The organism is Aeromonas molluscorum, assembly GCF_051376105.1.
In the GTDB taxonomy this organism is placed as follows: Bacteria; Pseudomonadota; Gammaproteobacteria; order Enterobacterales; family Aeromonadaceae; genus Aeromonas; species Aeromonas molluscorum.
The window spans coordinates 202,501-247,500 of sequence record NZ_JBPQCY010000003.1 but is presented as its reverse complement, the minus strand read 5'-3'; the positions used below and the strand labels follow the sequence as shown (position 1 = coordinate 247,500).

43 protein-coding genes, 1 tRNA gene, 2 rRNA genes and 2 pseudogenes (2 of these 48 cut by a window edge) are annotated in these 45,000 nt (G+C 59.2%); 30 read left to right on the top strand and 18 right to left on the bottom strand.

The features are described from left to right. The 3 genes from ACSMDR_RS20425 to ACSMDR_RS20415 form a co-directional block, all read left to right on the top strand. Positions 1-2,362 (top strand): 23S ribosomal RNA (locus tag ACSMDR_RS20425) (it extends 528 nt beyond the left edge of the window). Positions 2,363-2,558: 196 nt separating this feature from the next. Continuing rightward, positions 2,559-2,673 (top strand): 5S ribosomal RNA (gene rrf, locus ACSMDR_RS20420). 105 nt (positions 2,674-2,778) lie between these two features. Beyond that, a tRNA-Thr gene (locus ACSMDR_RS20415) sits at positions 2,779-2,854 on the top strand. A gap of 65 nt (positions 2,855-2,919) precedes the next feature. On the opposite strand, the gene ACSMDR_RS20410 is transcribed toward ACSMDR_RS20415, so the two are convergent. Continuing rightward, positions 2,920-3,123 (bottom strand): hypothetical protein, encoded by a 204-nt coding sequence (locus ACSMDR_RS20410; protein ID WP_436469510.1) that lies wholly within the window; start codon positions 3,121-3,123, stop codon positions 2,920-2,922. Positions 3,124-3,272: 149 nt separating this feature from the next. Between ACSMDR_RS20410 and ACSMDR_RS20405 the strand changes: the two genes are divergently transcribed. The 10 genes from ACSMDR_RS20405 to hemB all read left to right on the top strand — a co-directional run bounded on the left by ACSMDR_RS20405 (position 3,273) and on the right by hemB (position 11,546). After that, positions 3,273-4,538 (top strand): cytosine deaminase, encoded by a 1,266-nt coding sequence (locus tag ACSMDR_RS20405; protein ID WP_436469602.1) that lies wholly within the window; start codon positions 3,273-3,275, stop codon positions 4,536-4,538. Between the two features lie 86 nt (positions 4,539-4,624). Then, positions 4,625-5,002 (top strand): fluoride efflux transporter CrcB, encoded by a 378-nt coding sequence (crcB, locus tag ACSMDR_RS20400; RefSeq protein WP_436469509.1) that lies wholly within the window; start codon positions 4,625-4,627, stop codon positions 5,000-5,002. 65 nt (positions 5,003-5,067) lie between these two features. Continuing rightward, positions 5,068-5,820: a bifunctional demethylmenaquinone methyltransferase/2-methoxy-6-polyprenyl-1,4-benzoquinol methylase UbiE gene (gene ubiE / locus ACSMDR_RS20395; RefSeq protein WP_005900495.1), complete on the top strand. Its 753-nt coding sequence runs from the start codon at positions 5,068-5,070 to the stop codon at positions 5,818-5,820. Between the two features lie 9 nt (positions 5,821-5,829). After that, complete coding sequence (locus ACSMDR_RS20390) at positions 5,830-6,438, top strand: ubiquinone biosynthesis accessory factor UbiJ (protein ID WP_436469508.1); 609 nt, start codon at positions 5,830-5,832, stop codon at positions 6,436-6,438. Then, entirely contained in the window at positions 6,438-8,075 is a 1,638-nt protein-coding gene (gene ubiB, locus ACSMDR_RS20385; protein ID WP_436469507.1) for a ubiquinone biosynthesis regulatory protein kinase UbiB, read from the top strand. The genes ACSMDR_RS20390 and ubiB overlap by 1 nt, the downstream gene beginning before the upstream one ends. Before the next feature lie 42 nt (positions 8,076-8,117). Then, the gene (gene tatA / locus ACSMDR_RS20380) at positions 8,118-8,363 is read left to right on the top strand and encodes a Sec-independent protein translocase subunit TatA (protein ID WP_005900501.1); all 246 of its coding nucleotides are present in this window, start codon (positions 8,118-8,120) and stop codon (positions 8,361-8,363) included. Positions 8,364-8,366: 3 nt separating this feature from the next. Beyond that, complete coding sequence (tatB, locus tag ACSMDR_RS20375; RefSeq protein WP_436469506.1) at positions 8,367-8,837, top strand: Sec-independent protein translocase protein TatB; 471 nt, start codon at positions 8,367-8,369, stop codon at positions 8,835-8,837. Beyond that, positions 8,834-9,586 carry a twin-arginine translocase subunit TatC gene (gene tatC / locus ACSMDR_RS20370; RefSeq protein WP_005900506.1) on the top strand — a complete coding sequence of 251 codons (753 nt, stop codon included), beginning with the start codon at positions 8,834-8,836 and terminating at the stop codon, positions 9,584-9,586. Before tatB ends, tatC begins: the two co-directional genes overlap by 4 nt. Before the next feature lie 151 nt (positions 9,587-9,737). After that, positions 9,738-10,523 (top strand): TatD family hydrolase, encoded by a 786-nt coding sequence (locus ACSMDR_RS20365; RefSeq protein ID WP_436469505.1) that lies wholly within the window; start codon positions 9,738-9,740, stop codon positions 10,521-10,523. Between the two features lie 3 nt (positions 10,524-10,526). Then, positions 10,527-11,546, top strand: a complete 1,020-nt coding sequence (gene hemB, locus ACSMDR_RS20360) for a porphobilinogen synthase (protein ID WP_436469504.1) — start codon at positions 10,527-10,529, stop codon at positions 11,544-11,546. A gap of 104 nt (positions 11,547-11,650) precedes the next feature. On the opposite strand, the gene norR is transcribed toward hemB, so the two are convergent. Further along, a complete protein-coding gene (gene norR / locus ACSMDR_RS20355; protein WP_436469503.1) occupies positions 11,651-13,180 on the bottom strand; it encodes a nitric oxide reductase transcriptional regulator NorR in 1,530 nt (509 codons plus the stop codon). 171 nt (positions 13,181-13,351) lie between these two features. Between norR and norV the strand changes: the two genes are divergently transcribed. From norV to ACSMDR_RS20320, 7 genes are all read left to right on the top strand, one after another. Next, the gene (norV, locus tag ACSMDR_RS20350; protein WP_436469502.1) at positions 13,352-14,911 is read left to right on the top strand and encodes an anaerobic nitric oxide reductase flavorubredoxin; all 1,560 of its coding nucleotides are present in this window, start codon (positions 13,352-13,354) and stop codon (positions 14,909-14,911) included. Then, complete coding sequence (gene norW, locus ACSMDR_RS20345) at positions 14,908-16,074, top strand: NADH:flavorubredoxin reductase NorW (protein WP_436469501.1); 1,167 nt, start codon at positions 14,908-14,910, stop codon at positions 16,072-16,074. The genes norV and norW overlap by 4 nt, the downstream gene beginning before the upstream one ends. 51 nt (positions 16,075-16,125) lie before the next feature. After that, positions 16,126-16,467, top strand: a complete 342-nt coding sequence (locus ACSMDR_RS20340) for a TehB family protein (RefSeq protein ID WP_436469500.1) — start codon at positions 16,126-16,128, stop codon at positions 16,465-16,467. Between the two features lie 122 nt (positions 16,468-16,589). After that, entirely contained in the window at positions 16,590-17,807 is a 1,218-nt protein-coding gene (locus ACSMDR_RS20335) for a 4Fe-4S binding protein (RefSeq protein WP_436469499.1), read from the top strand. Positions 17,808-18,098: 291 nt separating this feature from the next. Then, entirely contained in the window at positions 18,099-19,310 is a 1,212-nt protein-coding gene (locus tag ACSMDR_RS20330; protein ID WP_436469498.1) for an aromatic amino acid transporter, read from the top strand. Positions 19,311-19,471: 161 nt separating this feature from the next. Next, on the top strand, positions 19,472-19,852 hold the full coding sequence (locus ACSMDR_RS20325) for a hypothetical protein (RefSeq protein WP_436469497.1): 381 nt from the start codon (positions 19,472-19,474) through the stop codon (positions 19,850-19,852). 24 nt (positions 19,853-19,876) lie between these two features. Further along, complete coding sequence (locus ACSMDR_RS20320; RefSeq protein ID WP_436469496.1) at positions 19,877-20,557, top strand: ArsR/SmtB family transcription factor; 681 nt, start codon at positions 19,877-19,879, stop codon at positions 20,555-20,557. 115 nt (positions 20,558-20,672) lie between these two features. Here ACSMDR_RS20320 and ACSMDR_RS20315 read toward each other — a convergent pair whose 3' ends face one another. From ACSMDR_RS20315 to ACSMDR_RS20295, 5 genes and pseudogenes are all read right to left on the bottom strand, one after another. Further along, positions 20,673-20,900: a putative periplasmic lipoprotein gene (locus tag ACSMDR_RS20315; RefSeq protein ID WP_436469495.1), complete on the bottom strand. Its 228-nt coding sequence runs from the start codon at positions 20,898-20,900 to the stop codon at positions 20,673-20,675. A gap of 302 nt (positions 20,901-21,202) precedes the next feature. Then, positions 21,203-21,679 carry a DM13 domain-containing protein gene (locus ACSMDR_RS20310; RefSeq protein ID WP_005900527.1) on the bottom strand — a complete coding sequence of 159 codons (477 nt, stop codon included), beginning with the start codon at positions 21,677-21,679 and terminating at the stop codon, positions 21,203-21,205. Between the two features lie 294 nt (positions 21,680-21,973). Further along, on the bottom strand, positions 21,974-22,924 hold the full coding sequence (locus ACSMDR_RS20305; RefSeq protein WP_436469494.1) for a transposase: 951 nt from the start codon (positions 22,922-22,924) through the stop codon (positions 21,974-21,976). A gap of 91 nt (positions 22,925-23,015) precedes the next feature. Next, a pseudogene (locus ACSMDR_RS20300) lies at positions 23,016-23,150 on the bottom strand (alpha-amylase family glycosyl hydrolase); the annotation flags it as partial. 92 nt (positions 23,151-23,242) lie between these two features. Beyond that, positions 23,243-23,758: pseudogene (locus tag ACSMDR_RS20295) on the bottom strand (transposase); the annotation flags it as partial. A gap of 281 nt (positions 23,759-24,039) precedes the next feature. On the opposite strand from ACSMDR_RS20295, the gene ACSMDR_RS20290 reads away from it, so the two are divergent. Beyond that, a complete protein-coding gene (locus ACSMDR_RS20290) occupies positions 24,040-24,651 on the top strand; it encodes a biosynthetic peptidoglycan transglycosylase (RefSeq protein WP_436469493.1) in 612 nt (203 codons plus the stop codon). Here the strand turns inward: ACSMDR_RS20290 and ACSMDR_RS20285 are convergent. The 3 genes from ACSMDR_RS20285 to glyQ form a co-directional block, all read right to left on the bottom strand. Beyond that, positions 24,595-25,248: a hypothetical protein gene (locus ACSMDR_RS20285; RefSeq protein ID WP_201944838.1), complete on the bottom strand. Its 654-nt coding sequence runs from the start codon at positions 25,246-25,248 to the stop codon at positions 24,595-24,597. The genes ACSMDR_RS20290 and ACSMDR_RS20285 overlap by 57 nt on opposite strands. A gap of 128 nt (positions 25,249-25,376) precedes the next feature. Continuing rightward, entirely contained in the window at positions 25,377-27,446 is a 2,070-nt protein-coding gene (glyS, locus tag ACSMDR_RS20280; protein WP_436469492.1) for a glycine--tRNA ligase subunit beta, read from the bottom strand. Between the two features lie 9 nt (positions 27,447-27,455). Further along, entirely contained in the window at positions 27,456-28,385 is a 930-nt protein-coding gene (gene glyQ / locus ACSMDR_RS20275; RefSeq protein ID WP_005903839.1) for a glycine--tRNA ligase subunit alpha, read from the bottom strand. Between the two features lie 222 nt (positions 28,386-28,607). On the opposite strand from glyQ, the gene ACSMDR_RS20270 reads away from it, so the two are divergent. From ACSMDR_RS20270 to ACSMDR_RS20255, 4 genes are all read left to right on the top strand, one after another. After that, positions 28,608-29,177: a DNA-3-methyladenine glycosylase I gene (locus tag ACSMDR_RS20270; protein ID WP_436469491.1), complete on the top strand. Its 570-nt coding sequence runs from the start codon at positions 28,608-28,610 to the stop codon at positions 29,175-29,177. 82 nt (positions 29,178-29,259) lie between these two features. After that, on the top strand, positions 29,260-29,505 hold the full coding sequence (locus tag ACSMDR_RS20265) for a hypothetical protein (protein WP_040319215.1): 246 nt from the start codon (positions 29,260-29,262) through the stop codon (positions 29,503-29,505). Positions 29,506-29,619: 114 nt separating this feature from the next. Then, entirely contained in the window at positions 29,620-29,862 is a 243-nt protein-coding gene (locus ACSMDR_RS20260) for a hypothetical protein (protein ID WP_436469490.1), read from the top strand. A 192-nt stretch (positions 29,863-30,054) separates the two neighbouring features. Further along, positions 30,055-30,711 (top strand): OmpA family lipoprotein, encoded by a 657-nt coding sequence (locus ACSMDR_RS20255; RefSeq protein ID WP_436469489.1) that lies wholly within the window; start codon positions 30,055-30,057, stop codon positions 30,709-30,711. Positions 30,712-30,823: 112 nt separating this feature from the next. On the opposite strand, the gene ACSMDR_RS20250 is transcribed toward ACSMDR_RS20255, so the two are convergent. Continuing rightward, entirely contained in the window at positions 30,824-31,168 is a 345-nt protein-coding gene (locus tag ACSMDR_RS20250) for a RidA family protein (protein WP_436469488.1), read from the bottom strand. Positions 31,169-31,193: 25 nt separating this feature from the next. Next, complete coding sequence (gene tusA, locus ACSMDR_RS20245; protein ID WP_005903830.1) at positions 31,194-31,439, bottom strand: sulfurtransferase TusA; 246 nt, start codon at positions 31,437-31,439, stop codon at positions 31,194-31,196. 171 nt (positions 31,440-31,610) lie between these two features. Between tusA and ACSMDR_RS20240 the strand changes: the two genes are divergently transcribed. Next, positions 31,611-31,793, top strand: a complete 183-nt coding sequence (locus ACSMDR_RS20240) for a hypothetical protein (protein ID WP_005903828.1) — start codon at positions 31,611-31,613, stop codon at positions 31,791-31,793. 66 nt (positions 31,794-31,859) lie between these two features. On the opposite strand, the gene ACSMDR_RS20235 is transcribed toward ACSMDR_RS20240, so the two are convergent. The 6 genes from ACSMDR_RS20235 to ACSMDR_RS20210 all read right to left on the bottom strand — a co-directional run bounded on the left by ACSMDR_RS20235 (position 31,860) and on the right by ACSMDR_RS20210 (position 41,165). Then, positions 31,860-33,098, bottom strand: coding sequence for an ABC transporter substrate-binding protein (locus ACSMDR_RS20235; RefSeq protein WP_436469487.1), 1,239 nt, complete (start codon positions 33,096-33,098; stop codon positions 31,860-31,862). Positions 33,099-33,102: 4 nt separating this feature from the next. Beyond that, the gene (locus tag ACSMDR_RS20230) at positions 33,103-34,545 is read right to left on the bottom strand and encodes an ATP-binding protein (protein ID WP_005903826.1); all 1,443 of its coding nucleotides are present in this window, start codon (positions 34,543-34,545) and stop codon (positions 33,103-33,105) included. Between the two features lie 67 nt (positions 34,546-34,612). After that, positions 34,613-35,335, bottom strand: a complete 723-nt coding sequence (locus ACSMDR_RS20225) for a response regulator (protein WP_005903824.1) — start codon at positions 35,333-35,335, stop codon at positions 34,613-34,615. Positions 35,336-35,580: 245 nt separating this feature from the next. Continuing rightward, the gene (gene fadA / locus ACSMDR_RS20220; protein WP_436469486.1) at positions 35,581-36,744 is read right to left on the bottom strand and encodes an acetyl-CoA C-acyltransferase FadA; all 1,164 of its coding nucleotides are present in this window, start codon (positions 36,742-36,744) and stop codon (positions 35,581-35,583) included. 21 nt (positions 36,745-36,765) lie between these two features. After that, positions 36,766-38,913 carry a fatty acid oxidation complex subunit alpha FadB gene (gene fadB, locus ACSMDR_RS20215; RefSeq protein WP_436469485.1) on the bottom strand — a complete coding sequence of 716 codons (2,148 nt, stop codon included), beginning with the start codon at positions 38,911-38,913 and terminating at the stop codon, positions 36,766-36,768. Positions 38,914-39,206: 293 nt separating this feature from the next. Beyond that, positions 39,207-41,165 carry an acetoacetate--CoA ligase gene (locus tag ACSMDR_RS20210; RefSeq protein WP_436469484.1) on the bottom strand — a complete coding sequence of 653 codons (1,959 nt, stop codon included), beginning with the start codon at positions 41,163-41,165 and terminating at the stop codon, positions 39,207-39,209. A 191-nt stretch (positions 41,166-41,356) separates the two neighbouring features. Here ACSMDR_RS20210 and pepQ point away from each other — a divergent pair, with 191 nt between their 5' ends. The 4 genes in view from pepQ to hemG are tightly spaced (at most 36 nt apart) and all read left to right on the top strand, a layout consistent with a single transcriptional unit that may run on beyond the window. Further along, the gene (pepQ, locus tag ACSMDR_RS20205; protein ID WP_436469483.1) at positions 41,357-42,679 is read left to right on the top strand and encodes a Xaa-Pro dipeptidase; all 1,323 of its coding nucleotides are present in this window, start codon (positions 41,357-41,359) and stop codon (positions 42,677-42,679) included. Further along, entirely contained in the window at positions 42,679-43,296 is a 618-nt protein-coding gene (locus ACSMDR_RS20200; RefSeq protein ID WP_436469482.1) for a YigZ family protein, read from the top strand. The genes pepQ and ACSMDR_RS20200 overlap by 1 nt, the downstream gene beginning before the upstream one ends. Positions 43,297-43,332: 36 nt before the next feature. Then, positions 43,333-44,790: a TrkH family potassium uptake protein gene (locus ACSMDR_RS20195; RefSeq protein WP_436469481.1), complete on the top strand. Its 1,458-nt coding sequence runs from the start codon at positions 43,333-43,335 to the stop codon at positions 44,788-44,790. A gap of 7 nt (positions 44,791-44,797) precedes the next feature. Continuing rightward, positions 44,798-45,000, top strand: partial view of a menaquinone-dependent protoporphyrinogen IX dehydrogenase gene (gene hemG, locus ACSMDR_RS20190; RefSeq protein WP_436469480.1) — the 5' end (the start) only. The gene runs 322 nt beyond the window's last position; only the first 203 of its 525 coding nucleotides appear in the window; it begins with the start codon at positions 44,798-44,800; its stop codon lies off the right edge, out of view.

Below are 45,000 nucleotides of genomic sequence, written 5' to 3'. Positions count from 1 at the left end.
GGAGCCCTTCGGGGTGACTGCGTACCTTTTGTATAATGGGTCAGCGACTTACATTTTGTAGCGAGGTTAACCGTATAGGGGAGCCGTAGGGAAACCGAGTCTTAACTGGGCGTCTAGTTGCAAGGTGTAGACCCGAAACCGGGTGATCTAGCCATGGGCAGGTTGAAGGTTGAGTAACATCAACTGGAGGACCGAACCCACTAACGTTGCAAAGTTAGGGGATGACCTGTGGCTGGGGGTGAAAGGCCAATCAAACTCGGAGATAGCTGGTTCTCCCCGAAAGCTATTTAGGTAGCGCCTCGGACGAATACTACTGGGGGTAGAGCACTGTTTGGACTAGGGGGTCATCCCGACTTACCAACTCCATGCAAACTCCGAATACCAGTAAGTAATATCCGGGAGACACACGGCGGGTGCTAACGTCCGTCGTGAAGAGGGAAACAACCCAGACCGCCGGCTAAGGTCCCAAAGTTCTGGTTAAGTGGGAAACGATGTGGGAAGGCTCAGACAGCTAGGATGTTGGCTTAGAAGCAGCCATCATTTAAAGAAAGCGTAATAGCTCACTAGTCGAGTCGGCCTGCGCGGAAGATGTAACGGGGCTCAAACCAGGCACCGAAGCCGCGGATTCACACTTATGTGTGAGTGGTAGGGGAGCGTTCTGTAAGTCTGCGAAGGTGTATCGAGAGGTATGCTGGAGATATCAGAAGTGCGAATGCTGACGTAAGTAACGATAAAGGGGGTGAAAAGCCTCCTCGCCGGAAGACCAAGGGTTCCTGTCCAACGTTAATCGGGGCAGGGTGAGTCGACCCCTAAGGTGAGGCCGAAAGGCGTAATCGATGGGAAGCAGGTTAATATTCCTGCACGACTTGTAATTGCGATGGGGGGACGGAGAAGGCTAGGTGGGCCAGGCGACGGTTGTCCTGGTGAAAGTGCGTAGGCGGTATCTCTAGGCAAATCCGGAGATGCAACGCTGAGACACGAGACGAAGCCACTACGGTGGTGAAGCCATTGATGCCATGCTTCCAGGAAAAGCCTCTAAGCTTCAGATTACAAGTCATCGTACCCCAAACCGACACAGGTGGTCGGGTAGAGAATACCAAGGCGCTTGAGAGAACTCGGGTGAAGGAACTAGGCAAAATAGAACCGTAACTTCGGGAGAAGGTTCGCTCTTGACAGTGAAATCCCTTGCGGATGGAGCAGTTGGGAGTCGCAGTGACCAGATGGCTGGGACTGTTTATCAAAAACACAGCACTCTGCAAACACGAAAGTGGACGTATAGGGTGTGACACCTGCCCGGTGCCGGAAGGTTAATTGATGGGGTTAGCGCAAGCGAAGCTCTTGATCGAAGCCCCGGTAAACGGCGGCCGTAACTATAACGGTCCTAAGGTAGCGAAATTCCTTGTCGGGTAAGTTCCGACCTGCACGAATGGTGTAACCATGGCCATGCTGTCTCCACCCGAGACTCAGTGAAATCGAATTCGCCGTGAAGATGCGGTGTACCCGCGGCTAGACGGAAAGACCCCGTGAACCTTTACTACAGCTTGGCACTGAACATTGAACCTACATGTGTAGGATAGGTGGGAGGCTTTGAAGCGATGACGCTAGTTGTCGTGGAGCCGTCCTTGAAATACCACCCTTGTATGTTTGATGTTCTAACGCAGGGCCCTGAATCGGGCTCGCGGACAGTGCCTGGTGGGTAGTTTGACTGGGGCGGTCTCCTCCCAAAGAGTAACGGAGGAGCACGAAGGTTGGCTAATCCTGGTCGGACATCAGGAGGTTAGTGCAATGGCATAAGCCAGCTTAACTGCGAGACGGACAGGTCGAGCAGGTACGAAAGTAGGTCATAGTGATCCGGTGGTTCTGAATGGAAGGGCCATCGCTCAACGGATAAAAGGTACTCCGGGGATAACAGGCTGATACCGCCCAAGAGTTCATATCGACGGCGGTGTTTGGCACCTCGATGTCGGCTCATCACATCCTGGGGCTGAAGTCGGTCCCAAGGGTATGGCTGTTCGCCATTTAAAGTGGTACGCGAGCTGGGTTCAGAACGTCGTGAGACAGTTCGGTCCCTATCTGCCGTGGGCGTTGGATGATTGAAGGGAGTTGCTCCTAGTACGAGAGGACCGGAGTGAACGAACCTCTGGTGTTCGGGTTGTCACGCCAGTGGCACTGCCCGGTAGCTAAGTTCGGAATCGATAACCGCTGAAAGCATCTAAGCGGGAAGCGAGCCCTGAGATGAGTCATCCCTGACCCCTTGAGGGTCCTAAAGGGCCGTTGGAGACCACAACGTTGATAGGTGGGGTGTGTAAGCGCGGCGACGTGTTGAGCTAACCCATACTAATTACCCGTGAGGCTTAACCATACAACACCCAAGAAGTGTTTCTGGTGCTTGTAGCAAGTGCATGAACTACTTACAAATTCAGTGATAGTGACGAGGCAACAGCCTAAGTCATTACTCACGTCAGCTTTCCGAGATTATTCGGTTCGTCCTGAACCTCACTCTTCGAGCCCGCCTGCGGCGGTTTCGATTTGTTCCGGACAAATCGATGAAGAATTTGCCTGGCGGCCATAGCGCCGTGGACCCACCTGATCCCATGCCGAACTCAGAAGTGAAACGCGGTAGCGCCGATGGTAGTGTGGCATTCGCCATGCGAGAGTAGGACACTGCCAGGCTCCTAATTACAGTCACAGCGATGTGATTGGTCGCGAAACAACGTCAGGTTGTTGCGGACAAAAGATTGAGATAACGCACACAGTGTGTTCTTTACCGGTTAGTGTGCTGATATGGCTCAGTTGGTAGAGCGCATCCTTGGTAAGGATGAGGTCCCCAGTTCGACTCTGGGTATCAGCACCAGTAAATTAAAAGGCCTTCCCGAACGGGAAGGCCTTTTTGCATTGCCAATTTTGATGACCGAGCCATCAATTCAAGGAAATCGCCCTGGCATCCAGATAAAGCCTGACCTCACCAGAGGAGGTTTTGGTGACCATGGCGGTCAACTTGTCTTCCCGTCGATACTCCCAGTGGCTCTCTATGGTATCGAGAGGCGGCTTGCGGATCCCAATACCCTGTAAATACTCGTTAAACAGACCAATGCTGCCTATCTCTATCATCTTATCTTTCATCTTGGGCCGTCCGCTCCCTGATGATGTTCATATCATCCATGTTAACAGTTCTCGTATGAATCAGATCTAATCGCTTCTCTCCTTTGTTGATCCAAGCTAACTTGTTGTGAAATAAAGCAGATGGCATTCAGAGAATAGGGAGAGGCATGATGTTGATCACCAATGTGAAGCTGGTTGGGCGACAGGGACTGTGGCAGATCCATTGCCAGAATGGACTCATAGAGAGTACGGCCCCCATGCATAGCGCCAGGGTGGATGAAGAATCTCTGGATGGCGAAGGGGGGTTGGCCATGGCCCCTTTTATCGAACCGCACATCCATCTCGATACCACTCAGACGGCGGGTGAGCCGAGCTGGAACCAGTCCGGTACTCTGTTCGAGGGCATAGAGCGCTGGGCCGAACGCAAGGCGTTGCTCAGCCATGAGGATGTCAAAACCCGGGCCAGGCAGACGCTCAAATGGCAGATAGCGAACGGCATCCAGTTTGTGCGCAGCCATGTGGACGTGTCAGACCCTGAGCTGATCGCCTTGAAGGCCATGCTGGAGCTGCGTGAAGAGATGAAACCCTGGGTAGAGTTGCAGCTTGTGGCCTTTCCCCAGGAGGGGATCCTCTCCTACCCCAACGGCAAGGCGTTGATGGAGGAGGCGATGGCGCTTGGTGCCGACGTAGTCGGCGCCATCCCCCATTTCGAATTTACCCGGGAGTACGGCATAGAGAGTCTGCATTATGCATTCGACCTGGCGGAGCGATATAACGCCCTGATCGATGTACATTGCGACGAGATCGACGACGAACAGTCACGCTTCATTGAAACATTGGCGACACTGGCTCTGGAGCGCGGTTGGGGAGAACGTGTCACCGCCAGCCATACCACCGCCATGCACTCCTATAACGGTGCTTACACTTCCCGGCTATTTCGCCTGCTGCGTATGGCTGACATCAATTTCGTCGCCAACCCCCTGGTCAACATCCACCTGCAAGGACGCTTCGACACTTACCCCAAGCGGCGCGGTGTCACTCGAGTCAAAGAGATGCTGGAGGCGAATATCAACGTCTGTTTCGGTCACGATGATGTGTTCGATCCCTGGTATCCCATGGGCACGGCAAACATGTTGCAGGTGTTGCATATGGGACTACATGTCTGCCAGATCATGGGCTATGAGCAGATCAATGACGGCTTGAAGCTGATCAGCAGCCACAGCGCCCGCACCCTGAGGGTAGAGGATCGCTACGGGCTAGACGTCGGCAAGCCTGCCAACCTGCTGATCCTGCCCGCCGAGAACGGCTTCGATGCGGTGCGTCGTCAGGTACCGGTGCGTTACTCCATCCGTCATGGCAAGCTGATCGCCGAAACGACGCCAGCCAGGAGTCATATTCATCTGACGCAGCGCGAACTCATCGATTTTCGCCGCTGAGTTGAGGGAACATTAGGCGACCCTGATCCTGTCAACCGCAGGGGATATTTTGCATAATGTCAGCTGAAACTCTTGGAGATGTTGTCATGCAAACTTGGTTATTTGTGGCCTGTGGTGGTGCCATCGGCGCCTGTCTGCGGTTTGGTATGACAGAGCTGCTTGCCCTGCTGCTGGGTCGTAGCTTTCCCTATGGCACCCTGACGGTCAATGTGATCGGTTCCTTCATCATGGGCATTGCCTTTGCCCTCATCAGCAATGGCCAATCCCTGGAACACCCCATGAAACCACTGCTGATGGTCGGCATACTGGGTGCCTTGACTACCTTCTCCTCTTTCGCACTGGATACAGTGGTGCTGGCTCAGCATGGCGCCTGGCTCAAGGCTGCCCTCAACATGGGGCTCAACCTCTTCCTCTGTCTGGCCATGGTGGTGCTGGGGATGCAGTTGGTTGGGAGCCGGGTTTAAGGTGTCCGGACGCTGGCTGCTCTGGTAAACTGGCGACCATTGTTTGTTCTATGGGTGTTTGAGGGATGTCGGAACCGACTACAACTACGCATTTTGGCTTTAAAACCGTCGAGGCCAACGAGAAAGAGACGCTCGTGGCCGGGGTATTCCATTCGGTGGCAGCCAAGTATGATGTGATGAACGATCTGATGTCGTTCGGCATTCACCGCCTGTGGAAGCGATTCACCATTGATTGCTCCGGCGTGCGCCGTGGCCAGAAGGTACTGGATCTGGCCGGTGGCACCGGTGATCTGACGGCCAAGTTCTCCCGCATCGTCGGCGAGACGGGTCAGGTAGTGCTGGCGGATATCAACGACTCCATGCTCAAGGTCGGCCGCGACAAGCTGCGCAATCTGGGGGTCGCCAACAATGTCTCCTTCGTGCAAGCCAATGCCGAGGCACTGCCCTTCCCGGACAACCATTTCGATGTCATCACCATTGGCTTCGGGTTGCGCAATGTCACCGACAAGCAGAAGGCGCTGGCCTCCATGTTCCGGGTACTCAAACCGGGCGGTCGCCTGCTGGTGCTGGAGTTCTCCAAACCCCAGAGCGAAGTGATCGCCAAGCTCTATGATCTCTACTCCTTCAAACTGCTGCCGAAAATGGGCGAGTTGGTTGCGAATGACGGCGAAAGCTACAAGTATCTGGCGGAATCCATCCGCATGCACCCGGATCAGGAGACCCTCAAGGCGATGATGCTGGAGGCGGGCTTCGATCAGGTGGATTACTACAACCTCACCCAGGGTGTTGTCGCCCTGCACCGTGGTTACAAGTTCTAAGGGCCGAGTATGCCAATGGATGCCATGGTCACGGCCGTGATCGAAACCAGCCTCAACCAGCTGCTGCGCCTCGATGCTCAGAGCCCGGAGAAGTTGCGCAAACTGAATGGCAAAGTGCTCAAGCTGGATCTGCGCGAGCTCAAGCCACTCTGGTTTGTCTTCTCGGCGAGCCGTCTCGATGTGCTGGCCCAGCATGAGGGGGAGGCCGATGCGGTGCTGAGCCTCTCTCTGAGTGCCCTGGGTCTGCTCAAGGATCCTTCGGCCCTGACCCGCTATATCCGCGAAGAGAAGCTGGATTTGCATGGGGATCCCCAGCTGGTGCAGGCCTTCAGTACTCTGCTTGGCGAACTCGATATCGATTGGGAAGAGCAACTCTCTCGCTATACCGGCGATGTATTGGCTCACAGCCTGTTTCGCGGAGCCCATCGAGCGCGCAAGGCGATAGGTACCGAGTTGTGCCGCAGTCAACGCCAGCTGGCAGAATATCTCACCGAAGAGGTTCGCCTCGCCCCGGGCCCGCTGGAAGTCGCCAGTTTTTCCGATGACGTCGATGCCCTGGCCCAGCGCCTTAAGGCCACCGAACTGCGTCTCGCCCGCCTCGAGCAACGGATCCCCTGATGACCCCCAAGGAGTTCAAACGTCTCTATCGCATCGTCGCCATCCTGCTTGAACAGGGGATAGACGAGCTGGTGCCCGCCCAGTATCAACCCTGGCCGGGCAGATTGGCGCGCCGCAGCCTGTTCTGGCTCAAAAATCGCCAGCAGGGCAAGAGCCGCGGCATGCGCATCCGCCTCGCCTTCGAGGCGCTCGGCCCCATCTTCATCAAGTTCGGTCAGATGCTGTCGACCCGGCGCGATCTCTTGCCGCCGGACATCGCCGAGGAGCTGGCTCTGCTGCAAGACAGGGTCCCGCCCTTCTGCGGTCAGCTGGCTCGCAGTCAGATAGAACAGAGTCTTGGAGTGTCGATCGAGGCGCTGTTCGATGACTTCGACGAGACGCCGCTGGCCTCAGCCTCCATCGCCCAGGTGCACACGGCGCGCCTCAAGGAGAGTGGTCGGGAGATTGTCATCAAGGTGATCCGCCCCGACATAGAGCAGACCATAGAGGCTGATCTGCGGTTGATGACGGCCCTGGCACGGCTGGTGTCCCGCTTCGCCCCGTCCAGTGCCAGGTTGCGGCCGGTCGAAGTGGTTGCCGAGTATCGCAAGACCATACTCGACGAGCTCAATCTGATGCGCGAGGCTGCCAACGCCATCCAACTGCGCCGCAACTTCCTCGGCTCGGATGCCCTCTATGTGCCCGAGGTTTACGCTGAGCACTGCCGCGAGCAGGTGCTGGTGATGGAGCGTATCTACGGCATCCCCGTCTCCGACATCGCGGCCCTGGAAGCCAATGGCACCAATATGAAGCTGCTGGCCGAGCGTGGTGTCGAAGTCTTCTTCACCCAAGTGTTTCGTGACAGCTTCTTCCATGCCGACATGCACCCCGGCAACATCTTCGTGGCCCGTGAGCACCCGGAAAATCCGCTCTGGATCGGCATAGATTGCGGCATAGTCGGTACCCTGAACAAGGAAGACAAACGCTATCTGGCCGAGAACTTCCTCGCCTTCTTCAACCGGGACTACCGCAAGGTGGCCGAGTTGCATGTGGAGTCCGGCTGGGTACCTGCCGACACCAAGATCGACGAGTTCGAGTTTGCCATCCGTACCGTGCTGGAACCTATCTTCGAGAAGCCCCTGTCCGAGATCTCGTTCGGCCATGTGCTGCTCAATCTGTTCAACACCGCCCGGCGCTTCAACATGCAGGTGCAGCCCCAGTTGGTGTTGCTGCAAAAAACCCTGCTCTATATCGAAGGCCTGGGACGTCAGCTCTATCCCCAGCTCGACTTGTGGCAGACCGCCAAGCCTTTCCTGGAAAACTGGATGCGCGAGCAGGTTGGCCCCAAGGCCGTCTGGAACGCGATCCGTGACAAGGCGCCCTTCTGGGCCGAGAAGCTGCCCGAGCTGCCCGAGCTGGTTTACGAGACCCTGCGGCAGGCTCGCAGCCAACAACGCCAGTTTGATCATCTGTTTGTCGAATTTCGCAGTCATAGTCGTCGTCAGGGTCAGGCCCGTTATCTGCTTGGCACGGGCGCGAGCCTGCTGCTGGCCGGCATTTTCCTGATTACCGAACAACATATTGAATGGGGTCAAGTATCGCTGGCCGCCAGTGGCGTATGCTGGCTGCTCGGTTGGCTCAAGGCCCGTTCACACTAATTACAATGCGCGCCTGACGGCGCCAATTTCGGAGAGAAAATCATGGGTGGAATCAGTATTTGGCAATTGTTGATCATCGCGGCCATCGTCGTGTTGCTGTTTGGCACCAAGAAGTTGCGCGGCATTGGCGGTGATCTGGGTGCTGCGGTCAAAGGCTTCAAGAAAGCCATTTCCGACGAACCCGATGCCAAACCGGTGCAAAAGGATGCGGACTTCGATCCCAAGCAGCTGAATGAATCGGCCAAGCAGGACGAGAGCGCGAAGCAGAAAGACAAAGATCAGGCCTAAGCCATGTTCGACATCGGTTTTTGGGAACTGATCGTGGTCGGCATCGTCGGCCTGCTGGTGCTGGGCCCTGAGCGGCTACCGGTTGCCATCCGTACCGTCAGCGGCTGGATCCGGGCGGTGCGCAGCACGGCCAATGCGGTCAAGTCCGAGTTGGCCCAGGAGCTCAAGCTGCAAGAGCTGCATAACGATCTCAAGAAGGCCGAGCAACTGCAGATGCGCAATCTAAGCCCGGAACTGCAAGAGTCCATCGACAAGCTGAAGGAAGCGGCCAACTCGGTCACACATCCCTACGCCAAGGCGTCGTCCCCGGATGTGTCTGGCCATGAGCCTGACGCGGCCCCCGAGCCGGAAAACCGTATCTTGCCGGATGCCAGGTCACAGCCAGTCAAAGAGCAGGCCGCCGAGCCGAACGATCCCGTGGCCGAATCGACCAAGGCCGCTTCGCCGGATATCAACGGGGGGGCCAAGCCATGAGCCAGACCGAACAGCCGCTGATCGCCCATCTGGTGGAGCTGAGGACCCGCCTGCTCCATGCCTTGGGCGCCATACTGCTGGTGTTTGTCTGCCTGGTCTATTTTTCGAACGATATCTACAAGTTCGTCTCTGAGCCTCTGATAAGCCAGCTGCCTGCCGGTACCAGCATGATAGCGACCGATGTGGCGACCCCTTTCCTGACGCCCATCAAGCTGACCATAGTGGTCGCCTTCTTCATCACCATCCCCTATCTGCTCTATCAGGCCTGGGCCTTTATCGCCCCGGGGCTGTACAAGCATGAGCGGCGGCTCATCATGCCCCTGGTCTGCTCCAGCGCCCTGCTGTTCTACTCGGGGATGGCGTTCGCCTACTACGTGGTGTTCCCGCTGGTGTTTGGCTTTTTCACCAGCACGGCTCCGGCCGGGGTGACCATTGCCACCGATATCGCCAACTACCTGGACTTCGTGCTGACCCTGTTCTTCGCGTTCGGGGTAGCGTTCGAGATCCCGGTGGCGACCATATTGCTCTGCTGGACGGGCGTCACTACCCCGCAGAGCCTCAAGTCCAAGCGTCCCTATGTGGTGGTGACCGTCTTCGTCATCGGCATGCTGCTGACGCCGCCGGATGTCTTCTCCCAGACTCTGCTCGCGATCCCGATGTGGATGCTGTTCGAGGTCGGTGTCTTCTTCGCGCGTTTCTACACTCGCAAGGAGCCGCTGGCTGACGAGGAAACCGAACAGGGGGGCTGAGCCCCCTCTTTTTTTGGCGTGCTGCCTGCCGGATTGCAGGGCGAGCGCCGCGCCGTCCAGCCAATCCCGAGGGGCTGACTCTTTTCATGGCCGGACGCGGGGAGTATGGTAGTGGCCCTTGATGGCTTTCATCTGCATTTTTGAAGACTCCATGATAGATATAGGCATTAACCTCACCAGCCCCCAGTTTGCGGGGGAGCAGGACGAGTTGGTCGAGCGCGCCCGCGCCGCTGGACTCAGCGCCCTGATCCTGACCGGTACCGACCTGGCGGGCAGCCAGGAGAGCGCTGCCCTGGCCAGCCGCTGGCCCGACTACTGTTTCTCGACCGCAGGGGTGCATCCCCATGATGCCAAGTCGGTGGACGAGCAGACCCTGGCTGCCCTGCGTGAGCTGGCGACCTTGCCTCAGGTGGTTGCCATCGGCGAGTGCGGCCTGGACTACAACCGCGACTTCTCGCCGCGTCCTGTGCAGGATGCCGTGTTCGATGCCCAGCTTGCCCTGGCCGCCGAGCTGAACATGCCGGTGTTCCTGCACTGCCGCGATGCCCACGCCCGTTTCATCGAGATCCTGGCTCCCTGGCTCCCTGAGTTGCCGGGGGCCGTGCTGCACTGTTTCACCGGCACCGATGAGGAGCTCGATGAGTGCCTGGCCCTGGGATTGCACATAGGCGTCACCGGCTGGATCTGCGACGAGCGACGGGGTCTCTTGCTGCGCGAGCAGGTGGCTCGCATTCCGGCGGGCCGCCTGATGATAGAGACGGATGCTCCCTATCTGGTGCCCCGGGATCTCAAGCCGCGCCCCAAACGCAACGAACCCGCTTTTTTGCCGCACATCGCCCAAGTGGTGGCGGCTTGCCGCGCTGAAGCGCCCGAGGCCCTGCTGGCCCATACCCGGGCCACTTCAGCCGCGTTTTTCCAACTTCCAATCCAGGAGTGACTCATGGCCACAACTCTTCCAGGCGCCTTCCCGGGCCGCCGTCTGCGCCGGGCGCGCAAGCAGGATTTCAGCCGCCGTCTGATGCGCGAGAATCGTCTCACGGTCGATGACCTCATCTATCCGGTGTTCGTGCTGGAAGGTGAAGGTCAGCGGGAAGCCGTGGCCTCGATGCCGGGAGTGGATCGCCTCTCCATCGATCTGCTGCTGATCGAGGCCGCCGAGCTGGTCGCCCTGGGGGTGCCCGCAATCGCCTTGTTCCCGGTGACGCCGCTTGGCAAGAAGAGTTTGCTGGCCGAAGAAGCCTACAACCCGGATGCGCTGGCCCAGCGCGCCACCCGCGCCCTCAAGGCGGCTTTCCCCGAGCTTGGGGTCATCACGGACGTGGCACTGGATCCCTTCACCACCCATGGTCAGGATGGCATCATAGATGGCGACGGTTATGTGATGAACGACATCACCACCGAGATCCTGGTCAAGCAGGCGCTTTCCCATGCGCAGGCGGGGGCCGATATGGTGGCACCGTCCGACATGATGGATGGCCGCATCGGTGCCATTCGTGCGGCACTAGAGGAGCACGGCTTCGTTCACACCCAGATCATGGCGTACTCAGCCAAGTACGCCTCCAGCTACTACGGCCCCTTCCGCGATGCGGTTGGCTCGGCCACCAATCTCGGCAAGAGCAACAAGGCCACCTACCAGATGGATCCGGCCAACGGTGACGAGGCCCTGCATGAGGTCGCCCTTGATATCCAGGAGGGGGCCGACAGCGTCATGGTCAAACCCGGCATGCCTTATCTGGACGTGATCCGCCGGGTCAAGGATCAGTTTGGCGTGCCGACCTACGCCTATCAGGTGAGTGGCGAGTATGCCATGCACATGGCCGCCATCCAGAACGGCTGGCTCAAGGAGCGCGAGACCGTCATGGAGTCCCTGCTCTGCTTCAAGCGCGCCGGTGCCGACGGCATACTCACCTACTTTGCCAAACGGGTTGCCCAATGGCTGAAGGAAGATGCCCAGCGCTGATGAGATCGCGCATACAACAACGGCTCCCGAGGGAGCCGTTGTTGTATCTGCATCTTGCGACTCGCTGCGCCGGGTTGGCCAGCGAGGGGGGTTATGGGCAACCCTCAGGGCTTGAGGCCGAGCCGTCTGGCGAGCCGGTGCAGGTTGCCGCCGTCCAGCTCAAGCGCCCGGGCGGTGGCGGCCCAGTTGCCCTGCTGGGCTGCCAGGGTCTGCTCGATCAGCTGGAGCTGGAAGGCATCGGTGGCCGTGCGCAGTCCAATGCCAGCCGTCATCTGCTGCGGCGCCTGTTCCACAGGGATGCGGCTGGATGAAGGGGTGCCGCTGGCCGCCAGATTGAAGTGGTGGCAATCCAGTGCCGGGGCCTGACTGCCCTGCTCGGCCCGCGCCAGCACGGCGGCTCTGTGGATGGCGTGCTCCAGCTCCCGCACGTTGCCCGGCCAGTCGTGACCCTCGAGCAGTGCCAGCGCCCTGGGCTGGATGCGCAGCCGCTCCAGCCCCAGGCTGACCCGGCAGCGTTCGCAAAAATAACCGGCCAGCAGGGGGATGTCGCCGGGGCGCTCGCGCAGCGCCGGGGCGTGGATCGGGAAGACGCTTAGGCGGTGGTAGAGATCGCTTCGAAATTGCCCCTCGACCACCGCTTGTTTCAGATCCCGGTTGGTGGCGGCCAGGATACGCACGTTCACCTTGAGGGGGGTGTCGTCACCGATGCGCTGCAGATCGCCGTATTGCAGCACCCGCAGCAGCTTGGCCTGCAGCGACAGGGAGAGCTCGCCGATCTCGTCCAGGAACAGGGTGCCCTTGTCGGCCAGCTCGAACTTGCCCGCCCGGTTGTGAATGGCGCCGGTGAAAGCCCCCTTCACGTGGCCGAACAGCTCGCTCTCCGCCACCGATTCCGGCAGGGCGGCGCAGTTGAGATAGACCAGCGGCGCGCTGGCACGAGGTGAGCCCTGATGCACCGCCTTGGCGATCAGCTCCTTGCCGACTCCCGTCTCCCCTAGGATCAGTACGTTCAGCTCGGAGCTCGCCACCACGTTTATCTCGTGGCGCAACCGGTCCATGGCCGGGGAGCGGCCAATCATCTCGGGCTGGCCCGGCCCATTCTGGGTGGAGGGAGCGAGGGGTTCGCTGCTCTGGCGGGCGAGCCGTTCCAGCAACAGGGCGTTGCTGAGGGCGGCGGCGGCAAGGGCGCCCACCAGCCGCAGCTCCTCGTCGCTGATGCCGTCGAACTGGGTCGGGTTCATGCCATCTATGGTCAGGGCGCCGATGAGCGTCTGATCCGAAAACAGTGGCAGGCCGACGCAGGCGTGCACCCTGAAGTCGTCGTGATCCGGGATCAGGCCGTCATAGGGGTCGGGCAGGTTGCTGTCGGCGGGGAAGCGCACCACGTCGCCGGCACGGGCGATGGCCTCCATGCGCGGATGGTCCGCCAGCGCGAAGCGGCGGCCCAGCACGTCCTGCATCAGACCGTCGATGGCCAGCGGTATAAACTGGCCCCCCTCGTAGCGCAGCAGGGCCGAGGCATCCGAGTGCAGCAGGCTGCGCACGCTCTGGATCAGGCGGTGGAACCTGTCCTGATGGGAGATGCCGAGTTGCAGGTCGAGGGCGATGCGCGCCAGGCTGTCGGTTGAAATCACGAGAATTGTCCAAATGACAGTGTCTTTGTGTTTTTGACTATGAGTGGTAGTTGTCTAAATGACAATGACTGAAATGCGTTTTCTATAAAAACAATGAGTTATGAGTTGGCACGTCAACTGCAATAGTCCGTTCAGTTGCACATTCGCTATTGCATTCTGAGGAACAACTTGATGACCATTCACGTCAAAAACAACATTCACTGGGTCGGCCAACGGGACTGGGAGGTGCGCGACTTTCACGGCACCGAGTACAAGACCCACAAGGGCACCAGCTACAACAGCTATCTCATCCGCGAAGGCAAGAATGTGCTGATCGATACGGTCGATCACAAGTTCAGCCGCGAGTTTGTGCAGAATCTGGCGGCCGAGATCGATCTCGCCTCCATCGACGTTATCGTGATCAACCACGCCGAGGAAGATCATGCCGGTGCTCTGACCGAGCTGATGGCCCGCATTCCGGGCACCCCCATCTACTGCACCCACAACGCCATCGACTCCATCACCGGCCACCATCATCATCCTGAGTGGAATTTCCACCCGGTGAAAACCGGCGACAGCCTGGATATCGGCAACGGCAAGCAGCTGGTGTTTATCGAGACTCCCATGCTGCACTGGCCCGACAGCATGATGACCTACATGACGGAGGATGCTGTGCTCTTCTCCAATGACGCCTTCGGCCAGCACTACTGCGACGAGCACCTGTTCAACGACGAGGTGGATCAGGTTGAGCTGATGGAGCAGTGCCAGCGCTACTACGCCAACATACTCACCCCCTTCAGCCCCCTGGTGACAGCCAAGATCAAGGAGGTGCTCGGCTTCAACCTGCCGGTGAGCATGGTGGCTACCTCCCACGGCATCGTCTGGCGTGACGATCCCACCCAGATCATCCTGAAATACCTGGAGTGGGCCGACCACTACCAGGAGGATCGCATCACCCTCTTCTACGACTCCATGTCCAACAACACCCGCATGATGGCCGACGCCATTGCCCAGGGCATCCACGAGGTGGACCCCGGGGTGGCGGTGAAGATCTACAACGTGGCGCGCCACGACAAGAATGAAATCCTGACCCAGGTGTTCCGCTCCAAGGGGGTGCTGGTGGGCTCCTCCACCATGAACAACGTCATGATGCCCAAGGTGGCGGGCATGCTCGAAGAGATCACCGGCCTGCGCTTTCGCAACAAGCGGGCCTCGGCCTTCGGCAGCTACGGCTGGACCGGTGGTGCCGTTGACCGGATCCAGACCCGGCTGATGGATGCGGGATTCGACATCAGCATCTCCCTCAAGGCCAAGTGGCGCCCCGACGGATCGGCGCTGGCCCTGTGCCGCGAGCACGGTCGCCAGCTCGCCCGCCAGTGGGCGCTGCATCCGCTGGAAGCGCCCCGTCCGATCATCACAACTAGCGCCGCAGCGGCTCCGGTAGTTGAGGCAGGAGTTGTGGTGAGTGTCCCCGCTTCTGCTGGTGCGGTTGAGGTGGGTGTCCCCGCTTTTTCTGGTGCGATGGAGCTCCCGGTATCTCGCGGCGTGGCCCCGACCACCTGCGAGCAGGACGATGACCAGCCCATGCTCTGCACCGTCTGCCAGTGGATCTATGACCCGGCACTGGGCGAGCCGGATCAGCTGGTGGCACCGGGCACTCCCTGGGCCCAGGTGCCGGACAGCTTCCTCTGCCCCGGCTGCGGCATCGGCAAGGAGGTATTCGAACCCTGCGCCGTGGAGGCCTGTGTATGAACGCAGCAACCCTGAATGACGCCGGCATCAGCCGGGAAATCGTGGTGATCGGCAGCGGCTTCGCCGCCCAGCAGCTGGTCAAGAGCTTGCGCAAGCTGGACGCCGAGCAGCCCATCCGCCTCATCACCGCCGACAGCGGTGACGAATACAACAAGCCCGACTTGAGCCACGTGGTGAGCCGGGGCTGCCCTGCCGTGGCCATGACCCGCCAGATCGGCAGCGACTTTGCCGAGCAGCAGCGCATCGCACTGCTGCCCCACTGCCCGGTGCTCGGCATAGATCCCGCCCGGCGCACCCTGTTGACCTCGCAGGGCAGCTTCCCCTACGGCCAGCTGGTGCTGGCCACCGGCGCCAGCGCGGCGCGCCCCGAGATACCGGGCAGCGAGCATCTGGTGACCCTCAACAGCCAGCAAGAGTACGCCGCCGCCGAGGGGGCAATCCAGCAGGCCCGCCGCATTCTGGTGCTGGGGGCGGGGCTCATCGGCTGCGAGCTGGCGATGGACATGGCGAGCGCAGGAAAAGAGGTGACGCTGGTGGATCTGGCCGGCAGCCCCTTAAGCGTCCTGCTGCCCGCCGCCCTGACCCAGCCGCTGCAACGGGCGCTCTGCAACCAGGGGGTCAGCCTGCAGTTCGGGGTGGGTCTCGCCAGGATGGATGCTCAGCCGGGGGATGGCTGGTGCGTCACCCTGACCGACGGGCGCATCAGCGAGCAGGATCTGGTGATCGCCGCCATCGGCCTTACGCCCAATCTGGCCCTGGCCCAGGAGGCCGGGCTGGCAGTGGAGCGCGGCATCCTGGTCGACGACAGCTTGCAGACCAGCGATCCCCACATCTTCGCCCTGGGGGATTGCGTGCAGTGGCGAGGCCAGTTGCTCCCCTTCCTGCAACCAATCGTGCTGGGGGCCAATGCACTGGCGCGCACCCTGCTCGGGAAGCCGACCCCGCTGACCCTGCCCCCCATGCTGGTGAAGGTGAAGACGCCGCGCTACCCGCTGCAACTGGCGGGCCGCACCAAGGGTGAGGATCTCGCCTGGCAGTGCCGCTGGAACAGCCACGGCATGGTGGCCGAGGCCCGCGATCAAGCCGGCGAGCTGTGCGGCTTCGTGGTGGGTGGCGATCAGATGAGCGCCGCCTTCCCCCTGATGCGTCAGCTGCCCCGTTAACCCTTTTTATTGCACCGGCCGGGTCGACCCGGGCACGGGAGGAGAACTGATATGACCATGCAACCGATACCGTCTCACTGGGTGGTACGCCGCTCCACCCCCTTCTTTACCCGCCAGAATGTGCCCCAGGCCCTGCTCAGCCACCACAACACCGCGGCCGGGGTGTTCGGCCAGCTCTGCGTGATGGAGGGCATAGTCACCTATCACGGCTTTGCCGACGAACAGGCCGAAGAGCCGGAGATGAGCCTGGTGATCCGGGCCGGGGAGTTTGCCACCAGTCCGCCCCAGTATTGGCACAGGGTCGAGCTGTCGGAGGATGCCCGCTTCAACATCCACTTCTGGGCCGAGCAGGGTTCGTCGGATCAGCCGCTGTTCAACAGCCGCAAGGCATAAGGTTCAACCCTAGCCAGGGGCATTGGGCGCGAATGTCCCCTCTGCCCATGCAGATCAAAACAGTCAACTCAGATGTTCGTTATCCTGCCCCCTTATCCGAATGAGTGCTGTGAGGGAGATGCATGAGCCTGATTGAAGCCATGACCATGGTGGCTGGTCTGGTCTATCTGGCCCTGTTGGGGTGGCAGGCGCGTACCGGTTGGCGGTGGCGTCTTGCCCTCGGCCTGCTGGGCCTGATCTGGCTGGTGGTGGCGGACAGCCTGCTCTGGTTCGTGCTGGGACTGGTGATCGTCCCCCTCGCCCTGTGGCACAGATACCGACCGCTGCCGACACTCAGCGGAGCCAACAGCCAGTCGCTGCGGGCCTGGACCCGCCATCTGCTGCTGCTCTGCTGGGGGCTGGTGACTGTGCAGTACGGCATCCATATCTGGCAGCTGGGGCAGGGGATACCCCCCTTGCTGGTGCGCCCGGACGTGGTGGACGGCTTCCTGCCCATCGCCGGTGGGCTGGGGCTGCGGGCCTGGCTCGGACAGGGGCTGGTGGATCCCCACCATCCGGCGGCCACTATCACAGTGCTGGTGCTCTGCCTGTCGGCCCTGCTGCTGGGGCGGGCCTTCTGCGCCTGGTTCTGCCCGCTCGGGCTGGTGGGTGAGTGGCTGCATCGTCTGCGCAGCCGATTGATGGCGGGGGAGTGGACGCCGCCGCGCTGGCTCGATGCCGTGCTGCGAGCCCAGAAGTTTCTGGTGCTCGGCTTTTTGCTCTTCATTATCCTGCTGGCGGTGCCCGCTGCCGCCCTGCCCGGCTACCTCGCCAGTCCCTATCATCAGGCGGCGGACATGAAGATGGGGGCCTTCTTCTTCAGCCTGACCCTGATCTCCGGCCTCTGCCTGGGTTGGGTGCTGCTGCTCACCGCCATCTTCCGCCAGGGCTTCTGCCGCTATCTCTGCCCCTACGGCGCCTGGCTGTCTTTACTCGGCCTGCTGACACCGCTGCGCATTCGCCGTGACCCGGCGCGCTGCCTGCGCAGCGCTGGCCATGACTGCGACAAGTGCAGCCGGGCCTGTCCCTCCCGCATCCAGGTGCACCAGCTGATCGCGGTGCAGAGCCTCGAGTGCAGCAGCTGCCTGAGCTGTGTCGCCGCCTGCCCCAAGCGGGCCGATGCGCTGCACCTTGGCAGCAAGGCGCGCAGGCTTGAGCCCCGCTGGCTGCTGGGTCTGCTCTGCATGCTGTTGTTGATATTGCCGCTGCTCTCCTACGGCCTGCTGGGTATCTGGGTCAGCCAGACACCGCTGGCGGATCGCCATGAGTTGCTGCAAATGCTGCCACAACTGGTCCATTGAGCGTCGATGGACCAATCGCAGCTAACTGCCCTGTGCGGAGAGCCTGATTGCCGGAGGATGCACCCGCATTTGATACCTGAGGGGTAGCAGGGTAAAGTCCCTTCCCCGACATGATGGCCCTGCTGCCATGTCGGGCCGGTAGCTAGCCCTGGTCGCGCCTTGCTTCGCTTTCGAAGCAGCAAGCGCCGGGCGCCGGCAGCATAGATGAGCGCGATCTACCATGACAACCGGCGTAGCAAATGCAACGGTCCGCGGTCGCGATCAGATCAACAATCGTCTTTGGAGAAGTAAATGGGACAGAAACCATCTTTGGTGGGCGGGGCATGTATCATTGCCGGCGTCTGTGTGGGGGCCGGCATGCTGGGCTTGCCGAGTGCCGGGGCGGGCGCCTGGACCATCTGGTCCATCCTGGCCATTGCCCTGACTATGATGGTGATGACCATCTCCGGTTGGCTGCTGCTCGAATCCTACCAGGACTATCCGCTGCGCGTGTCGTTCGATACCGTGACCCGGGAGCTGCTGGGGGACAAGGTCAATGCCTTGAACAACCTCACCGTCTATTTCGTCGGCGGCATACTGCTCTACGCCTACATCACCTCGGCGGGGCTCATCATAGACGGCATGACCGGCATTGGCAGCCAGTGGGCCTCCATACTGTTCACCCTCTGCTTCTCGCTGCTGGTATGGCATTCAACCCGGGCGGTGGATCGCATCTCTGTGGTGCTGGTGATATCCATGGGGCTGAGCTTCGTGTTCGGCATCTCTGGGCTGTCGCTCAACATCAAGCCGACAATGCTGTTCGATACCCTGAGCCAGCACGCCAGTTACGCGCCTTATGCGCTAGCCATGCTGCCGGTGGCGTTGACCTCGTTCGGTTATCACCATTCGGTCTCCTCCATGCGCGCCTACTACGGTGAGGAGCGCCGTGCCCGTTACGCCATCCTGGGCGGTACCACCATTGCCCTGCTGTTTTACATCGTCTGGCTGGTGAGCGTGTTCGGCAACCTGCCGCGCAGCGAGTTCGGCCCCGTGGTGGCGCAAGGCGGCAACGTCGATGTGCTGCTCAAGGCGTTGGCCTCGGTCATCGAGTCGGAGGCGGTGGCCAACGCCCTCAACCTCTTCTCCATGGCGGCCATTCTCTCCTCCTTCATCGGGGTGGGTCTGGGGGTGTTCGACTATCTGGCGGATCTGTTCAAGTTCGACAACAGTCGCCAGGGTCGCGCCAAGTCATGGGCTGCCACCTTCCTGCCGCCGCTGCTGCTCTCCCTGCTGTTCCCGTTCGGCTTCCTGATGGCCATCGGCTACGCCGGCGCCGTGGCAACGTTCTGGACTTGCATCATACCTGCGCTGCTGGCCTGGAAAGTGCGCAAGAGTGGCAAGGGTGGCGGTTTCCGGGTGCCGGGCGGCCTGCCGGTGATAGCGGGTGTGTTGCTGTTCGGAGTGCTGACCGCCGTCTTCCACATGCTCAATATGGCGGGTCTGCTGCCGGTCTACACAGGCTGATCGACCGCCCTCGCGAGTCGAGCGGATATAGAGAAACGGCGCCTTCGGGCGCCGTTTTGCTGTGGCCAGCATGGGCGAGTGAGGACACTTCGCCCGCCATCGAAGCGTTGCCCTGGCAGCGGCACTAATCTGTGGGCTCTTATCGCCAAGGAGAGTCAGGGATGTACGATATTCACGTGATGCTGCCAGATAACCCGGGCACACTGGGGCTGTTCGGGGTCTTGATGGGGCGGGCCGGTGTCAGCCTGGAAGGGGGTGGCATGTTCACCATGGGCGGAGCCGGTCATGCTCATTTTTTGGTGGAGGACGGCGTCGGCGCGGCCCGGGCCGCCGAGCAGGCGGGTCTGCAGGTGGTGGCGGTGCATGATGTGCTGGTGCGCCGCCTGAAGCAGGAGGTGCCGGGCCAGTTGGGGGCCATCTGCAGCGCCTTGGGGGATGCCTCGGTCAACATCATCACCCTGTACAGCGACCATGCCAATCAGCTGATCCTGGTCACCGATGACATCGACAAGGCCCGCAGGGCCACGGCCGAGTGGCAGTGACAGCGGCAAGCAGAGAGGAGCGAGATGAGCGAGCAGAAGAGCCTGGAACAAGGATTGGCACAGGTGGCGGCCGCCATCGCCGATGGCAGTCGAGCCCGCATGTTGTGCACCCTGATGGATGGACGCGCCTGGACGGCGACCGAGCTGAGCCTGGTGGCCGCGGTGTCGGCCTCAACCGCCAGCAGTCACCTGGCCCGGCTCCAGCGGCAGGGGCTGACGGCCTGCGTCCGGCAGGGCAAGCATCGCTACTACCGCATCGCGAGCCATGAGGTGGCGCAGGTGGTGGAGCAGCTGATGGGGCTGGTCGACATGGGAGCCGGTGCACTCAGGAGCAAGACTCCGGAGCGGCTGCGCTTCGCCCGTAGCTGTTATGACCACTTGGCGGGCGAGCTGGGGGTGAGGCTCCATGACGGTCTGATGGCCCAAGGCTGGCTGCTGGCGGACGGCTATGGACTGACCCCACAGGGGGAGCAGCATTTCGGTCAGCTTGGCATCGATTGCGTGGCGAGTGGCAAGCGCCCCTTCGCCTGTCACTGTCTCGACTGGAGCGAGCGGCGCATGCATCTTGGCGGCCAGCTCGGTGCCCGTCTGCTCGATCATATGCTGGCCAAGGGCTGGCTGGTGCGTGGGCTGGACAGCCGCGAGCTGACCCTGACCGCCAAGGGGCAGCGGCTGCTGCAACAACAGCTAGGCGTCGCGTTCTGACGAGCCATGGCTTTGGTGAGGGGATTGCGGCAACAGTAAAGTGAAAGCCCCAAAGAGAGTCATCATTTGGGGCTTTTTATTTTGAGCGGAGATTTATTCAGACGGGAATGCAGGGTTATTCCATAGGGGTCAGACGGAAGCCTTTGCCTTGCATGCATAGGTTGATCAGCTCTTCCTGCTCTTCATCCTCGATCTTGTTGAGCTTCACCTGATATTGGCATTCGGATAACGCATCGACACGTTGGGATTCGGATGCGCCATCTTTCATATATTCACTATTGGGAGTGGAAGAGCAGGCGCTCAGTGCGAAAATGGCGCCTATAACGATAAGATGACGTTTCATGCAGATGCCCTTTAAAGTGATACATATGATAGATGTTGCCAATATGTTGATTTATCGCTTGGCTCGGCAGCCATCCCAATTAATTTAATGACAGATATGGCACCATTATATCGACCCATGAGTTGCAGATATTGACTGGGGCTGAATGAAGGCGTAGAAAACATTATTTCCCTGCCATCGAGTCAGTATCTGCCGGGGCAGCATATTGACATCTCCCCCCTGAAATAAGCATCAGAGCGAATGTTGCGGAAATTCGATTACGCTGCGCTAATTGTGCTTAGAGGGTCTGCCAGAATCCGGTATCAGCGGTAACGAGCGGCGCTGATGAACTGGCCGAAGGTTTCACACCAGACGATCACGCTGCGGTAGTGGGCCGGATCGACGGTAGCAGGGATCGGTACTATGAAGTTGTCGAAGGTCTTAACCGGCCCCACGTGCACCATCTGTGGCTTCAGGCGGGCAAAGTCCGCCTCGGTTTCGACAAATTCCGGCGACAGATAGAGTTGGTAATCGGGCCCCGGCGCCAGCTGGCCCATCAGACTGACTGCGGCGGGCCCAATGCTCACCTTGCCTTCGCCCCAGTGCAGTCGGTCGCTGTCTTTCAGATCCCGGCGAAAGGTGCCGTGAAAGATTGCCTGTTGCTGACTGGCCACCACCTGTGCACTGCTCGGTGCGGCAGGCGCTATCAGAATGGGCAGGACATAGATGCCGGCGACAAATCCCGCTCCCCCAACCAGCAGATGAGTGGCCAGCAGCAGGGCCAAGGTCTTGCGTTGCATAACGCCTCAGTCGGTGATGAATAGAGGCGTATACCCTACCAGCGACGGCGGCTGATGCCCATCCCCGATGCGGGGACAATGCGGAGAGGGCGTTATTGGGATGCGTTCTTGGGACACCCACCTGATGGGAAATGACGGATAACCTGAAAGACCCATATGTACGTAGGCTGATTTAGGGAAGCCGTGGGAGTAAGAGTTGTGAGCCTGATCGGACATCAGTGTCTGCTATTTGGTAATCAGTGTCTGTACAGCGTCATCGATGGTTTGCTGGTGAACTCGCGATGTTTTCAGATATCAAAGGCTTGGTTGGTAACATCGTGTCTGGCCACAGTGGGCGGCGTAGCGCTGGCAGCAAAGCTTGTCGCCAATCGCCCGAATACCGAGGCGCCGAAACAGGGTGACTTGCCCCAACCACTGCCCCTCTTCTATGCCCAGGCGCTGGAGTACAGGTGCGAGATGGTGCGGGATATAGCCATGCTTATCCAGACGAATCGCTCGTCCTGTCCAATCCACCAGAACCAGATAATCGGAAAAACGGTAGGGGAGTTCTCCGGGCTTTCCTTCCCTTGCAAAAGGCAACAGCAAGGGGGCTGATGTGGCTGAATCAGCTTTCTGTTCAATTCGTTGTTGGATGCTAGTGAAGTCGCTCTCCTCCGGTGTGGTGGCGATGCCCGCCCGTATGGGGTTGAGGTCAACATAGGTCATGCATGCCAGCAGCGCTGACTCGGTAAGCAGGGCCTGGCTTTTGAAGCGTCCCTCCCAGAAGTGGCCCTTGCAGCCATCTTCCTGATTGGCCTGGCGGGCCAGCGACTCGTTCAGCAAGCGCACCAGCCAGCTGATGGAATAGAGGCGCTCCCGCCACTGGGCTATCAGTTGGTGCACAAGGTCCAGCTCGGGTGCTATTAGTTCTTCTCCCTGATGCCAGCGCCGCACCAGCAAGGGCCACTGAAACAGACGGGACCAGCGTTCAGCCACCTCCCGTTCACTCCATTTATGGGCAATGTTGACCTGTACCTTGAGTACCAGATGATAGTGATTGCTCATCACGGCATAGGCGCAGATGCCGATGGCAAAGACCTGCGACAGTTGGCCCAGCTTGTCGGCAACCCACTGGCGTCTGTGTTCGTAGCTTTGGCCGGAATGATCATCCTGGCCGCAGAGAAAGGCGCGTCGGACGCAGCGGCTGACCACGTGGTAGTAAGGTGTATCGGCGAGGCTGATCTGGCGTGAACGGGCGATGGTCATGGCGGCTCTCCCCTTGGGTCTCTCGGTTTAAGGAAAGTGGAGAGGGAGTGAGTTGTCAAAGCTGGGATTAGGTGGGTGTCCCAGCTTGTCTTTGGCGCCTGTGCTCGTAGCTTTGGCCAGAGTGATCATCCTGGCCGCAGAGAAAGGCGCGCCGGACACAGCGGCTGACCACGTGATAGTAAGGCGTATCGGCGAGGCTAATCTGGCGTGAACGGGCGATGGTCATGGCGGCTCTCCCCTTGGGTCTCTCGGTTTAAGGAAAGTGGAGAGGGAGTGAGTTGTCAAAGCAGGGATTAGATGGGTGTCCCAGCTTTTTTGGGCCTGGCTTTTGAAGCGTCCCTCCCAGAAGTGGCCCTTGCAGCCATCTTCCTGATTGGCCTGGCGGGCCAGCGACTCGTTCAGCAAGCGCACCAGCCAGCTGATGGAATAGAGGCGCTCCCGCCACTGGGCTATCAGTTGGTGCACAAGGTCCAGCTCGGGTGCTATTAGTTCTTCTCCCTGATGCCAGCGCCGCACCAGCAAGGGCCACTGAAACAGACGGGACCAGCGTTCAGCCACCTCCCGTTCACTCCATTTATGGGCAATGTTGACCTGTACCTTGAGTACCAGATGATAGTGATTGCTCATCACGGCATAGGCGCAGATGCCGATGGCAGCTTTTAAGACCTGCGACAGCTGGCCTAGCTTGTCGGCAACCCATTGGCGTCTGTGTTCGTAGCTTTGGCCGGAATGATCATCCTGGCCGCAGAGAAAAGCACGCCGAACACAGCGGCTGACCACGTGGTAGTAAGGCGTATCGGCGAGGCTGATCTGGCGTGAACGGGCGATGGTCATGGCGGCTCTCCCCTTGGGTCTCTCGGTTTAAGGAAAGTGGAGAGGGAGTGAGTTGTCAAAGCAGGGATTAGATGGGTGTCCCAGCTTTTTTGATTTACGCGAACGCCCGATTACGCCTGACGGCTAATCGAACCTACAGGTTTCGTGATTCTATGAGTTATACAAGCTAGTTTATGTGATGGTTAACTCTATCTCTATGAGGTGTAACTGATTGTTTTTAATAAATCTGTGAAGTAATATAAGACTCATTTATATCATGCGTGTGATAACAGGTTATAAATATGACTGCCCAACCATTTAATACTCGACATTATAGAAGATTCAGAAATCTATTAATTGATTTAAACAGAGACCTGTTATCTATTTCACATAAAATGTGCGAGTCAGATAAGTATGGGGGGTTTACCGAACTAGAGCATTATGTGATGGCCTTGGAAGACCGTCGATTTGTGAGTCATTGTGGTTTTGATATCAAGGCATCTGCAAGAGAGTTGATCAAGAAAATACGAAGAAAAAAACATGGAGGTGCTAGTACTATAGATATGCAAATGGTTAGAACCATTACCGAATTTAAAGATATGACAATATATAGAAAGTTATATGAAACGCTACTGTCTTGGCTGGTCAATTTTCATTTCACAAAAAAACAAATAATACGCTGCTACTTAAAAAATGCTTTTTTTGGCTCTCGTCTCATAGGTGCAGAAAAAGCAGCAAATGTACTATTTAATAAAGATCTGTCTATGCTAGAAAAGGATGAAAGTGCATTTATTGCAGCTATGTTATTGAGACCAAAGCCTTTAAATCCAAAAAATGAATGGTTTGAAATTGTTAAATCAAGAGCGTCTTATGCGCAGAGCGTTCGGGTTCTTGTTGAAGAGGGCTCGAAATAGAGTCCAAGTTGAAGCTTTTGTTAGATTATGCTCGGCCAAAGCTTCAGTATCGCCATCCATAATCTGTTTCCAACGACTATTGGAGTGTTTAATGATTTCTGAAGATATTCTTCTGGTTTCTGTAAAAGCAGAATCAAGATGTCTTTTACCCGAAATTATAGAGTCTATAGAGTGACCGTCTTTTATTAATTTGTAAATCGAATTGTGAGCATATCTAAAGTTATCATGAATATTTCTTTCAATATCTCTAGCGTAGTCATACATATCAATGCTGTAAAGCTCTATGAATAAAGGGTTTAAGTTTTCATTCCAATTGTCTTTAGCCTTTTTATATTCTTCTCTAGCTTGTTGTAATGTATCACTATCTTTTTTAAATTCTTTATCAGCCAGAGAGTCGAGAAGCAGACGGCTATAATAAATGCGCTCGCCAGACATTTTTTCTAATGACTTAGCTATTTCACGCAGCTTATCAATTTCTCGCTCTGAACGATTAGTCTTTATTTGATGTAGAAAGTTCTTCTCTTGGAAGCGACTTGATACATATAGACCAACGACACCGGTTAGAAAAAAGCTCACGATTATATTTGCTAGTTCCATCTTTACGGCTCATCCTAATTATATTTTGAACACTATATCTTTAGTTAAACGTATATTCAATATCATAAAGTGTTCAAAAAAAAGGCGCCTTAACGGCGCCGTTTTTTATATCACTTACTCAACCAAAATCACTGCAGCAGGGAGATATCCGCTACTTGCAGGAACAGGTTGCGCAGGTTGTTCAGCAGTGCCAGACGGTTGGCCTTGAGGGCCTCGTCGTCGGCCATCACCATCACCTCGTTGAAGAAGGTGTCGACGGGCCCCTGCAGGGCGGCCAGACGGGTGAGGGCGGCCTGATAATCACCGGCAGCGAACAGCGGGGCCAGTTCGGCTTGCAGGGCAGCAACCTGGGTGGCCAGCGCCTGTTCGGCTGCGTCCTGCAGCAGTTCCGGTTTGACGGCAGTCGGCAACTCGCCTTCGACCTTGGCCAGGATGTTGCTGACGCGCTTGTTGGCGGCGGCCAGTGCCAGGGCGGCATCCAGAGTGCGGAAGTGGCTGACGGCCTTGACGCGGGCGTCGAAGTCACGAGGGCGGGTCGGGCGGCGGGCCAGCACGGCCAGCACCACGTCGGCACTGATGCCTTCGTCCTGATAGGCGGCGCGGAAGCGGCCCAGCATGAAGTCGACCACGTCGGTGACGACATTCTTATTGGTAAGCTTGTCGCCGTAGACGCGAACCGCCTCTTCCACCAGTTCAACCAGATCCAGATCCAGCTGCTTCTCGGTCATGATACGCAGGGCACCGATGGCGGCGCGGCGCAGGGCGAAGGGATCCTTGTCGCCTTTGGGCAGCATGCCGATGCCGAAGATGCCGGCCAGAGTGTCGAGCTTGTCAGCCAGCGCCACGGCGCAGGCTTCCAGCGCGGACGGCAGGGCATCACCGGCGAAGCGTGGCATGTACTGCTCGTTCAGGGCCACAGCCACCACTTCGTCTTCGCCATCGTGACGGGCGTAGTGCATCCCCATGACACCCTGGGTGCTGGCGAACTCGCCGACCATGTTGGTCATGAGATCACACTTGGAGAGCAGGCCGGCACGCTTGGCCTGAGCCACGTTGGCACCGATGCGCTCGGCGATGAAGCCGGCGACGGTCTCGATGCGCTCGACCTTGGCCCGGACTGTGCCCAGCTGTTGCTGGAACAGCACGGTTTCAAGGCGCGGCAGGCGGGAGGCCAGGGTCTGCTTGAGGTCGGTCTTGAAGAAGAACTCGGCGTCAGAAAGACGGGGGCGAACCACCTTCTCGTTGCCGCTGATGATCTGGCTCGGGTCTTTCGACTCTATGTTGGTGACGAAGATGAATTTGGGCAGCAGCTTGCCGTTCTTGTCGTAGACCGGGAAGTACTTCTGGTCACCCTTCATGGTGTGAACCAGCGCCTCAGCCGGAACAGCCAGGAACTTCTCTTCGAAGTTGGCGGTCAGCACGACCGGCCACTCGACCAATGCGGTGACCTCTTCCAGCAGGGCGTCGTCCAGATCGGCAACGCCACCGAAGGCGGCAGCGGCCGCTTCGGCGTCAGCCTTGATCTTGGCCTTGCGCGCCATGAAGTCGGCAACCACTTTGCCTTTTTCCAGCAGGATCTGCGGGTACTGGCTGGCGTTGTCGATGGTGAACTCGGGCTCGCCCATGAAGCGGTGACCGCGGATGGTGCGGGCGGAGTCGATACCCAGAATGTGAGCGGGAACCAGATCCCCATCCAGCAGCAGGGTCACGGTGAAGACCGGACGCACGAACTGGATGGTCTTGTCGCCCCAGCGCATCATCTTGGGGATGGGCAGCTTGGCCAGTGCGGAGGCGACCAGCTCGCCCAGCAGCTCGCGCGCCGGACGACCTTCGACCTTGGCGGTGTGAACCAGCCACTCACCCTTGTCGGTGACCAGACGCTCGGCTTGAGCAACTGTGATGCCGTTGCCACGGGCCCAGCCTTCAGCAGCCTTGGTCGGCTTGCCGTCGGCATCGAACGCCTGGGAGACGGCCGGGCCGCGCTTCTCGACGCTCTTGCTCGGTTGTTCGCTGGCCAGCGTGTGTACCTTCAGCGCCAGGCGGCGCGGTGATGCAAACCACTCGACGTCGCCGAAGGCCAGGTCGGCCTTGGTCAGTTCGCTCTTGAGGTTGCCTTCAAAGGCTTCGGCCAGAGAGCGCAGGGCCTTGGGCGGCAGCTCGGCGGTGCCGATCTCTACCAGAAAAGTATGTTGTGCCATGTCCGTTCCTTAACCTTGCTTGTTCTCTTCGTCGCTGCGCTTGCACATCGGGAAACCCAGCGCTTCGCGGGAGGCGTAGTAGGCCTCGGCCACGGCCTTGGTCAGGGTACGAATGCGCAATATGTAGCGCTGACGCTCGGTGACCGAGATGGCCTTGCGGGCATCCAGCAAGTTGAAGGTGTGACCAGCTTTGAGAATGCGCTCATAAGCGGGCAGCGGCAGCGGTTTTTCCAGGGCCAGCAGGTGCTGGGCCTCTTTCTCGTACTGCTCGAAGCAGTGGAACAGGAACTCCACATCGGCGTGTTCGAAGTTGTAAGTGGATTGCTCCACCTCGTTCTGGTGGAAGACATCGCCATAGGTGGTCTTGCCCAGCGGGCCATCGGACCAGACCAGGTCATAGACGCTGTCCACGCCCTGGATGTACATGGCCAGACGCTCGAGACCGTAGGTGATCTCGCCGGTGACCGGCTTGCACTCCAGGCCGCCAACCTGCTGGAAGTAGGTGAACTGGGTCACTTCCATGCCGTTGAGCCACACTTCCCAGCCCAGACCCCAGGCACCCAGGGTCGGGTTTTCCCAGTTATCTTCCACGAAGCGAATGTCATGCACCTCTGGATCCACACCCAGCTCCTTGAGGGAGCCAAGATAGAGTTCCTGGATGTTGTCGGGGGAAGGCTTGATGATCACCTGGAACTGGTAGTAGTGCTGCAGGCGGTTCGGGTTTTCACCGTAGCGGCCGTCGGTCGGACGGCGGGACGGTTGCACGTAGGCGCAGGCGATGGGCTCAGGACCCAGGGCACGCAGGCAGGTCATGGGGTGCGAGGTACCGGCACCCACTTCCATGTCCAGCGGCTGAATAATGGTACAGCCCTGGCGAGCCCAATAGTCCTGCAGCTGCAGGATCAGGCCCTGAAAGGTTTTGACATCGAATTTTTGCATAATGTTCTTCGCGCGAAATGAAATCAGAGCAAGATTTGCTGAATGTTAACCGAAGGAGTATACCGTCTGGCATGGTCGGATAATAGGCGAAATTACAGTGGATTCATGGGGTGGCAGTGCGCCGGGCCTGGCTGGCCCGGAGGGTTGACCCCATGATGCAGGCGCGGGAAGATGCCGGTCGGGCGTGCCCGGGGAGTGGACAAAACAAGGGGAGATCAATTAATGGAACTGCGCTGCGCCTGGGTCACCAAGGATGCCGAATACATTGAATACCATGACAAACAGTGGGGAAGACCGGTACGGGATCCCATCGAACTGTTTGCCAAGCTCTGCCTCGATGGCCAGCAGGCGGGGCTCTCCTGGATAACCATTCTCAAGCGCACAGACAGCTACCATCGCGCCTATGCCGACTTTAATCCTGTGCTGATCGCCCGGTTCGACGAGCAGGATGTGGCGCGGCTGATGCAGGACAAAGGCATCATCCGCAACCGGCTCAAGGTGCAGTCGATCATCAAAAACGCCCGCGCCTATCTGGCGTTGCAGGAGCAGGGGATCGACTTTTCCGATTTTCTGTGGGGCTTCGTCGGCGGTGCCCCCATGGTCAACCAGCGCCAGGGCAACGGCGACATTCCGGCGACCTCGCCGGAGTCGGATGCCATGTCCAAGGCGCTCAAGAAACGCGGCTTCACCTTCGTCGGCAGCACCATCTGCTACGCCTTCATGCAGGCGGTAGGCATGGTGAACGATCATCTTGTGACCTGCCCCTGTCACGCCGGTTGCCAGCAGGGGTAGCCAGCCATTTTTCGCAGCCCGGTACAGCAGGCATACAGTAAGATCTGCTCAAAATTGGGGTATTCATCACTAGGGTATCCCCATGTCACCGAACTCATTTCTTCCACTCGTTATCGGCAGTGTGATCCTGGCCGTTTGCTCCGTGCTACCTGCCCAGGCGACCGATCGTCAGGACTCCCGCGAGCTGCGCCAGGAGGTGCGTCCCGAGGTTCGCGACGTCAAGCAGGATTGCCGCGAGAACGATCAGAAGGACAACTACGAATGCCGTCAGGACAAGCGTGAGGTGAAGCAGGACATTCGCGAGAAGGCTCGTGACGTCAAACACTGAACGTTGAGCTTCGATGAACAACCGGGAGGCGCCGCCCGAGCGGCTGCCATCCCGATTCGGGTATAAAATCAAGACACGCCAAGTCGGTGCGTTTCGTTCAGTTAAGGAGTCATCATGAAGAAGTCCGTATTGATGCTGCTTGCCGCCACAGCCTTGTTGACTGCGCTGCCTGCCCAGGCCACCAAGCAGGCTCAGGAGCGGCGTGAAGCCCGTGATATGCGTCAGGATACCCGCCAGGACTCCCGCGATGCCAAGCAGGAGTGTCGTGAAGGCCTGGTCGGCAATGCCGATTGCCGTCAGGACCACCGTGACGCCAAGCAGGAAGGGCGCGACAAGGCCCGTGACATCAAATACTGATGCCATCGCCATCGCCATCGCCGTCGGTGGCAGGGGATGCAAATGGCGGGTTGAGCTTGTCATGATCGCAATAGAAGGGGGCTCAGGCCCCCTTGTTCATATTGGTGATATGAGCACGTCACACTCTGGCGTCCCTCTGAGGTAGAATACGCGGCCGCTCGGCTTGAGTCATTTTTTCAGAGGTTTTTTACCATGCATTTCAAGAAACTTGTTCCTGCGCTTGTACTGACCGTTGTCATGACCGGCTGTACTACCAACCCCTACACGGGCGAGCAGCAGACCGGCAAGTCCGCCTGGGGTGCGCTGGCCGGCGCCGCCACCGGCGCTGCCGTGGGTGCGCTCTCTTCCAGCAAGGGTGATCGCAAGAAGGGCATACTGACTGGCGTGGCCGCTGGCGCCGCCCTGGGTGGCGGCATCGGTTACTACATGGATGTGCAGGAAGCCAAGCTGCGCGAGAAGCTGCAAGGCACTGGCGTCAGCGTGACCCGCAGCGGTGATCAGCTGATCCTCAACATGCCGAACAACGTCACCTTCGACAGCGCCAGCGCCCAGCTCAAAGCGGCCGGTGCCAACACTCTGTCCGGCGTGGCCATGGTGGTTGCCGAGTTCGACAAGACCCGCCTGAACGTGGTCGGTCACACCGACAGCTCCGGCTCCCGCGAGCTGAACATGAAGCTCTCCGCCCAGCGTGCCGATGCCGTCGCCGCCCAGCTGATTGGTCAAGGCGTGACCGGCAGCCGCATCGCCACCAGCGGTGTGGGTCCGGATCAGCCGGTCGCCACCAACAGCACCGCTGCCGGCAAGGCCCAGAACCGTCGGGTGACCATCACCCTGACCCCGACAGCCTGACAGCATTGCCATTGCCGGTTTCATTCGGCTGAGCAGAGTAAAAAAACAAGGCCCCGCCAATCTGGCGGGGCCTTGTTTTTTTTGCGTAGCGTGGCAGGCACTCCGTCTCGGGTCAGGCGGCGGCAGTCAGCTGCAATTCGACTCTGTAGCCGGGGTTGGCGAGTTCGACCTGGACGCAGGCGCGTACCGGCGCCGTGCCAGCCGGGATCCAGGCATCCCACTGCTCGTTGAAGGCGGCAATGTCGCCAATGTCCTTGAGGTAGATGTTGGCCATCAGGATCTTGTCGACCCCGGAGCCGTTGGCCTCCAGTAGCTGCTTGAGGCTGGCCAGCACTTCGCGGGTCTGGGTGTGGATGTCGGCCTCGACGCTGGCGGGGACTTCCACCACGTAGAGGGTACCGTTGTGGATGACAACATCAGACCAACGGGCCGTGGTGCCGATTCGGGTAATCGTCATAGGGTGCTCCTAGAGGCAAGCGGGCTTATGAACCTTTGCGGATCAGATAGCGATAGGGCAGCTGTTCTGTCTCGCTGGCGATCAGGGTGTGATCCATGAAGCGGCAGAAGCTGGGAATGTCACGGGTGGTGGAGGGGTCGTCGGCGCTGACCAGCAGGGTCTCACCCTGAGCCATTGTGCGGACGCGCTTGCGCACCATCATCACGGGTTCCGGGCAGCGAAGCCCGATTGCATCCAGTTCATGGTTTGCGTCGCAGAATAAATCACTCATCTATAATCAACCTTCAACCTAATTCGCTGCCAATGATACCCAAGGCTAAAAAATAATCAAACTTGCAGCACTAATGTCAGTGGATGATACCAAAGTTCATCCTGACTCTATGCTGCCGTGGCCTGACGAGTAATATAAAAAATGCACCATATTCAACAAGGAGGTATGAATATGATCCAGTCACAAGGCAGATTGCAGGCCTATGCGGCCATGGGGTTCCTAGCGTTTTCCATGATAGTGCTGGGCAGCCCGATAGGAAATACCGGCACCTGGTTTGGCGCCATGGTGATGATCGGACTGGGGCTCTGGATTGAGCTGAGCGACTACTACGAGGATGACGAAGAGGACCTCTGACTCAGCTCCTGCTGGGTATATCGACCAAGGCGAGCATGGCTCGCCTTGTTTATGTCTGCGGGCACCTCAGCGCGTCGAGCGGATCGCCCGGGCCAGGTGCTGGGCAGTCTGCTCGGCATTGGCCCGGCCATCGTTGAAGTAGTTGCTCAGCACATCCATGATGGCCTGGCGGGTATTGGTCGGAGTGGCCATCCCCTCCGCCATGCTGGGCAGCAGGGTTCCTTTCTGCTCCGCAATCTTGAAATCCCGATATGCCTTGATGGCGCAGCGATCGAAGCTCTTCATGTCCGGATTGATCAGCGCCGGAATCGAGCCCTTGATCCGGTTGAAGGCTTGCTGGAAGTGCGGGGTCATCAGCAGCCGGGCCAGCTCGCCCTGAGCCTGGGTCTGGGCCGGATCCCGCTGCTTGAACATGGCGATGGAATCTATGTTGTAACTGAACAGTCCCTGACTACCGGGGCTCGGCAGACATTCGATATCTTCCCCTGGTCGGTAGTTGCCTGCGCTCAGCTCCCCCTTTACCCAGTCCCCCATGATCTGCATGGCGGCCTCGCCGGTCTCCAGCTGGCTGGTGGCCTGGTGCCATTTCAGGCCGGTAAAACGGTGTGGCACATAGGCGCGCAACTGGTGGAAGCGCGACAGTACCCGCACCATGTCAGGGCCGGTCAGGGTCGCCTCATCCTGTTTGAGGAAGGCCTTGCGATAGAAATCCACCCCACCTTCGCCCAGCGCCACCGCCTCGAACAGCACTGTCAGTTGCCAACCTTCGTTGCCAATGGCCAGCGGCGTGATGCCTTGCGCCTTGAGTTGCTCGGCCACCCCCACGAACTGGTTCCAGTCGGTCGGTGGCGCCAGCTCGAGGCGCTCGAACACCTTGCGGTTGATCCACAGCCAGTTGACGCGGTGGATGCCGGTTGGCACCGCCATCAAGGCGCCGTTCTGACTCAGGGTCTCGCGCACCATGGGGGGGAGTTGGGGATACCAACCGAGGTGCTCGGCCATGGGGCTGAGATCGCGCAGGAAACCGAGCCCGGCCCACTCCTTGAGCTCATAACCCTTGAGGTGCGCCGCCTCCGGCGGGTTGGCGGCCAGGGCTCTGCTCTTTAATACCGTCATGGCGCTCTTGCCGCCGCCACCCTGGACGGCGAAGTCATTCCATTGATTGCCAAGGGCCGCCCACTCGGATTTGAGTTCAGTCACCGCCTTGGCCTCGCCACCTGAGGTCCACCAGTGCAATACCTCGACCTGAGAAGCGAGTGCTGGCAGGGACACCAGGGTGAACAGAGAGAGAGAGAACCACTTCATGGGATCATTGCCTTGGTAGGGAGAGGGTGGCCTGCAGGCCGCCCTGGGGACGATTTTCCAGCACCAGATCGCCGCCGTGGGCGTGGGCTATGTTACGGGCGATACCCAGCCCCAAGCCCGTTCCAGCCTGATCCTGACTGAGCCGGACATAGGGTTCGAAGATGCGCTCGAACTGATCGTCCGGCAGGCCCGGACCCTGGTCCAGGATGAAGAGGATCAGCATCTCCTCGTCATCCATGACGATGATGCGTACCTGTTGGCCGTATCTGATGCCGTTGTCCACCAGGTTGCCGATGCAACGCTTGAGAGCGAGGGATTTGCCCCGATAGGGCCATTTGCACTGACCCTCTATGATGAGCCGTTCATCATGCAGATTCATGGCCTCGGCCATCTGCTCCAGCATGGCGTTGACGTCGATGAGTTCGATGTTTTCGTGAATGTCCGTCTCTTTCACCGTCTGCAGCGCCCCCTTCACCATCAACTCCAGTTCGTCCAGGTCCTTGCTGAACTTGGCGATCTGGGTTTCGTCATCGAGCAGTTCGACCCGCAGCCGCAGCCGGGTGATGGGGGTCTTGAGATCGTGGGAGATGGAGCTGAACAACCGCTCTCTGTCATCGATGTAGCGGCGGATACGGTGTTGCATGATGTTGAAGGCGCGGGTGGCCGCCACTATCTCGGAGGCACCTTCCTCCTTGAGCTGGGGCTGATCGATGTCCTTGCCGAGGTTGACCGCCGCCTTGGCGAGACGGCGCAGGGGCCGAGTCTGCCAGCGTACCAGCAAGAAGGTGAAGAAGCAGAGGAAGACCGTCATCAGGGCGATGAAGCGCACCTGGTTGCTCGGCATCACCGTATCGTCGAGGGTCATGTAGGGGGCGGGCAACAGAGCGGCCAGATAGAGCCACTCTCCCGGTTCTATCTCTATCTGGGTTACCAGCACCGGGGGGTTGATGGGTTCCAGGGAGAGGGTGTAGCGGGCCCAGGAGGAGGGCAGGTCTGCCAGCAGGGTATCGTTGTTGAACACATGGAGATCGTCGGGACGGGAGAAATCCACCTTGATCACCATGGCATCGGAGAGCTTGCGATTGAGCACCCCCTGCACCTCGTTCAATACCAGCGTCTTGCGCTCGCTGTCCGGGATGGCGCTGATCTTTATCTCCTCTTCGTTCAATGAGACGAAGAAGCGGCTGCCCCCCATGTTGCGCAGCTGATCCAGGGCGATATGGCGATATTGCAGGGGCAGGGACTTGAAGAAGTTGACCGTGGAGGCGGCCGACAGCGCCAGGTTGCGGGTGGTGCTGAGCATGCCTTCCAGCTCCCGCTTCTGGATCTGTTGCATCCAGATCCCGGTGAGTATGGTCTGGGAGAGCAGTATGGCGAGCAGCAACAGCAGCAGCATGCGCGACAGCAGGGAGCGGGGCACCAGCACCCGCCAGAGTTGGCCCATCATGACGTCATTCCAAGAGACGGGCGATCTGCCGTCCCGGCTGATCGCGGCGCAGGGGCCACGGCTCCCCTCATGGCAGCTCGTGTACTTCGGCGATCAGCATGTAACCGCTGCCGCGTATGGTCTTGATGATGCGCGGGCTCTTGCCGTTGTCACCCAGCTTCTGGCGCAGACGGCTGATCTGCACGTCGATACCGCGCTCCATGGGCAGACTCTCGCGGCCACGGGTGGCATCGGAGATGGTATCTCTGTCGAGCACTTGGCCCGGCTGCTGCAAAAACATGTTGAGCAACACGAAATCGCTGCCGGAAAGGTCCAGCAGGCTGCCATCCCCATGGGTCAGCTGGTGGCTCAGGGTATCCAGGGTCCACTCGGCGAACTGCAAACGGCGGCTCGGTTCTTTCTCTTTTTCCGGCTGGCGGAATTCGGCGCGGCGCAGCAGTGCCTTGATGCGGGCTTGCAGCTCGCGGGGGCTGAACGGCTTGGCGATGTAGTCGTCGGCACCGAGTTCGAGGCCGATCACCCGATCCGCCTCGTCGGAGGCTGCGGTCAGCATGATGATGGGCACCTGGGAGTCGCGGCGGATCTGCTGGCAGAGGGTAAAGCCGTCATCACCGGGCATCATGATGTCCAGTATGATGAGATCAGGGTTGTGACGACTGAGCTGCTGGCGCATCTCGTTGCCCTCCGCCGCCATCAATACCTGAAAGCCGGCCCGGGTCAGGTATTCGTTGAGCAGTTCGCGGATCTCTTGGTCGTCATCGACGATCAGCAGTTGTTTGCTCGTTGACATATGTATGTGCATCCACCCATTTTTTTGTGCAGATTGAACCTGTCGGGGGAGCAAAAAGCAAGCAAACCCCCTATCTAATGTGAGGTTAGGGGCATTATCGCCACCGTTTTGTCGCAATAAACGAAAAAAGGCCGACCCAAACGGGACGGCCAAGCGCATGGTTCCGACTGCTGGGTGCCATCCCGTGTGATGGCGCCGCCGGACGCTACTTACTCATGGAACCCGAAAAATCCCGGGCGTTTAAATCACACTCGCTCGAATACGGTGGCGATGCCCTGACCCAGACCGATACACATGGTGGCCAGACCCAGGGTGGCATCCTTCTCCTCCATCAGATTGATGAGGGTGGTAGAGATGCGAGCGCCGGAGCAGCCCAACGGGTGACCCAGGGCGATGGCGCCGCCGTTCAGGTTGACCTTCTCGTCCATCACCTCCAGCAACCCCAGATCCTTGGCACAGGGCAGGGACTGGGCGGCAAAGGCCTCGTTCAGCTCGACCAGGTCGATGTCTGCCATGGTCAGACCGGCGCGCTTGAGCGCCTTCTGAGTGGCAGGCACAGGGCCATAACCCATGATGGCGGCGTCGCAACCAGCGATTGCCATGGCGCGTACCCGGGCGCGGGGGGTCAGGCCCAGCGCCTTGGCGCGATCCGCACTCATCAGCAGCATGGCGGAAGCACCGTCGGACAGGGCCGAAGAGGTGCCCGCGGTGACGGTACCGTTGACCGGGTCGAATACCGGGCGAAGCTGGCTCAAGACATCGACTGTGGTTTCCGGGCGGATCACTTCGTCGTAGTCGTAGAAGAAGCGGGCACCGCTGGCGTCATGGCCTTCCAGCCCGACTATCTCCCTGGCGAAGCGTCCTTCCACGGTCGCGGCATAGGCGCGGCGATGGGAGCGGGCGGCAAACTCGTCCTGCTGCGCTCGGCTGATGCCGTGCAGCTTGCCGAGCATCTCGGCGGTCAGCCCCATCATGCCGGAGGCCTTGGCCACGGTCTTGGCCATGCCGGGGTGGAAGTCGACCCCGTGGCTCATGGGCACATGGCCCATGTGCTCGACGCCGCCGATGATGAAGATGTCCCCATCACCCACCTGGATGGCACGGGAAGCATCATGCAGCGCCTGCATAGAGGAGCCACACAGGCGGTTGACGGTGACAGCGCCTACCTGCTTGGGGATCCCCGCCAGCAGGGCGGCGTTGCGGGCGATGTTGAAGCCCTGCTCCAGGGTCTGCTGCACGCAGCCCCAGTAGATATCCTCAATCTCGTTCGGGTCGAGGTTGGGGTTGCGCAGCAGGATGGAGCTCATCAGGTGCGCGGAGAGATCTTCTGCCCGCACGTTGCGAAAGGCCCCGCCTTTGGATCGGCCCATGGGGGTCCGGATACAGTCGACAATGACTACGTCTTTCATGAATGGATCTCCTTTGCGCAATCAGTAGAAGGTTTTGCCCTGGGCGGCCATGTCACGCAGCTTGTCGCTGACGCGGTAGAGCGGGCCCAAGTCGGCATACTGGTCGGCTTGGGCCACGTAAGCGTCCAGACCTATGGTGTCCAGATAGCGGAACACGCCGCCGCGGAAGGGAGGGAAGCCCAGACCGTAGACCAGCGCGATGTCGGCTTCGGCCGGCGTGGCGACTATGCCCTCTTCCAGACAGAGCACCACTTCGTTGATCATGGGGATCATCATGCGGGCGATGATGGCGTCCTTGTCGAACTCCTGTTTCGCCTTGGCGATGGGGGCCAGCAGCTCGTAGCTGGCGGCGTCGGCCACCTTCTTCGGCTTGCCCTTCTTGTCCTGTTCGTAGGCGTAGAAACCTTTGCCGTTCTTCTGACCGAAGCGGCTGGCGTCGTACATCACGTCGATGGCGGTACGACCCTCCTTGCTCATGCGAGTCGGGAAACCCTGGGCCATGACATCACCGGCATGGTGGCCGGTGTCGATGCCGACCACGTCCAGCAGGTAGGCGGGGCCCATGGGCCAGCCGAACTCCTTCTCCATCACCTTGTCGACGGCGGCGAAGTCGGCGCCATCGGCAACCAGCTTGTTGAAGCCGAAGAAGTAGGGGAAGAGCACCCGGTTGACGAAGAAGCCCGGGCAGTCGTTGACCACCACAGGGGACTTGCCCATGGCGGCGGCGTAGGCCACCACGCGGTTGATGGTGTCGTCCGAGGTCTGCTCGCCGCGGATGATCTCCACCAGTGGCATGCGGTGCACCGGGTTGAAGAAGTGCATGCCGCAGAAATTCTCGGGGCGCTTCAGGCTCTTGGCCAGCAGGGAGATGGGGATGGTGGAGGTGTTGCTGGCGAGCACGGCGTCGTCGCCGATCACGCCTTCCACTTCACTCAGCACGGCCGCCTTCACTTTCGGGTTCTCGACCACGGCCTCGACCACCACGTCCACATGCTTGACGTTGTCATAGCTGAGGGTCGGGGTGATGGCGGAGAGCACCTGGCCCATCTTGATGCCGTCGATGCGGCCCTTTTCTAGCTGGCCGTTGAGCAGCTTGGTGGCCTCATTCATGCCCAGCGCCAGCGCCTTCTCGTTGATATCCTTCATCACCGCCGGAATGCCCTTGCTGGCGGACTGGTAGGCGATGCCGCCCCCCATGATGCCGGCACCCAGCACGGCGGCATGGCTGGTGGCCTTATTTGCCTGCTTGGCGGCCTTCTTGGCCAGTGCCTTGATGTGCTGATCATTGAGGAAGATGCCGACCAGCGCCTTGGCGACGTCGGTCTTGGCCAGCTTGATGAAACCTCGGGCCTCGACGACGAGGGCCTCGTCGCGGCTCATGCCGGCGGCGGCCTCGACGGCTTTGACTGCGGTCATGGGGGCTGGATAGTGCTTGCCCGCCACGGCGGCAACCATGCCGGCGGCGGTGCTGAAGCTCATCATTGCTTCCAGCTTGGAAAGACGCAGCGGGGCCTTCTTGGCGGCGCGACGACTCTGCCAGTCCAGCTTGCCAGCGATGGCATCTTTCATCATCTGCACGGCGGCGCTGTGCAATGCCTCTGGCGCGACCACGGCATCGACGGCACCTACTTTCAGGGCGTCATCGGCACGGTAATCCTTGCCTGTGGTAATCCACTCAAGCGCGTTGTCGGCGCCGATGAGGCGCGGCAGACGAACTGTGCCGCCAAAGCCCGGCATGATGCCGAGTTTGGTCTCGGGCAGGCCAATCTTGGCGCTGGTGTCGGCCAGACGAAAATCGGTGGCGAGTATGGTCTCGCAGCCGCCGCCCAGGGCATGGCCCTTGATGGCGGAGAGGGTCGGCACCGGCAGATCTTCGATGGCGCTGAAGATGTCGTTGGCCTTTTTCAGCCAGCCGAGCAAGTCTTCTTGCGGCAGATCAAACAGTTCCAGAAATTCGGTGATGTCGGCGCCGACGATGAAGGCGTCTTTGCCAGAGGTGAGGATCAGACCCTTCAAATCGGCTTGTTGCTTTAATGCGGCTATCGCTTCGCTCAGTGAGAGCAGGGTGGCGCGATCCAGCTTGTTGACTGAACCCGGGGCATCGAACCTCAGTTCGGCAATGCCGTGTTCGAGGTAGCTGACCGACAGGGTTTCGCCTTGGTAGATCATGAGAGTGTCTCCTTGTTCCCACGCGGTGGGGGGCTTGGCTCCTTTCTCCCCAGCAGGGGGCGAGGCTCACTATTGATCCAAAGAGTGACAATTTCAACACCTATTTAAAACATTTGTTTAACAGTCTTTGAGTAAAAGCTCTTGGCCGTGATCCGGCTCTAAGTTAGGCAAAAAAAGCGGCGCCATGAAGGCGCCGCTAGGGAGAAACCGGGCAGGAAGACCTGGCTAATCGGCCAATTTCGGTATGGACTCAGCCCCTTGTGCTTCTGGCTGAACAATGAATGCCGAGGCCACTAGCAGGCTAGCTCAGACCGGTTGCGATACTGATTCAAGACATCGGGATCGGCCAGGGCATGGGTGTTGTTGACGGGTCTGTTGTGCACCACTTCTCGCACAGCCAGTTCGACTATCTTACCGGACTTGGTACGGGGAATGGCATCGACCTGCAGGATGCGGGCGGGGACATGGCGGGCGGTGCAGTGCTGTCGCACCTGCTGGCGAATACGTTCGCACAGCGATTCGTCCAGTTTCACTCCTGCCTTTAGTTTGACGAAGAGCACTACCCGTTCGTCCTGCTGCCACTGCTGGCCGATGACGATGCTCTCCTCTATTTCATCGAGCTGTTCTACATAACGGTAGATCTCGCTGGTGCCGATACGCACGCCACCGGGGTTGAGGGTGGCATCGGAGCGGCCATAAAAGAGAATGCCACCAGTGTCGGTCAGTTCAATCCAGTCGCCATGGCACCAGATGTTGTCGAAGCGATCGAAATAGGCGGCGTGGTACTTGTCGCCATGCTCATCGCCCCAGAAACCGACAGGTTGGGCCGGGAAGGGCTTGGTGCAGACCAGCTCGCCCTTCTCCCCCTGCACCGGCTGGCCCGCGTCGTTGAATACCTGTACCGCCAGTCCCAGGCCGCGGCCCTGACTCTCACCACGATAGACGGGGCTGATGGGGTTGCCGATGACGAAGCAGGAGCAGATATCGGTGCCGCCGGAGATGGAGCTGAGTTGCACATCCTGTTTTATCTGTTGGTAGACGTAGTCGAATCCCTCAGGGGAGAGCACTGAGCCCGTGCTGCAAATCAGCCGCAGGTGGGGCAACTTGTGGGTATTGATCGGGGCATAGCCCTGCTTGTGCAAGGCATCCAGATATTTAGCCGAGGTACCAAAGAGTGAGACCTCCTCATCCCGGGCCAGATCCCACAGCACATTGCCATCAGGGTAGAAGGGCGAGCCATCATAGAGCACCAGGGTGGCCCCGGAAGCCAGCGCACTTGCCAGCCAGTTCCACATCATCCAGCCGCAGGTGGTGAAGTAGAACACCCGTTCCCCCGGTTTGATGTCGCAGTGCAGCTGGTGCTCCTTGAGATGCTGGAGCAGGGTGCCACCTATGCCGTGCACTATGCACTTGGGTTTGCCGGTGGTGCCGGATGAATAGAGGATATAAAGAGGATCGTTGAATGCCATGGGCTCAAAGCGCAGGCTGGCTCCCTCTTGGCTGGCGAGTAGCTGATGCCAGTCTTGACGGGGGAGGTTGTCGGCCCCGGCATGATTCGGCGTCAGACCGAGCAGCGGGATCAGGATGAGATGTTCCAGATGGTCGAGCTGACAGGCCACCTTGGCGACCTTGTCCTGGATATCGACCGCCTTGCCGTTATAGCGATAGCCATCGACTGCAAACAGCACCTTGGGCCGAGTCTGGCCGAAGCGTTCCACCACACTGGCTTCACCGAAGTCCGGGCTGGTGGAGGTCCAGATAGCCCCCAGACTGGTGGCGGCCAGCATGGCAACCAGCGCTTCCGGAATATTGGGCAGGTAGCCGGCAACCACGTCGCCCTTGCCAATGCCCTGACCACGCAGCCACTGAGCCAGACTGGCGACCTGCTGCCCCAGTTCACGCCAGCTAAGCGTGCGGCGCTGACTGCCTTCCAGGCTGGCGATGATGGCCGGACTCTCGTCCTGGCGACGCAGCAGGTTCTCGGCGAAGTTGAGTCGGCTGTCCGGAAACCAGCGTGCGTGCTGCATGGTCTGGCGATTTTCCGCCACTATGTTGCCAAGCTCCCCCTTGACGCCGCAGTGCTGCCACACCAGGGGCCAGAAGCGGGTGGTTTTCTCCACCGACCATTGATAGAGCTCGGCATAGGTTTGCAACTGCAAGCCATGGAAGCGATTGACCTCGCCCATGAACTGATGAAGGTTGGATTGGCTGATCCTGGCCTGGTCCGGTTGCCACAGGCGGCGGTTGTGCATTGAGTAGTCCCTGACTGCATGTGTCTATCGGCAGTGTATTGAATTGTTTTTTATTTGTTAATGCCGGGTTTGCTTTTAATAACAAATGCCCTGTCACTCATGCTTTACCTCACGAACCTGGGGGTTGACGGGTCGAGGCACCTCTAGCTTGATGTTATGCTGGGTTAACAACCATGTCGGAGCAGGATGCCATGAGCAGTTACAGCCAACTTTTCGCCCAGCACATCGAGACCTTGCAGCGCCGTACCCGCGACATATTGCAGCAGCAGGGGCTCAGCGGCCTGGCCATACATGCCGGCCAGACCCATCGCATCTTCCTCGATGATCAGGATTACCCCTTCAAGGTGAATCCCCACTTCAAGGCCTGGCTGCCTGTGCTGGACAACCCCCACTGCTGGCTGCTGGTGGATGGGGTAAGCAAGCCCATCTTGCTGTTCTATCGGCCGGTGGATTTCTGGCACAAGGTGGCGGATCTGCCCAGTGCCTTCTGGGTCGACTTCTTCGATATTCGTTTTCTGACCCGGCCGGAACAGGTGGCCGACCACCTGCCCGCCGACAAGCAGACATGGGCTTATCTGGGGGGGCATCTCGAGGTAGCGGAGCTGCTGGGGTTGACGCAACCCAATCCAGAGGCCGTGCTCAACTATCTGCACTATCACAGGGCTTACAAGACAGATTACGAACTGGAGTGCCTGCGCGAGGCGAATCGACTCGGAGTGCGTGGTCACATTGCCGCCAAGGAGTCCTTTATGGCGGGGGCGAGCGAGTTCGAGATCAATCTGACATATATGAAAGCCGTCGGACAGGGAGCCAATGAGGCGCCTTACGGCAACATAGTTGCCATCAACCGCAATGCCGCCATCTTGCACTATACCCAGCTCTCCCATCAGCGGGTGGCCGATGTCGATCGCCACTCCTTCCTGATCGACGCCGGAGTGGATTTCCACGGTTACGCCTCGGACATCACCCGCACCTGGGCCTGGCGTCGCGGTGAGTTTGCCGACCTGATCGCCGCCATGGACGAGCAACAGCAGGCCATCATCGACGAAGTCAAACCGGGACGCCGCTATACCGAGCTGCATCAGTTGATGCATCACAGGCTGGCGCGGTTGCTGCAATCGGTCGAGCTGGTCGATATGTCGGTGGATGAGATGATAGGCACCGGTGTTACCAATGCTTTCTTTCCCCATGGTCTTGGCCATTTCCTCGGCTTGCAGGTCCATGATGCGGGTGGCTTCATGCAGGATGAACGTGGCACCCATCTTTCTGCCCCCGAACAGTTCCCATACTTGCGTTGCACCAGGATGATGGAGCCAGGTCAGGTATTCACTATAGAACCCGGTCTCTACTTCATTGACAGCCTGCTCGAACCTCTGCAGAGCAGTGAGCAGGGCAAGCGGGTCAATTGGCACAAGGTAGAGGCATTGCGGCCGTTTGGCGGCATCCGTATCGAGGACAACATAGTGCTGCACAGCCATGGGGTGGAGAATCTCACCAGACAGGCCGGACTCTGATGGAGTCTGGTTATCCTGTACCCATGACCGGGGTCGAGGTGAGCGAGGAGATAAAGAAGAGTCGTTTCATTACCTTGCTTGCCCATGCGCCAACGGTCGCCGCAGCGAAAATCTGGATAGAGGAGGTGCGTCGGGCCCATCCGGCGGCGCGCCACCACTGCTGGGCCTTCGTGGCCGGGGCGCCCAAGGATAGCCAGGTCTATGGCTTTAGCGACGATGGCGAGCCCTCTGGCACCGCCGGCAAACCCATGCTGGCCCAGCTGATGGGATCCGGAGTTGGCGAGATAGCCGCCGTGGGGGTGCGCTACTATGGTGGCGTCCTGCTCGGTACCGGAGGTCTGGTCAAAGCCTATGGCGGCGGTGTGGGCACTGCACTCAAGGCGCTCACCACCCGGCACAAGGTGGCCCTGCGCGCCTCACTCATCGAGTGCGACTATAGCGACATGGGGGTGATTGATGCCCTGTTGCTGAGCCACCATGGGCAAGTATGCCAGTCGGATTATGGTCAGCGGGTGCGGCTTGAAGTCGACTGGGCCTGCACTGATTGGCAGCAGGTAAACCAGATGCTGACCGATAGAACGCACGGACGGGTATCTCTGCAGTCCATAGATGGCTAGAATCCATCGCTGTTTTATTGCCGAGACGGGGCCTGCATGCACATTCTGAGTATTATCCGCATCGTTGGCCTGCTGGTGGCGTTGTTCAGCTCCACCATGCTGCTGCCGGCCCTGGTCGCCTTCGGTTATCGGGATGGCGGCGGTTCCGAATTTGTCAGTGCATTCTTTATTGCCCTGCTGCTTGGTCTGCTGCTCTGGTTTCCCAATCGGCATCATAAGAAAGAGCTGAGGTCGAAAGAGGGGTTCCTCATCGTCGTGCTGTTCTGGACTGTGCTCGGCAGTGTTGGTGCGCTGCCCTTCATGTTGGGCGAAGTGCCGGACATGAGCGTGTCAGAGTCCTTCTTTGAATCTTTCTCCGGGCTCACCACCACGGGAGCGACTGTGCTCACCGGGCTCGATGAGCTGCCCAAGGCTTTCCTGTTCTATCGCCAACTGCTGCAGTGGCTTGGCGGTATGGGCATCATAGTACTGGCGGTCGCCATACTGCCCATCCTTGGTATAGGCGGTATGCAGCTCTATCGTGCCGAGATCCCGGGACCCGTCAAAGATAACAAGGTGACGCCGCGCATCGCTGAGACCGCCAAGGCGCTCTGGTATATCTACCTCTTTATCACCCTCAGTTGCGCCCTGTCCTACTGGATGGCAGGCATGACCATGTTCGATGCTATCTGCCACTCCTTCTCCACCGTGGCCATCGGTGGTTTCTCGACCCACGATGCCAGCATTGGCTACTTCAATAGCAGTGCCATCAACCTCATCACGGTACTGTTCCTCATGGTTGCCGGAGTGAACTTCACCCTGCACTTTGCGGCTTTCGCTCACAGACCCATGCGCCTCTATGTCTATCTGAAGGACCCCGAGGTGAAGGTGTTCATTGCCCTGCAACTGGGGCTGACCCTGATCTGCTTCCTGGTACTGATGCGCCATGTCAGTTATGACAGCTGGGGAGAGACGCTGGACCATGCGCTATTCCAGTCCGTTTCCATTGCGACCACGGCCGGATACAGCACCACAGGTTTCTCCGAATGGCCGCTGTTTCTGCCGATCTTGCTGATGCTCGCTTCCTTTGTGGGCGGTTGTGCCGGCAGTACTGGTGGCGGCATCAAGGTAGTACGATTGATGTTGCTGCATCTGCAAGGAATGAGAGAACTGAAGCGCCTCGTCCATCCCCGGGCCGTCTACCGGATAAAACTGGGTAATAAGGCGCTGTCCGAGCGGGTGATAGAGGCTGTCTGGGGATTCTTTGCCGCTTATGCCGCCATTTTCATCCTCTGCATGCTGGGCTTGATCGCAACGGGCATGGATGAGCTGACGGCGTTCTCCGCCGTGGTGGCCTCACTCAATAACTTGGGACCAGGACTGGGCGAGGTGGCTCCTCACTTTGCCAATACCACGGATGCAGCAAAATGGATCATGATCATCGCCATGTTGTTTGGTCGATTGGAAATTTTTACACTTCTGGTACTGTTAACCCCTGCATTCTGGCGTAGTTGAGGTAGGTATGGATAAGATTTTGGTGCTTTATTCCTCTAGGGATGGCCAAACCCGAAAAATCATTGATGTCATGCTGGAGGAAATGCCGGGATGTGAGGTTGTCATGCATGATCTGCACAGCTTGCCCATGTGCAACCTTAGCAAGTTCAAGAAGGTGTTGATCGGAGCGTCGATCCGTTATGGCCATTTCCACCCTAGCCTGCTCAGCTT

What these genes read in the sequence shown, in the direction of transcription:
- ACSMDR_RS20410 (WP_436469510.1), bottom strand. Translation starts at nt 3,123, where the DNA reads ATGAAAGATAAGATGATAGAGATAGGCAGCATTGGTCTGTTTAACGAG.
- ACSMDR_RS20405 (WP_436469602.1), top strand. Translation starts at nt 3,273, where the DNA reads ATGTTGATCACCAATGTGAAGCTGGTTGGGCGACAGGGACTGTGGCAG.
- crcB (WP_436469509.1), top strand. Translation starts at nt 4,625, where the DNA reads ATGCAAACTTGGTTATTTGTGGCCTGTGGTGGTGCCATCGGCGCCTGT.
- ubiE (WP_005900495.1), top strand. Translation starts at nt 5,068, where the DNA reads ATGTCGGAACCGACTACAACTACGCATTTTGGCTTTAAAACCGTCGAG.
- ACSMDR_RS20390 (WP_436469508.1), top strand. Translation starts at nt 5,830, where the DNA reads ATGCCAATGGATGCCATGGTCACGGCCGTGATCGAAACCAGCCTCAAC.
- ubiB (WP_436469507.1), top strand. Translation starts at nt 6,438, where the DNA reads ATGACCCCCAAGGAGTTCAAACGTCTCTATCGCATCGTCGCCATCCTG.
- tatA (WP_005900501.1), top strand. Translation starts at nt 8,118, where the DNA reads ATGGGTGGAATCAGTATTTGGCAATTGTTGATCATCGCGGCCATCGTC.
- tatB (WP_436469506.1), top strand. Translation starts at nt 8,367, where the DNA reads ATGTTCGACATCGGTTTTTGGGAACTGATCGTGGTCGGCATCGTCGGC.
- tatC (WP_005900506.1), top strand. Translation starts at nt 8,834, where the DNA reads ATGAGCCAGACCGAACAGCCGCTGATCGCCCATCTGGTGGAGCTGAGG.
- ACSMDR_RS20365 (WP_436469505.1), top strand. Translation starts at nt 9,738, where the DNA reads ATGATAGATATAGGCATTAACCTCACCAGCCCCCAGTTTGCGGGGGAG.
- hemB (WP_436469504.1), top strand. Translation starts at nt 10,527, where the DNA reads ATGGCCACAACTCTTCCAGGCGCCTTCCCGGGCCGCCGTCTGCGCCGG.
- norV (WP_436469502.1), top strand. Translation starts at nt 13,352, where the DNA reads ATGACCATTCACGTCAAAAACAACATTCACTGGGTCGGCCAACGGGAC.
- norW (WP_436469501.1), top strand. Translation starts at nt 14,908, where the DNA reads ATGAACGCAGCAACCCTGAATGACGCCGGCATCAGCCGGGAAATCGTG.
- ACSMDR_RS20340 (WP_436469500.1), top strand. Translation starts at nt 16,126, where the DNA reads ATGACCATGCAACCGATACCGTCTCACTGGGTGGTACGCCGCTCCACC.
- ACSMDR_RS20335 (WP_436469499.1), top strand. Translation starts at nt 16,590, where the DNA reads ATGAGCCTGATTGAAGCCATGACCATGGTGGCTGGTCTGGTCTATCTG.
- ACSMDR_RS20330 (WP_436469498.1), top strand. Translation starts at nt 18,099, where the DNA reads ATGGGACAGAAACCATCTTTGGTGGGCGGGGCATGTATCATTGCCGGC.
- ACSMDR_RS20325 (WP_436469497.1), top strand. Translation starts at nt 19,472, where the DNA reads ATGTACGATATTCACGTGATGCTGCCAGATAACCCGGGCACACTGGGG.
- ACSMDR_RS20320 (WP_436469496.1), top strand. Translation starts at nt 19,877, where the DNA reads ATGAGCGAGCAGAAGAGCCTGGAACAAGGATTGGCACAGGTGGCGGCC.
- ACSMDR_RS20315 (WP_436469495.1), bottom strand. Translation starts at nt 20,900, where the DNA reads ATGAAACGTCATCTTATCGTTATAGGCGCCATTTTCGCACTGAGCGCC.
- ACSMDR_RS20310 (WP_005900527.1), bottom strand. Translation starts at nt 21,679, where the DNA reads ATGCAACGCAAGACCTTGGCCCTGCTGCTGGCCACTCATCTGCTGGTT.
- ACSMDR_RS20305 (WP_436469494.1), bottom strand. Translation starts at nt 22,924, where the DNA reads ATGACCATCGCCCGTTCACGCCAGATCAGCCTCGCCGATACACCTTAC.
- ACSMDR_RS20290 (WP_436469493.1), top strand. Translation starts at nt 24,040, where the DNA reads ATGACTGCCCAACCATTTAATACTCGACATTATAGAAGATTCAGAAAT.
- ACSMDR_RS20285 (WP_201944838.1), bottom strand. Translation starts at nt 25,248, where the DNA reads ATGGAACTAGCAAATATAATCGTGAGCTTTTTTCTAACCGGTGTCGTT.
- glyS (WP_436469492.1), bottom strand. Translation starts at nt 27,446, where the DNA reads ATGGCACAACATACTTTTCTGGTAGAGATCGGCACCGCCGAGCTGCCG.
- glyQ (WP_005903839.1), bottom strand. Translation starts at nt 28,385, where the DNA reads ATGCAAAAATTCGATGTCAAAACCTTTCAGGGCCTGATCCTGCAGCTG.
- ACSMDR_RS20270 (WP_436469491.1), top strand. Translation starts at nt 28,608, where the DNA reads ATGGAACTGCGCTGCGCCTGGGTCACCAAGGATGCCGAATACATTGAA.
- ACSMDR_RS20265 (WP_040319215.1), top strand. Translation starts at nt 29,260, where the DNA reads ATGTCACCGAACTCATTTCTTCCACTCGTTATCGGCAGTGTGATCCTG.
- ACSMDR_RS20260 (WP_436469490.1), top strand. Translation starts at nt 29,620, where the DNA reads ATGAAGAAGTCCGTATTGATGCTGCTTGCCGCCACAGCCTTGTTGACT.
- ACSMDR_RS20255 (WP_436469489.1), top strand. Translation starts at nt 30,055, where the DNA reads ATGCATTTCAAGAAACTTGTTCCTGCGCTTGTACTGACCGTTGTCATG.
- ACSMDR_RS20250 (WP_436469488.1), bottom strand. Translation starts at nt 31,168, where the DNA reads ATGACGATTACCCGAATCGGCACCACGGCCCGTTGGTCTGATGTTGTC.
- tusA (WP_005903830.1), bottom strand. Translation starts at nt 31,439, where the DNA reads ATGAGTGATTTATTCTGCGACGCAAACCATGAACTGGATGCAATCGGG.
- ACSMDR_RS20240 (WP_005903828.1), top strand. Translation starts at nt 31,611, where the DNA reads ATGATCCAGTCACAAGGCAGATTGCAGGCCTATGCGGCCATGGGGTTC.
- ACSMDR_RS20235 (WP_436469487.1), bottom strand. Translation starts at nt 33,098, where the DNA reads ATGAAGTGGTTCTCTCTCTCTCTGTTCACCCTGGTGTCCCTGCCAGCA.
- ACSMDR_RS20230 (WP_005903826.1), bottom strand. Translation starts at nt 34,545, where the DNA reads ATGATGGGCCAACTCTGGCGGGTGCTGGTGCCCCGCTCCCTGCTGTCG.
- ACSMDR_RS20225 (WP_005903824.1), bottom strand. Translation starts at nt 35,335, where the DNA reads ATGTCAACGAGCAAACAACTGCTGATCGTCGATGACGACCAAGAGATC.
- fadA (WP_436469486.1), bottom strand. Translation starts at nt 36,744, where the DNA reads ATGAAAGACGTAGTCATTGTCGACTGTATCCGGACCCCCATGGGCCGA.
- fadB (WP_436469485.1), bottom strand. Translation starts at nt 38,913, where the DNA reads ATGATCTACCAAGGCGAAACCCTGTCGGTCAGCTACCTCGAACACGGC.
- ACSMDR_RS20210 (WP_436469484.1), bottom strand. Translation starts at nt 41,165, where the DNA reads ATGCACAACCGCCGCCTGTGGCAACCGGACCAGGCCAGGATCAGCCAA.
- pepQ (WP_436469483.1), top strand. Translation starts at nt 41,357, where the DNA reads ATGAGCAGTTACAGCCAACTTTTCGCCCAGCACATCGAGACCTTGCAG.
- ACSMDR_RS20200 (WP_436469482.1), top strand. Translation starts at nt 42,679, where the DNA reads ATGGAGTCTGGTTATCCTGTACCCATGACCGGGGTCGAGGTGAGCGAG.
- ACSMDR_RS20195 (WP_436469481.1), top strand. Translation starts at nt 43,333, where the DNA reads ATGCACATTCTGAGTATTATCCGCATCGTTGGCCTGCTGGTGGCGTTG.